Source organism: Clostridium sp. UBA1056 (genome assembly GCA_002316385.1).
Lineage (GTDB): Bacteria > Bacillota > Clostridia > Clostridiales > Clostridiaceae > Clostridium_J.
The window spans coordinates 1-57,671 of the sequence record DCDL01000015.1; the positions used below are offsets into that span (position 1 = coordinate 1).

51 protein-coding genes and 4 tRNA genes are annotated in these 57,671 nt (G+C 29.3%); 9 read left to right on the forward strand and 46 right to left on the reverse strand.

Going from position 1 to position 57,671, the window contains the following annotated elements; genetic code table 11:
- Positions 1 to 478: 478 nt before the first annotated feature.
- From B3W71_RS04445 to B3W71_RS04470, 6 genes are all read right to left on the reverse strand, one after another.
- The gene (locus B3W71_RS04445; RefSeq protein ID WP_346887740.1) at positions 479 to 1,813 is read right to left on the reverse strand and encodes an FAD-dependent oxidoreductase; all 1,335 of its coding nucleotides are present in this window, start codon (positions 1,811 to 1,813) and stop codon (positions 479 to 481) included.
- 286 nt (positions 1,814 to 2,099) lie between these two features.
- Positions 2,100 to 2,741: a lactate utilization protein gene (locus B3W71_RS04450; RefSeq protein WP_346887741.1), complete on the reverse strand. Its 642-nt coding sequence runs from the start codon at positions 2,739 to 2,741 to the stop codon at positions 2,100 to 2,102.
- Between the two features lie 170 nt (positions 2,742 to 2,911).
- Positions 2,912 to 3,409, reverse strand: coding sequence for an SEC-C metal-binding domain-containing protein (locus B3W71_RS04455; RefSeq protein ID WP_346887742.1), 498 nt, complete (start codon positions 3,407 to 3,409; stop codon positions 2,912 to 2,914).
- Between the two features lie 90 nt (positions 3,410 to 3,499).
- Positions 3,500 to 4,078 carry a GerMN domain-containing protein gene (locus tag B3W71_RS04460; RefSeq protein WP_346887743.1) on the reverse strand — a complete coding sequence of 193 codons (579 nt, stop codon included), beginning with the start codon at positions 4,076 to 4,078 and terminating at the stop codon, positions 3,500 to 3,502.
- Positions 4,079 to 4,109: 31 nt separating this feature from the next.
- On the reverse strand, positions 4,110 to 4,895 hold the full coding sequence (locus B3W71_RS04465) for an MBL fold metallo-hydrolase (protein WP_346887744.1): 786 nt from the start codon (positions 4,893 to 4,895) through the stop codon (positions 4,110 to 4,112).
- Positions 4,896 to 4,942: 47 nt separating this feature from the next.
- The gene (locus B3W71_RS04470; RefSeq protein ID WP_346887805.1) at positions 4,943 to 6,199 is read right to left on the reverse strand and encodes a UDP-N-acetylglucosamine 1-carboxyvinyltransferase; all 1,257 of its coding nucleotides are present in this window, start codon (positions 6,197 to 6,199) and stop codon (positions 4,943 to 4,945) included.
- A 360-nt stretch (positions 6,200 to 6,559) separates the two neighbouring features.
- On the opposite strand from B3W71_RS04470, the gene B3W71_RS04475 reads away from it, so the two are divergent.
- From B3W71_RS04475 to B3W71_RS04490, 4 genes are all read left to right on the forward strand, one after another.
- Complete coding sequence (locus tag B3W71_RS04475) at positions 6,560 to 7,108, forward strand: hypothetical protein (RefSeq protein ID WP_346887745.1); 549 nt, start codon at positions 6,560 to 6,562, stop codon at positions 7,106 to 7,108.
- 100 nt (positions 7,109 to 7,208) lie between these two features.
- The gene (locus tag B3W71_RS04480) at positions 7,209 to 7,640 is read left to right on the forward strand and encodes a DMT family transporter (RefSeq protein WP_346887746.1); all 432 of its coding nucleotides are present in this window, start codon (positions 7,209 to 7,211) and stop codon (positions 7,638 to 7,640) included.
- 110 nt (positions 7,641 to 7,750) lie between these two features.
- Entirely contained in the window at positions 7,751 to 8,644 is an 894-nt protein-coding gene (locus tag B3W71_RS04485; protein WP_346887747.1) for a selenium metabolism-associated LysR family transcriptional regulator, read from the forward strand.
- A 347-nt stretch (positions 8,645 to 8,991) separates the two neighbouring features.
- Positions 8,992 to 10,272: a S8 family serine peptidase gene (locus tag B3W71_RS04490; RefSeq protein ID WP_346887748.1), complete on the forward strand. Its 1,281-nt coding sequence runs from the start codon at positions 8,992 to 8,994 to the stop codon at positions 10,270 to 10,272.
- Between the two features lie 196 nt (positions 10,273 to 10,468).
- On the opposite strand, the gene B3W71_RS04495 is transcribed toward B3W71_RS04490, so the two are convergent.
- The 19 genes from B3W71_RS04495 to B3W71_RS04585 form a co-directional block, all read right to left on the reverse strand.
- On the reverse strand, positions 10,469 to 11,704 hold the full coding sequence (locus B3W71_RS04495) for a competence/damage-inducible protein A (RefSeq protein ID WP_346887749.1): 1,236 nt from the start codon (positions 11,702 to 11,704) through the stop codon (positions 10,469 to 10,471).
- A 61-nt stretch (positions 11,705 to 11,765) separates the two neighbouring features.
- Positions 11,766 to 14,693, reverse strand: a complete 2,928-nt coding sequence (locus B3W71_RS04500) for an insulinase family protein (RefSeq protein ID WP_346887750.1) — start codon at positions 14,691 to 14,693, stop codon at positions 11,766 to 11,768.
- 360 nt (positions 14,694 to 15,053) lie between these two features.
- Complete coding sequence (locus B3W71_RS04505) at positions 15,054 to 20,450, reverse strand: diguanylate cyclase (RefSeq protein WP_346887751.1); 5,397 nt, start codon at positions 20,448 to 20,450, stop codon at positions 15,054 to 15,056.
- Positions 20,451 to 20,663: 213 nt separating this feature from the next.
- Positions 20,664 to 21,530 (reverse strand): type I methionyl aminopeptidase, encoded by an 867-nt coding sequence (gene map / locus B3W71_RS04510; RefSeq protein WP_346887752.1) that lies wholly within the window; start codon positions 21,528 to 21,530, stop codon positions 20,664 to 20,666.
- A gap of 162 nt (positions 21,531 to 21,692) precedes the next feature.
- Entirely contained in the window at positions 21,693 to 22,340 is a 648-nt protein-coding gene (locus tag B3W71_RS04515) for an amidase domain-containing protein (RefSeq protein WP_346887753.1), read from the reverse strand.
- A 277-nt stretch (positions 22,341 to 22,617) separates the two neighbouring features.
- Positions 22,618 to 23,490, reverse strand: coding sequence for a DegV family protein (locus B3W71_RS04520; protein WP_346887754.1), 873 nt, complete (start codon positions 23,488 to 23,490; stop codon positions 22,618 to 22,620).
- 237 nt (positions 23,491 to 23,727) lie between these two features.
- Positions 23,728 to 24,534: an acetyl-CoA carboxylase carboxyltransferase subunit alpha gene (locus B3W71_RS04525; protein WP_346887755.1), complete on the reverse strand. Its 807-nt coding sequence runs from the start codon at positions 24,532 to 24,534 to the stop codon at positions 23,728 to 23,730.
- 30 nt (positions 24,535 to 24,564) lie between these two features.
- A complete protein-coding gene (gene accD / locus B3W71_RS04530) occupies positions 24,565 to 25,431 on the reverse strand; it encodes an acetyl-CoA carboxylase, carboxyltransferase subunit beta (protein ID WP_346887756.1) in 867 nt (288 codons plus the stop codon).
- Between the two features lie 24 nt (positions 25,432 to 25,455).
- Positions 25,456 to 26,805: an acetyl-CoA carboxylase biotin carboxylase subunit gene (locus B3W71_RS04535; RefSeq protein ID WP_346887757.1), complete on the reverse strand. Its 1,350-nt coding sequence runs from the start codon at positions 26,803 to 26,805 to the stop codon at positions 25,456 to 25,458.
- A 19-nt stretch (positions 26,806 to 26,824) separates the two neighbouring features.
- Positions 26,825 to 27,280, reverse strand: coding sequence for a 3-hydroxyacyl-ACP dehydratase FabZ (gene fabZ / locus B3W71_RS04540; RefSeq protein ID WP_346887758.1), 456 nt, complete (start codon positions 27,278 to 27,280; stop codon positions 26,825 to 26,827).
- A 30-nt stretch (positions 27,281 to 27,310) separates the two neighbouring features.
- Complete coding sequence (gene accB / locus B3W71_RS04545; protein WP_346887759.1) at positions 27,311 to 27,835, reverse strand: acetyl-CoA carboxylase biotin carboxyl carrier protein; 525 nt, start codon at positions 27,833 to 27,835, stop codon at positions 27,311 to 27,313.
- Complete coding sequence (gene fabF, locus B3W71_RS04550; RefSeq protein ID WP_346887760.1) at positions 27,836 to 29,074, reverse strand: beta-ketoacyl-ACP synthase II; 1,239 nt, start codon at positions 29,072 to 29,074, stop codon at positions 27,836 to 27,838. It lies immediately after the preceding gene.
- 22 nt (positions 29,075 to 29,096) lie between these two features.
- The gene (gene fabG / locus B3W71_RS04555) at positions 29,097 to 29,837 is read right to left on the reverse strand and encodes a 3-oxoacyl-[acyl-carrier-protein] reductase (RefSeq protein ID WP_346887761.1); all 741 of its coding nucleotides are present in this window, start codon (positions 29,835 to 29,837) and stop codon (positions 29,097 to 29,099) included.
- Positions 29,838 to 29,851: 14 nt separating this feature from the next.
- Positions 29,852 to 30,796, reverse strand: coding sequence for an ACP S-malonyltransferase (fabD, locus tag B3W71_RS04560; protein WP_346887762.1), 945 nt, complete (start codon positions 30,794 to 30,796; stop codon positions 29,852 to 29,854).
- Positions 30,797 to 30,811: 15 nt separating this feature from the next.
- Positions 30,812 to 31,753, reverse strand: coding sequence for an enoyl-[acyl-carrier-protein] reductase FabK (gene fabK / locus B3W71_RS04565; protein WP_346887763.1), 942 nt, complete (start codon positions 31,751 to 31,753; stop codon positions 30,812 to 30,814).
- Positions 31,754 to 31,803: 50 nt separating this feature from the next.
- Positions 31,804 to 32,034, reverse strand: a complete 231-nt coding sequence (acpP, locus tag B3W71_RS04570) for an acyl carrier protein (protein WP_346887764.1) — start codon at positions 32,032 to 32,034, stop codon at positions 31,804 to 31,806.
- A 21-nt stretch (positions 32,035 to 32,055) separates the two neighbouring features.
- Positions 32,056 to 33,033 (reverse strand): beta-ketoacyl-ACP synthase III, encoded by a 978-nt coding sequence (locus B3W71_RS04575; protein WP_346887765.1) that lies wholly within the window; start codon positions 33,031 to 33,033, stop codon positions 32,056 to 32,058.
- A 12-nt stretch (positions 33,034 to 33,045) separates the two neighbouring features.
- Positions 33,046 to 33,510 carry a MarR family transcriptional regulator gene (locus B3W71_RS04580; protein ID WP_346887766.1) on the reverse strand — a complete coding sequence of 155 codons (465 nt, stop codon included), beginning with the start codon at positions 33,508 to 33,510 and terminating at the stop codon, positions 33,046 to 33,048.
- A gap of 180 nt (positions 33,511 to 33,690) precedes the next feature.
- Positions 33,691 to 34,560: a M23 family metallopeptidase gene (locus B3W71_RS04585; protein WP_346887767.1), complete on the reverse strand. Its 870-nt coding sequence runs from the start codon at positions 34,558 to 34,560 to the stop codon at positions 33,691 to 33,693.
- Between the two features lie 477 nt (positions 34,561 to 35,037).
- Here B3W71_RS04585 and B3W71_RS04590 point away from each other — a divergent pair, with 477 nt between their 5' ends.
- Positions 35,038 to 36,033, forward strand: a complete 996-nt coding sequence (locus tag B3W71_RS04590) for a DnaD domain protein (RefSeq protein ID WP_346887768.1) — start codon at positions 35,038 to 35,040, stop codon at positions 36,031 to 36,033.
- Entirely contained in the window at positions 36,026 to 37,015 is a 990-nt protein-coding gene (locus B3W71_RS04595; RefSeq protein WP_346887769.1) for an ATP-binding protein, read from the forward strand. Before B3W71_RS04590 ends, B3W71_RS04595 begins: the two co-directional genes overlap by 8 nt.
- Before the next feature lie 108 nt (positions 37,016 to 37,123).
- On the opposite strand, the gene B3W71_RS04600 is transcribed toward B3W71_RS04595, so the two are convergent.
- The 5 genes from B3W71_RS04600 to B3W71_RS04620 all read right to left on the reverse strand — a co-directional run bounded on the left by B3W71_RS04600 (position 37,124) and on the right by B3W71_RS04620 (position 38,934).
- Entirely contained in the window at positions 37,124 to 38,389 is a 1,266-nt protein-coding gene (locus tag B3W71_RS04600) for a DNA polymerase IV (protein WP_346887770.1), read from the reverse strand.
- Positions 38,390 to 38,608: 219 nt separating this feature from the next.
- Positions 38,609 to 38,683: transfer RNA gene (locus B3W71_RS04605), tRNA-Thr, on the reverse strand.
- A 5-nt stretch (positions 38,684 to 38,688) separates the two neighbouring features.
- Positions 38,689 to 38,765, reverse strand: a tRNA-Asp gene (locus tag B3W71_RS04610).
- 13 nt (positions 38,766 to 38,778) lie between these two features.
- A tRNA-Val gene (locus tag B3W71_RS04615) sits at positions 38,779 to 38,854 on the reverse strand.
- 5 nt (positions 38,855 to 38,859) lie between these two features.
- Positions 38,860 to 38,934: transfer RNA gene (locus tag B3W71_RS04620), tRNA-Glu, on the reverse strand.
- 268 nt (positions 38,935 to 39,202) lie between these two features.
- Between B3W71_RS04620 and B3W71_RS04625 the strand changes: the two genes are divergently transcribed.
- A complete protein-coding gene (locus B3W71_RS04625) occupies positions 39,203 to 40,453 on the forward strand; it encodes an NAD(P)/FAD-dependent oxidoreductase (protein WP_346887771.1) in 1,251 nt (416 codons plus the stop codon).
- Positions 40,454 to 40,570: 117 nt separating this feature from the next.
- Here the strand turns inward: B3W71_RS04625 and B3W71_RS04630 are convergent, their stop codons facing one another.
- The 16 genes from B3W71_RS04630 to yedF form a co-directional block, all read right to left on the reverse strand.
- Positions 40,571 to 41,857: an adenylosuccinate synthase gene (locus B3W71_RS04630; protein WP_346887772.1), complete on the reverse strand. Its 1,287-nt coding sequence runs from the start codon at positions 41,855 to 41,857 to the stop codon at positions 40,571 to 40,573.
- A 46-nt stretch (positions 41,858 to 41,903) separates the two neighbouring features.
- On the reverse strand, positions 41,904 to 43,292 hold the full coding sequence (locus B3W71_RS04635) for an NAD(P)/FAD-dependent oxidoreductase (RefSeq protein ID WP_346887773.1): 1,389 nt from the start codon (positions 43,290 to 43,292) through the stop codon (positions 41,904 to 41,906).
- A 389-nt stretch (positions 43,293 to 43,681) separates the two neighbouring features.
- Positions 43,682 to 44,638 (reverse strand): 3'-5' exoribonuclease YhaM family protein, encoded by a 957-nt coding sequence (locus tag B3W71_RS04640; RefSeq protein WP_346887774.1) that lies wholly within the window; start codon positions 44,636 to 44,638, stop codon positions 43,682 to 43,684.
- 108 nt (positions 44,639 to 44,746) lie between these two features.
- On the reverse strand, positions 44,747 to 45,238 hold the full coding sequence (locus B3W71_RS04645; protein WP_346887775.1) for a TM2 domain-containing protein: 492 nt from the start codon (positions 45,236 to 45,238) through the stop codon (positions 44,747 to 44,749).
- Between the two features lie 130 nt (positions 45,239 to 45,368).
- Complete coding sequence (locus B3W71_RS04650; protein ID WP_346887776.1) at positions 45,369 to 46,700, reverse strand: replicative DNA helicase; 1,332 nt, start codon at positions 46,698 to 46,700, stop codon at positions 45,369 to 45,371.
- 225 nt (positions 46,701 to 46,925) lie between these two features.
- Entirely contained in the window at positions 46,926 to 48,827 is a 1,902-nt protein-coding gene (lonC, locus tag B3W71_RS04655; RefSeq protein WP_346887777.1) for a Lon family ATP-dependent protease, read from the reverse strand.
- A 50-nt stretch (positions 48,828 to 48,877) separates the two neighbouring features.
- Complete coding sequence (gene rplI / locus B3W71_RS04660; RefSeq protein WP_346887778.1) at positions 48,878 to 49,324, reverse strand: 50S ribosomal protein L9; 447 nt, start codon at positions 49,322 to 49,324, stop codon at positions 48,878 to 48,880.
- 2 nt (positions 49,325 to 49,326) lie between these two features.
- The gene (locus B3W71_RS04665) at positions 49,327 to 51,321 is read right to left on the reverse strand and encodes a DHH family phosphoesterase (protein WP_346887779.1); all 1,995 of its coding nucleotides are present in this window, start codon (positions 51,319 to 51,321) and stop codon (positions 49,327 to 49,329) included.
- 3 nt (positions 51,322 to 51,324) lie between these two features.
- Positions 51,325 to 52,320 carry a DUF2232 domain-containing protein gene (locus tag B3W71_RS04670; protein WP_346887780.1) on the reverse strand — a complete coding sequence of 332 codons (996 nt, stop codon included), beginning with the start codon at positions 52,318 to 52,320 and terminating at the stop codon, positions 51,325 to 51,327.
- Between the two features lie 12 nt (positions 52,321 to 52,332).
- The gene (locus B3W71_RS04675; protein WP_346887781.1) at positions 52,333 to 52,650 is read right to left on the reverse strand and encodes a MazG-like family protein; all 318 of its coding nucleotides are present in this window, start codon (positions 52,648 to 52,650) and stop codon (positions 52,333 to 52,335) included.
- A 183-nt stretch (positions 52,651 to 52,833) separates the two neighbouring features.
- Positions 52,834 to 53,115 carry a 30S ribosomal protein S18 gene (rpsR, locus tag B3W71_RS04680; RefSeq protein WP_346887782.1) on the reverse strand — a complete coding sequence of 94 codons (282 nt, stop codon included), beginning with the start codon at positions 53,113 to 53,115 and terminating at the stop codon, positions 52,834 to 52,836.
- A 24-nt stretch (positions 53,116 to 53,139) separates the two neighbouring features.
- Complete coding sequence (locus B3W71_RS04685; RefSeq protein ID WP_346887783.1) at positions 53,140 to 53,577, reverse strand: single-stranded DNA-binding protein; 438 nt, start codon at positions 53,575 to 53,577, stop codon at positions 53,140 to 53,142.
- Between the two features lie 10 nt (positions 53,578 to 53,587).
- Entirely contained in the window at positions 53,588 to 53,878 is a 291-nt protein-coding gene (gene rpsF / locus B3W71_RS04690) for a 30S ribosomal protein S6 (protein WP_147521931.1), read from the reverse strand.
- Between the two features lie 102 nt (positions 53,879 to 53,980).
- Complete coding sequence (locus B3W71_RS04695) at positions 53,981 to 54,172, reverse strand: DUF951 domain-containing protein (protein WP_346887784.1); 192 nt, start codon at positions 54,170 to 54,172, stop codon at positions 53,981 to 53,983.
- A gap of 90 nt (positions 54,173 to 54,262) precedes the next feature.
- Positions 54,263 to 54,517 (reverse strand): DUF3343 domain-containing protein, encoded by a 255-nt coding sequence (locus tag B3W71_RS04700; protein WP_346887785.1) that lies wholly within the window; start codon positions 54,515 to 54,517, stop codon positions 54,263 to 54,265.
- A gap of 25 nt (positions 54,518 to 54,542) precedes the next feature.
- Positions 54,543 to 55,148: a sulfurtransferase-like selenium metabolism protein YedF gene (yedF, locus tag B3W71_RS04705; RefSeq protein ID WP_346887786.1), complete on the reverse strand. Its 606-nt coding sequence runs from the start codon at positions 55,146 to 55,148 to the stop codon at positions 54,543 to 54,545.
- Between the two features lie 362 nt (positions 55,149 to 55,510).
- Here yedF and B3W71_RS04710 point away from each other — a divergent pair, with 362 nt between their 5' ends.
- Together B3W71_RS04710 and yyaC are read left to right on the forward strand one after the other, a co-directional pair.
- A complete protein-coding gene (locus B3W71_RS04710) occupies positions 55,511 to 56,665 on the forward strand; it encodes an aminotransferase class V-fold PLP-dependent enzyme (RefSeq protein ID WP_346887787.1) in 1,155 nt (384 codons plus the stop codon).
- Between the two features lie 68 nt (positions 56,666 to 56,733).
- Complete coding sequence (gene yyaC, locus B3W71_RS04715; RefSeq protein ID WP_346887788.1) at positions 56,734 to 57,342, forward strand: spore protease YyaC; 609 nt, start codon at positions 56,734 to 56,736, stop codon at positions 57,340 to 57,342.
- Positions 57,343 to 57,671 lie beyond the last annotated feature (329 nt).

Consider the following 57,671-nt stretch of genomic DNA (forward strand, 5'->3'; position numbering starts at 1 on the left):
GATTGTGCGTTAGACAAGGAAACAGGTTCCGCAGATAGTAGCACTATCTAAGGGTTCTGCTGACGTAGTATAACACAAAATAGACGAGCATTCTGACTTATTTATTTTTTGAAGATGCCTTAAGCCATGAGTAGTATACCTTAAAGGTATTGGAGCATTTTAACATTTTAAAAAGTTATAAAGTAAACTATTTAAATATTTAACATTTTAAAATGTTAAAATATTAAAATGTTGCCCTATCTATTGACTTAATGGCATTTATCCTTCATGTTATCTCGTAAACTTAGAATATTGATAGTGCTATCTGCATTGATTTTAACTAACTTAAAAAATAAGTGGCTTTCGCAAAATATATCACTAATCTTATATAAAATATTGAAGATTCACTTTAATATAAGTGCTTAATTCAATATTTATTTAGATTAGCTTTTTTTGCGAAAGCCCATTATTTTAAAATGATATACTATAAATTCGTTTACTATTCTAGAGCTTTAAGAGCTACAGTATTTAATAAACTCCATGGCTTATTAAAGTGTGGTTGGAAGAAGAAATCTGTCATTGCCAGTTCTTCTATGGTCATGTTATTTTGTACTACTACAGATAATGTATTCATGTGCTGAGTTAAATCCTCGTCAGAAATAATCTGACCTCCAAGAATTCTTCTAGTTGCTTTGTCATAAACAAGCTTTATCATGGCTTCTTTATAAGTTGGCATAAATTCTGGTCTATGATTTTCACTAACAATTACTGATCCAATATCCATAGATGTAGTTTTCTTAGCAACTTCTTCAGTTAATCCTGTAGATGCTATACATTTATCATATATCTTTATTCCTGAAGTCCCTTGAGTTCCCATATACTTAAGAGTTGGATTTACTAAGTTTTTAGCTACTAAAGTCCCCATTCTAACAGCATTAGTTGCAAGAGGAATATATCTCTTATCCTTTGCTGGATTATACTCTACAACACAGCAATCTCCGGCTGCAAATACATCTTTGACACTAGTTCTCATGTAATCATCTATTATTATAGCTCCATTAGGAAGAGTATCTAACTTACCTTTTATTAAATTTGTGCTTGGTGCAAATCCTATGCAAAGTACAACTAAATCAGCTTCATAGCTTCCTTTATCCGTTACAACTTTAGATACTTTACCATTTTCGCCTTCAAATTTTTGTACCTTTTCTCCTAGCGTTAATCTTATCCCACGATTTTTAAATTCCTTTTCTGCTATATCTGTAAACTCCTTATCAAGGTATTTACTCATTATTCTTTCTTCTGCATCTACTAAAGTTACGTTTTTACCTTGTATTTCAAAAGCCTCCGCAAGCTCTACTCCTATATAACCAGCACCAATAACAACTACATTTTTAACTTCAGTAGATCTCTCTATAATTACCTTGGCATGATTATAATTTTTACAAAGTAATACATTATCAAGTTCTTTCCCTTCAAAGTTAGGAACTATTGGCCATGATCCTAAAGTAAGAATTAATTTGTCATATTTCTCTTGTACTACATCGTTTGTCTTTAAATTTTTAGCTGTAATGGTTTTTCCTTCTACGTCAACGTCTGTTACGTCGTAGTTCATTCTCATGCTTATTCCAAGCTTATTTAAGTTTTCTGGAGAATTATAAAATAACTTTTCTGGTTCATTTACTATGTTTGATACGCTTAAAGCAATTCCACAAGAAAGGAAGGATACGTTATCATTTCTTTCGTAAACTGTAATCTCACTGTCTGGATAAAGTTGTTTTGCATTTACTACTGCTGCCGTTCCAGCATGTGTACATCCTATAACTGCAATTTTCATATTACATGACCTCCTATAATCTGCACCTACATAAAATTTATTCTTTATTATATTATGAAATTTGTTCTGATTGTATTCATAAACAATGTTTGTTATTTAACAATCATTATCTAATAATATTTTACATCTAATATATATTAATTCAATACTCTTATTAGTATATATAAATAAATAGGCTTTCATTCTCTTAATCTATCTTTAATTTTCATCAAATATCTTAGAATTATAAATAAATAAAAAAGAGTTTATGCTCTAGCCATAAACTCTAATATCTAAATCTAATTTTTTAATATCCTAATTCCTCATTTAAGAAAATTACATGCATTCTATCTTTATTTCCTTGCCTTTTTATTATCGTATACTCATTGCAAATCCTCTCTTCACTAGAGCAGTTCACACAATGTCCTACCTTAATACAAGGAGTATCCCTACTTAATCTTTTACAGTTTGCAGGTGCTGATATTCTTTCATTTCTCTCTATTGCTTCTTCAATATCTTTTACAATTTTATTTATCCCTGCTATAACTATAACTTTATCTGGTCCATATAACATAGCTGCTACTCTGTTTCCGGTTCCATCTACATTATATAACTCTCCTTTTTCTGTAATTGCATTGGTACTAGTAAAGTATACATCTGCAGAAAAAGTATTTCTATATAACTTTTTTAAATCGTCCTTGCTTAACCCTTCCTTATATCTATCTAAAAAATTATATTTACCACTTCTTAAATAGTCAATAATTCCAGTTTCAAATAATGTAATCGAACCTCCGCAACCTACAGTATCCCCATCTTTAGTAAGCTCATTAATTTTATCTATAAGCTCTTTGTTGCTATTCACTAAATACCCACTTATTCCATTTCTCTTAAGCGAATTAATCGTAGTATTAATTCTACTTTCTTTCAACCATTTCATATTTTCATCCATATGCAAATTCCCCCATAAATTCATTATATAAATAATTATATCATAGTTAAAGATATGTAAAAGTTTCTTATACTAATATATACATTTTTTCTATATATTATGCATTATTATGTATCTATATAGCATAAAAAACCCAATGAAATAAAATTTCATTAGGTCTAGTAACTACATTATTTACCACAGCATTTTTTATATTTTTTACCGCTACCACATGGGCAAGCATCATTTCTACCAATTTTAGTTTCATTTACTATAGTTTTTGATTCTCTCCAAGCTCTTTGTATTTCTTTTCTCTTTTCTGGTGAGAATATTCTATCCCATTGTGGTAATGTGTAAAGATAGTCCGCTTTAGAATCAAGCATATTAAAATATAACTTTTCATAATCTATTTTAAAATTGATTTCTGAATCATTCTCTATAGCTTCAAGATCAAGTTCTTTATCTATACTTTCATTAATTCCATCTAGGAATCCCATAAAATAAATCTCATTAACATCAAATTCTTTAGCTAGTTCAGAGAATTTTCCACTAATAACACCATTATCCATTGATAAAGTTTTAGTATATATTTCTTTTTCAATTTTTGCATATTCTTTCCAAAATTCAGGTTCTCCATTTTCTTTTACAAACTCTACAACATAATTTGTCCAATTGCTATATATGCTCATGTTATTTTCTCCTTTTTTATACCAATATTTATAGTATTTATTTCATTAATTATAATAAATTTTTATATATGTTTCAATAACATCTTAATTCTATATTTTTAAAGTAACTATTTCATCCTTACTAAATGGCTTTGATATATTATAGTGACCACCTAGGCTCTCTACTCTTTGATTATCTATTGTAATCATTACCTTACTTACAGATTTTAATTGACTCAAAGAGTTTGTGATGGATTTAAGCACTGTTTCTTCTTGCACTGCAGACATATCAAACATGGCTTCATTACTTAAATTAATATTGGCTATACCATCTTTAATAGAAAAGTTTAAAACCCTTGTCTCTTTTGGTAAAATAGGCTTACTTGAATCACTAACTATAGCTGGTCCTTTGATGAGTTCTTGCATAATCATCTCACCTATTAATTCTTCACTATTCATTAGCCTTTCTTCCTTTATAATCTCAGATTTTTCAGAACTTCCTCCAAAATATAAAGTTATATCAACGTATCCTTCCTCCGCTGTAGCGCTTTTAGCATTTTCAAGTTTCTCTTTACTCAAAATGCTTGCTTTATCTTTCTTTATAACCATAGTTTTTGCAATATAAATGCCTCCTACAACTAATACAGCTATTATTAATGTTAATACTAAACTAAAGGTCTTCTTTTTCATTCTACACCTCCTATTACTAACTAAGCTATTCTTATATTTCTGATAATGCACTATGTCTATCTCTATTACACATCTTTAAATCTATATCTTTTTCCACACTAATATTATTTTCTCTTAATACACCTGCTACAGTTTCATAGGCAAGTTCTGGATAGTTATTTGTTTTACTAAGGTGTCCTAAATAGATAGTTTTATGATTTCCTTTTAAAATATCAACTATAGCTTTACCACAATCCTCATTAGACAAATGTCCTCTAGCACTTAGTATTCTTTGCTTTAATGGATATGGATATGGTCCAAATTTAACCATTTCTATATCATGATTACTTTCTATTAAAATCATATCACTGTTTTCTAATGCCATCTTTACTTCTATAGAAAAATGGCCTAAATCTGTAGCTATACAGCAGGATTTTTTAGAACCATGTATTCTATAACCTCTAGGTGATGCTGCATCATGAGGTATAGGAAAATTCTCTATTATTAAATCATTAATTTCAGTAAATTTACCATCTATTACTTTTATATTTTTTTCCTTAATACTCCCAATCTTTCCTTCCATAGCTTTCCAAGTTAGACTTGGTGCATATATAGGTATATCATATTTCCTTGAAAATACTCCAGCACCTTTAATATGATCTGAATGCTCATGAGTAATAAATATACCATTTATATATTTAGGATTTACTCCTATATCTACTAATTCTTTATCGATAGCTTTACCTGGCATCCCTACATCTACTAGAATATTACTATTATTTTCTGATACAAATATACTATTTCCGCTGCTACCACTAAATAATGGGCAAAATTTCATAATTATCTCCTCAATCTAGTATCTACTAAATTACTACATAATTAAAACTACATACTTACTCTACTTATGTCTGCACCTAAAGCTTTAAACTTCTCTTCTATATACAAATATCCTCTATCGATATGTTCAATGCCCTCTACCTCAGTTTTACCTTGAGCAGCAAGACCTGCAATAACTAAAGCAGCACCAGCTCTTAAATCTGTAGCCTTAACGCTGGTGCCATATAGCTTTTCAACACCATCTATTATAGCTATTCTACCTTCGATTTTAACATTTGCACCCATTTTCTTTAATTCATCTATATGCTTAAATCTTGATTCATATATACTTTCATTTACAATACTTCTACCTTCAGCCATAGTTAAAAGGGTACTCATCGGTTGTTGTACATCTGTAGGAAATCCTGGGTATGGTAGTGTCTTTATGTTTACTCCCTTTAGGTTATTTCCACTCTTAACTGTGACTTTATCATCTTCCTCTATAACTTCTACTCCCATTTCTACAAGTTTTGCTGAAATAGACTCTAAGTGTTTTGGTATTACATTATTTAACTTAACTTCTCCACCACAAGCCGCTGTTGCTATCATGAAAGTTCCAGCTTCAATTTGATCTGGTATAACTGAATAATTGCAGCCTGAAAGTTCACTTACCCCAGTGATTTTTATTACATCAGTTCCAGCACCCTTTACATTTGCTCCCATGGTATTTAAAAAGTTAGCTACATCTACTACATGAGGTTCTTTTGCTGCATTTTCTAAAACTGTAACCCCTTCTGCAAGAACTGCTGCAAGCATAATGTTTATAGTAGCCCCTACACTAACCACGTCAAAATATATAGTTGTTCCAATTAATTTTTCTGCATAAAGATTTACTGCACCATGCTCTATAGTGACAGTAGCTCCTAAGGCTTCAAATCCCTTAATATGCTGATCTATTGGTCTATCTCCAATAGGACAACCACCAGGAAGCTCTACTCTAGCTTTCTTGAATCTAGATAATAATGCTCCCAATAAGTAATAAGATGCTCTCATATTTCTTACTTCTGGAATTGTAGCGTTAGTTGTTACTATATTAGTGCTATCAATTTTAATTGAATTACAACTCATTTCTACTTTACATCCTAAATATTTCAAAATAATTTCCAAACAATTTATATCTTCTATATTGGGAACATTTTCTATTGTACAAACTTCCTTAGATGCTAAAATTGCTGCTGGTAAAATTGCTACAGCTGCATTCTTTGCGCCATTAATATTCACATTTCCAAACAATGGATTTCCTCCATTTATAACTAATTTCTCCATACAGGTATCATCCTCACTATTTATATAATGTCCATATTTTATACATATTAATTTACTTCCATGTCTATCTATATCTATGTCAATTAAATTCATTCTCTTAATGTAAAAATCTCATAATTATAATTATAACACAATGTTTATGTATTTTAATAAAAATTTTAAATTTATAGGCTTATTTTTTATATGTTTTCCTATATTAATACATAACTTGAACTTACTTCAATGGAATGAAAATATAATTCACCACATATGTCTATTATAACCTATTATTATATGTTATAATACTGTTAATTGTAGCGTTAAAGTATTTTATAATGATATAATACTTTATAATAAAAATCTACATTTGGGAGGAAAAAAATGAAATATTATTTAGTTGCATTGGTAGATGATCGATCTGTTGATGATATTGTATCTATCCAAAAATTTTTAAATAAGAGATATAAGCTGTATAAAAACGTATCTAATTTATACATTCCTCTAGGTTCTGTTTCTAATACAGAGCTTGATAAGTTAGATGAGATAATTTCAAAAATTTTATCTCCTTATAAAAGATTTAAAGTTGGAATTGATAATGACATATATATCAACGATACATCTAACACTGTAAATTTGAAGGTTAAAGATAAAGGATACATAAATAAGATATCTAGAAGTATGTTTGACATGTTTAATACTTATGGTATAAGTGCTAAAGATTTCTCAAGTTTATCGCACTTTAACATGCCTATTTCTAATGCTAATAATGCTATTAGAAAAGCCTATTCAAATAATTTATTTACCTTAGATGAATCTAAAGATAAGACAGATTTAGTCAATTTTACTAAGATAAATAAAATTGAAATTTGGAAACAACTTAATAATAGGCGAGATACTTTGGTTAAAAGTTATGATTTAAAAGAGTTTTAGCTTTATAATTAATAAAATTAAACATAGATATCATCCTTAAAATTTTAATAATTATATCCACATTTGGGTAAGCTATCTTTAAAAGGATGGTGAAAACTTTATGTGGGGTATAATTTTCTCGATAATTGCAGGGGTAACTATGAGCGTTCAAGGTGTGTTTAATACAGAACTCTCAAAAAAAATTGGGCTATGGGAAACTACAGTATTAACTCAAGCTATTGCACTTGTCACTGCACTTGTAGTATTATTCTTTGCCGGCGATGGTAGCTTTAGAAATTTAAAAGATGCTAATAAGCTCTATCTTCTAGCTGGTGTATTAGGTACTGTTATTACCTTTACCGTAATCAAAGGTATGTCTAGTCTTGGTCCAGCTGTAGCTGTAGCGACTATTCTTATTGCCCAACTTATTGCAGCTGCACTTATTAATCATTTTGGTTGGTTTGGCACTAATGAAGCCGGCTATGGAATACGTGAATGTATTGGTGTTATCATAATGATAGCAGGAATTATAATTTTTAAATGGAAAGGATAATCTCTATCTTTTCTATTTTTATGTGAGGAGATTTTAATTTCAATAAGTAAAAATCTTTCTTTCATATAAATTGTTATATTAAATCTTAAGTTATTAATGGGGGGGAGACTATGGATTTTAAACAATTAGAAGCATTTATTACAGTATCTAAACTTAGAAGCTTTTCTAAGGCTGCAAATGCTATTTACCTATCTCAGCCTACTATAAGTTCACATATTTCTAGTTTAGAAAGGGAACTTAATATTCAATTATTTGATAGAACATCTAAGGAAGTAAATTTAACGCCTATAGGCGAATCCTTTCTACAATATGCTAATGATATTATAAATATAAGAAATAATGCTATTACAGACCTATCTAATTTTAATAATAATATTACTGGAGTTTTAAATATTGCTGCTAGTACTACTCCTTGTAATTCATTGCTACCTTCACTTGTTTCAAAATTTAGTGAACTTTATTCAAATGTTAAATTTAATATTAAGGAACAAGGTTCTGTATCTATAATTAAAGACATTATAGATCTTAAATGCGAAATTGGTTTAGTTGGTACAATTATAGACAATTCAAAAATAAACAGCTACAAAATAATGGAAGATGAGCTTGTTATTGTTTCAAATCCAAAATTAAATCTTCCTGATACTATTTCTCTTAACGATTTAGTAAAATATCCTTTTATAATAAGAGAAAAAGAATCTGCAACTCGACATACCTTGGAGTCTCAACTTCATGCTAACAAGATAGATCCTAAAAAGTTGAAAGTTCTTTGTGAGGTAAATAGTATTCATGCTCAACTTAAGTTTGTTAGCTTAGGTCAAGGAATTTCTATAATCAGCAAAAGCCTATGTGACGATGGATTTATAAATAGAGATATACATATCAGCAGAATAGAAAATGTGGATTTAAAAAGAGATATCTTTTTAGTGGTAAGTTCTAAGAGAACTCTTACCCCTATTGCTAGAGCTTTTTATTCTATGTGTAAAGATATATATAATTTATCATAAACTTATAAAAACTTTTTAAAAGCTAGGACTAAAAATTTTAGTCCTAGCTTTAATTTTTATCCCATGCAAGCTTCCCCAATATCTCTTATATAACTGTACGACGATTCTTTAATGTGAACGTTCATTGCATAACAGCTCCCCAAATACTTCTCATAAAACTCTATAAAAACACTATCTAAGTAGATATTTATGTAATATAAGCTCTTTTTAGACTTCAAGATAAAGACCAGATATGAACTTCTAAATATTATAGTTCTAAGAACTCTGTTTATAGCAATAAAAGCTTTAACAAATATTTTCAGTTTACATATACTGATAAGTGTAATAAGTATATAAGGAGTATTTCTATGCTTTTTAATAAAAAACTTGACCCAACTCTTAAAGATATGATAAATAATGATATTTATAATAGATATAGAGTCATAATTAAATATGGAAGCATTAAGGATTCAATAGAAAAGAAGATTAAATCTTCAAAGGGCGAAGTTTTATATAATATTAAATCCTTACATTGTGTATGTGTACTTGCTACAAAGATGGCTATTAAAAGAATTTTGGAACTTCCTGAGGTTAAATATATATGTATTGATGATATAGCATTTTTATGTAGTAAGAATCTTCTTCATTCTAACGGGATTTTTTTAGATAATAAGAAATTTGAATTGCTAAATAATAGATCTCTCTCTGGTAAAGGTATTGGTATTGGTATAATTGATAGTGGAGTATATCCTCATATAGAATTATCAACACCATCAAACAAAATAAAAAAGTTTATTGATGTAATAAATGGATTAACCTATCCCTATGATGACAACGGCCATGGAACTTTTATTTCTGGATTAATATGTGGAGAAAGTACTAATAAAAAGATAAAACAACGTGGAATCGCTGTTGATAGCCATTTAGTTATGGTTAAGGCATTCAATAAACTTGGTAAGGGGTATATTTCAGCTACTTTATTTGCCTTAGAATGTCTATATAATAATATTGATGAATTTAATATAAAAATAGTATGTATACCCTTTGAAATAACTACTTTAAATAAATTTATTTTATCCCTATACGACAAACTTTTTACTATGCTTAAAAATAAAAACATAATAATAGTTGCACCTTCTGGTAATAATGAAGATAAGGAAGATACTATAAAGGGTATAGCTTTATCTGACAAAGTACTTACCATAGGTGGAATAGATACAAACTCTACTTATAAAATAAGCGAATATTCTTGTTGTGGCTCTACTAAAATATTAAAAAAACCTGATTTTGTTGCTGCTAGTGATGATATCATATCTTTAAACTCTAACTGTAATTATATATCCGAAAGAGATGGAGAAAAAATATATCCACCACCTCTTACCTCTCCTTATACTATTCGTAGTGGAACTTCTATGTCCTGCGCTTTTATAGCTGGTGTATGTGCATTATTATTTGAAATAAATAATAACTTTACTTTTGATGATATATATACCCTATTAAGAATAAATTCAACTTTAATAAACGATAAAAAATATAAGCAAGGGAATGGATATATAAATATTGCTAATTTAATTAATTCAAATTTAGATTCAATCATAAATGCTAAAAGTAGCAAAAATGGAAAAAGTAAACACAAACATAAAAAGTGAAACATCCCTCATTAATATGGGATGTTTCACTTTTATATTAGGCATCTGAAAATAAATAATAAGTCAAAGATGTGAAGTATATTTTTGGTTAGACAAGGAAATAGGTTCCGCAGATAGTAGCACTATCTAAGGGTTCTGTTAACGCAGTATAACATAAAATAGACGAGCATTCTGACTTATTTTTTTTGAAGATGCCTTATTTATCTTTTAATAATTCACGCCTTAGCATATCTAAAATATTTATAGTAGCTTTTTCTCTTATCTTTTGTCTATCTCCTACAAGATTTAACTCTTTTGTAGTAATTTTCCCCTTATAATATAATCCTACATATACTCTTCCTACTGGTTTCTCAGCTGTTCCCCCGCCTGGACCTGCTACTCCTGTAGTTGAGATTCCTATATCTGTTCCTGAAGTCTTTGCAACTCCTTCAGCCATTTGTAATGCCACCTCATGACTAACTGCTCCAAATTTCTCAAGAATTTCTTTTTTAACATTTATTCTATTCATTTTAGCTTCATTACTATAAGTTACTACGCCTTCAAGTAAGCTTTGTGATATACCAGGATAATTAATTAATCTTGATGATACCATCCCCCCAGTACATGATTCTGCGGTAGAAATAGTTAATCCTCTATTAACTAACATTTCTCCTATCACATCCTCTAGAGTAACCTCGCCTTCTCCATATATATTGTCTCCTAATATATTTCTTATCTCATTTTCTACAGGCTCTATTAATTTGTTCGCCTCTATTTCACTATTTGCCTTAGCTGTGATTCTAAATACCATTTCTGAATTTTTAGCATAAGGTGCTACTGTAGGATTAATGCTATCTATTAAATTTCCTATCATTTCTGCTGCTAAGCTTTCTCCTACACCAACTACTCTAAGAACCTTAGATACTAGCACTTCATTAGAGAACTTTTTTAAATAAGGTATTACACTCTCCTCAAACATTAGCTTCATCTCTTTAGGTGGGCCGGGTAACATAATTAATATTTTATTATTTTCTTCTATAATACATCCAGGAGCGGTACCATTATTATTTTTTAATATAATAGCATCTTCTGGAAAATATGCTTGTTTTTCATTAGTCTTTCCCATTTGTCTTCCGGTCTTTTCAAAATATGATTTAATATGTTCTAAAGATTCTTTATGACAAACAGAAGTTTTATTAAAATATTCAAAGGCAATCTCCTTGGTTAAATCATCTTTAGTAGGTCCTAAACCTCCCGTAGTTATAACTAAATCTGATCTTGAAAAGGCTAGCTCATAAGCTTTTTTCAGTCTATCTGGATTATCACCTATAACAGATTGATAATATACAAAAATACCTTCTTCATTTAATCTCTTTGCAATATATTGAGCATTAGTATTTACTATATCTCCTAATAAAATCTCTGTTCCTACCGCAAGTATTTCACACTTCATATATTTGTTTTAATGAGAAGTCATAAAATAAATCACGACTTCTCATTAAATTTCTCCCCCCTTAGTTAAATACACTCTCTAAATTTTTAAATACATCCTTATTATTTTTAATTTTGCTATCATTTCCAAGAACTACTACGTAATTCATATTCATAACATCTGATACTAGTTTGGAGAAGCTATTAATATCCTTAATTGTAGTTGATAATACTTCTTTTCTTTCTTGTTGTCTATCTTCTTTAGAAATTCTTCTTATATAATAGCTAACTGCAGCTTCTCCTGCCATTGATGGAGTTAATGGCATATCTAGCTCACTTATAGTTCCTATAATATATTTTAACATCTCTCTATCTGTAGTTGTAAAACCATCTAAATATTGAGCTGCATTGTCATAAGCCTTTAGAGTTTCTTTTATATTAGGGTCCCTATAACTAGCAAACATAAAGTTACCACTTCTTACAATGCTAGCGAAGGCTCCATAAGCTCCACCCTGTACTCTAACTTTATTCCATAGATAATCCATACCAATTATAGTTTTTAACACTAATAATTTACCTGTATATTCATATCCTAACTTTTTATAGTTATATCCTTTAGCTACATATTGAACATTAGATGGAGTAAGCATTCCTTCATTTTTATTTTCTTCGTTGAAGGTATACTCATTAAATTTTACCTCTTCATTAGACAATACATCTAATATCTTAGATGCATTTTCTTTTACAGCATAAACTTCTTCATCTTTACCTGTTACTGTTACTATCAAACTATTTTTATTGAATACTCTCTTCATTATAGATTCTAACTTAGCGATAATATCATCTATTCTCTCATCAAAGTTATTTTCTAAATCCTTCAAGAATTTATAATACTCGTAACCTGAAGTTTTTTCTATATATGCATAGGAAGGTGAAAAATAGGCTCCTAATCTTGTAGTTGCAACTTGATGTCCTCTATCAGTAAGCTTCATTTCTATTCTTGATATTAAAACTCTTACAAGCTCTCTTATTCTTTTCTTATCTTCAAAGGAAGTATTCTTTATTATATCTGCTAATATTTCTAAAGCTCTAGGAACTCTATCTACTACTACACTACAATGACCTTCGAGATAAGGACTATATCTAAGAACTTCCTTACTATCTCCATATACTTCACTTCTGAAATATACTCCACCTGTATTAATTAGTATTTCATTTGATAAATCTACATAACTATAATTTTTAGTGTTAATTTTACCTAGTAATGCACTTAATAAACTTAGGTATGGAATATCTTCTTGAGCTATAGATTTACTATCAAACATAAAGCTTAAATAAGCAATCTTACTTGTAAATGTATCATGGTGAAGGAGCTTTACTCCACAAACTTCTTCTTCCAAAATACCTAAGTCCTCAACCTTTTCATCTATATCACCTACAGATAATACTGGTATAGTTTCTAATATGTCATCTGAATCAGGAGTGTTTTGCCTGTTTATTAGACTCCTTGTTTCATTAACTATATCTTGAATTTCTTCTAGAGATAAATTTTCTTTATATTCCTTTAACTCTTCCTTTAGCTTTTTATCCTTCTCATCTGCTAACCCTTTTTTAGGTGCTAATACTAATAATGAGCTATGTGTATTATTTAGTATATATTTTTCAATTAAATCTTCAAAATAATTTGTAGTTAAAGCTTCTTTTATTTTTTCAATATTCTTTTCATATTTTAAGTGCATTAAAGGATCTCCATCATGAAGCCAACTATCCATAGCTGTCATATAGTAGAACAATCCTTTAGGGATCCCTTGAAAATCAGCTTCTCTTAGCTTAAACTCTGTAATATTAATACATGCTTCTATAAGCTTTTTATCAATTCCATTTTTAACTAAAGATTTTAAGGTATCAAACACAACTTCCTTAAATTTTTCTTTTTTATCTACTTCACTATTTTTTAGTATTATACTAAATACGGGTTGTAAAATTCCATTATTAAAACTTCCATATACATCTTTACCTAAATTAGCATCAAGTATTGCTTGTTTTAAAGGAGCTCCTTGAGTTTCTAATAATAGATACTCTAATATACTTAGGCTAAGATATAACTCGTCATCAGTACATTCTCCTGTAACAAAGTTTAATGCCATTAAGGTTTTCTCATTTTCATTATCTTCAGTTGAAATAGAGTATTCTGTTACAACCTCTTTCATTTCTTTAAAAGGTTTCTCTGGTAATATTTCAGAGTCAATATCCTCTTTCTCAAAGTTATTTAAATAACTATCATTAATAAATGCTAACATCTTATCTAAGTTTCCATCTCCATATAAGAATATATAGCTATTAGATGGATGATAGTATTTACTATGGAATCCTAAAAATTCTTCCTCCGTTAAACTTGGTATAAATTCTGGGTCTCCACCAGATTCAAAGCCATAGGTGTTATGTTCAAATAAAGATTTTTGAATACCTCTCATTAATACTCCATCTGGTGATGAAAAGGCCCCTTTCATTTCGTTATAGACTACACCTTTGTATGTTAAATCATCTTCAGTATTTTCTAGTTCATAATGCCAGCCTTCTTGCATTAAAATTTCCTTAGTATTATATATATTAGGATAGAAAACAGCATCTAAATATACATCCATTAAATTGAAAAAGTCCTTTTCATTTTTACTTGCAAGTGGATATAAAGTCTTATCACTAAAGGTCATAGCATTTAGGAATGTATTTAGTGAACCTTTTATAAGCTCTACAAATGGTTCCTTTGTAGGAAACTTTCTTGAACCACAAAGTACACTATGCTCTAATATATGTGCAACACCAGTATCATCGCTTGGAGGTGTTTTAAAACCTATTGCAAACACTTTATTAGAATCATCATTTTCTAAGTGTAGTAATCTAGCTCCTGTTTTCTCATGTATGAAAACTCTGGCTATAGAATTCATCTCATCTACTTTTTCTTCTCTATTTAATTTAAACCCATGATATATTTTCCCTACATTATAATTCATCTTTCTCCTCCTACTAATTTTTATCGTTTTACCTTTTATAGTACTACTATTATTTATCTCCCTAACTTTAATATTCATTGTTTTAGTTTAAATATAAAGTTTAGGAAAATTATAAACAACCTTTATAATATTTAAGAACAATGTAATAAATCACTTATTCTTAAAATTATTCCTTAATTAGATTATATCTTATAAGTTGCCAATGTAAAAATATAGATTTTAAAGTTTTTATTAATATTCTACAGTGGTAATCTATTATTTCAAGTAAATTTAATGTAGAAGTTTTATTAAAATATAAAGATAATAAAAAAGGTATGAAACTAGATTCATAATTTCATACCTTTAAATTTAATATTAATCTTACTCTTTTAGTATAGGAACAATTATTTTACCTAATGTATTAACAAAATTTAGTTCATCATAGGTAAATTCCTTATGATTAATTGAAGCTGTCAAACATATTGCTCCTATTATACCAACCTTATCTTTTAATAAGACTATTATATTAGACTTTAAATCTGGAATATTTTTAATCTCATCATAGTCCTCTAAATAATCCCAATCTATTCCACAAATATTTTCGCCATAATTTATTGCAGACATAATCCTATTGTAGTTGTACATTTTATCAATTTCATTATTAGATTCATCAGTAGCTTTAGAATATCTACTTATTAATTTTTCTTCTTTCAATATAAATAATGTACATAAATCAGATTCTGTAACTTCTGCAATTCTATTGATTATAGTGGCAATTTTTTCATCTATATTTCTTTCTTCATTAATCATATCTATAAATTCAATTAAAGTAGAAACATTCTTAAAATCTTGATTTTCACTACCTATAAATATACCACTTAACTTATTAGTAGTACTTATTTTAGAGCCATAAGCTTCATCCCACACTCTAGTAGCATTACGTCCACTATTTTTAGCTGCATATAAAGCTTGGTCTGATTTTTCAATAAGTTCTTCATAAGTAGTTGCATGATTAGGATAATTAGCCACCCCTAAACTTACTGTTACTTGTCTCTTATCTCCCATAATTTTAGCTTCATTAATTTTCACTCTGATTCTTTCTGCTATATTTCTTGCTTCTTCGATATCTGTATTGGGTAGCACTATAATAAACTCTTCTCCACCATATCTTCCTACCGCATCATCTTGCCTTATATTCTTAATTATAACTTCACATACCTTACTTAACACTTGGTCACCCATTCTATGTCCAAAGGTATCATTTATAGCCTTAAACTTATCTATATCCACCATTACAGTTGAAAATTCTGAGTTAAGATTAAACGATCTGTCTATTTGTTCGTGAATAAATGCCTCTAAATGCTTTCTAGTTAATGTATTGGTTAGCTTGTCTATAGTAGAGTTTCTCTTAATATTTAATTTATCAATTATCATATATAAAATTTTACCTATAGTAACACACTTATGCATAGTATTTTCATTTATATTGTTTAATTTTCTATTACTCTCCACATATATATATCCTAGTACATCATGGCTATAATCATATTTACTCATATCTCTATTAGTCCTAGAAACTTGAGTTATTGGTATACACATAGCTGTTTTTATATTATTTTTAATATCATAACTTAATATATTTCCATTGGCATCATTAATAAGTTTTCTACTTAATCTGATAGGCATACCCTTATTTCTAGCTATATTAACTATAGACATATCCTCTGGTAACTCTAAAATATTATCATTGCTTGCTACTACAGAAAATTTATTATTATTTTCTATTATTATGCTAGTTTTAGTGGATAAACTAATATAACTTATATATTTACATATAAGATCCATACTATCTTTACTATTTCCACATAAATTATTTAGAATGTCTTCAATGTTGTCAATATTCTTTAAATAGTCTTGAGACGAATTCTTTAAAGATTTTATAAACTCATCATTTATAAAATCACTTTCTACTACAGTCTGAAATAAATCTTCTATATTTTCCATTGTATCAATATCTATTTTAGTTAGTTTTATACCTTTTTCTTTATTATAGTAATTCTTTATCTTTAACAATACTTCAAAACAATCTACCATAGACCTTTGATTCTGTAAAAAAGCTTTCCTATGATTTTTAGGGATTTGTAATAAAATATCTAGTATTATATCACAAGCTTCTGAAATATATATGGCTGCATTCGCCTTATCTCCCTTTTCATAATAGTTATATCCTATTTTAGAATATATTCTCCACATTAAATTAGGATTTTTAATTTCCTTATATAAGGATAACGACTCTTCCAATATATCTATAGCCTTACATTCGTCTATAGCCACTTTTATATATATTAAAGCTAGCTTATTAAAGTTAGATTTTATTTTATTTTCAAACCTTTTAACATAATTATATATCTCTCTAGCTATTTCAATTAAGTTTTGATTTAAAAGTTGTAAAATTGCATCACACAACATTGATACCTTTAAATCTACGTATACTATTTTTTCACTAGCCTCAATTATATCCTCAATTTTATTTAATTCACTATATAAAAGCATTCTATTTATAATGCAAAGCAGTTCTATTTTATATTTCACTATAGAATTAGTATTATTAAAGGCTTTCTTTCCTTCTAATAAATATTCCATAGCCTCTTCTCTTTTTCCAAGTAAGCTCTTTACATAATATGATAATATACGGTATGGAGCTAACTCTTGTCCAAAGATAAAGTTGTTTTCTATATAATTATTACATATATCCACATATCTAAAACATTCAGAGTACTTTCCTTGCTTATATAAGGTAGATGCTATATAAACATAATTATAAAAATTCATATATATTAATTCATTCTGAGCAGCTATATTAGAAGCTTGATTTAGATATTTATATGCTTCATCATAATTTGCTAAGACATAGTTTGAAAATCCCATATTAGACAAAGCTGTTACTTCATAATACTTATTTTCCTCAAGTTTAGTTAATTCATGAAGTTTTTTAAACCAATTTAGTGCTTCTTCTTCACATTGAATATAATCACTGTATATTACTCCTATACTATTATAAATTCTTGGTAATGCCTTAGTGTAATTTTTTTCACAACATTCCTTAACCGTTGTCTTTAATATATTTAAGGCTTCTTCTTCCTTACTTTGAGCAATCAATGCATTACAATAGCTATTATAAAATCCAACTTTATAATCCATATGCTCTTCCTTACAAAGACTTATACCATAATTACATACGTCTTTAAGCTTATCATTTTCACCATTATTATATAAATCTCTTGTTATGATTCTTAAATATTTTATAGTGCCTGTCAGATAGTCTAACTTTTCTAATATTTTAGATATCTCCTTAGTGTAATACTCTATCTCTCTATCATTTCCTAAATCCATGTATATCCATATCATTTCTACCATAATATCTACACTAGTAACTAACAACCCCTGAGGTTTACATAGTCCTTGAGCTTTAATATAATGTTCTATGGCTACATTTTTATCCGATAGACTATTATATAATCTTCCTAAATTCATATTAGCATTTATTTCATCTTGTATAAACTCATCTTTATTTTCAAGCTTATCGATAATTTCAAGAATCTTGAAATTATATCTTATGGCTTCATTCACTCTATTAATGTTCTCTAATCTCTCTTCATTTTTTTGATAGTAATATATTAATTTTCTACTAAAGCCCAATATTTCAAGATGATATATAATTTCTTCTATATAAATGTTTAAATCCTTATAGCAATATTTTTCAAGTACTATTACTATTTTTTTGTGAATATCTTCTTTTATAGAAGCATCTAAATCCTTATATAAATAACTTCTTAAAAATTTATTATAAAAAGTATATACAAACCCATTATCCCCTATACTACTGTATAGTATCCCCTTGGCTACTAGTTCCTCAACTACATTATATATATAAGGTTTATCTATTATAAGTACATCCTTTATAACTTTCACCGGCATTGGAGTATAAAAGAATGACATTATATATAAAATATCATAAGATAGCTTGTCTAAATCTTTTAATTGACTTTCACAAATCTTTTTCATATTAATTGGCATATACATATCATGCTCTTTAGGTTTATGCCATTTACCATTTTCCTCATCTATATATATAATTTTTCTATTACATAAATCCTTTAAATATTCTTCTATAAATAATGGGTTCCCCATGGAGTATTTATATAAGTTGTCTATAAACTCATCAGATATCTTATTAACATTTAATATATTTCTTAGCATCTTTGCAGAACTATCCTCTGTTAATGATCTGAGATGAACATTTAAATCTACCTTATCTTTAATATAATCTATAAATTCTGTAAAGTTATTATTATTAAGATAATCTCCATCTCTATATCCTATAATAACAAGAATATTGTTTGCAGAAGCTGATTTATTTAAAACATAATGTATTACATTTAATGTTAATGCATCATACATATTCATGTCATCAATAATAATTATTCCTGGGTTATCATGATAATATTCCTGTAAAAATGACGATATCTTAGCTATAAGTATAAGTTTTTCTTTATTATTTAACTTAGAGTAACCAAAATTATCTTCATAACCATCACCATATATTTCTGGTGCTAAAAGCATTATTTCTTTTTTATATTTGTTAATTAAATGTTTATCTGCAATACTAACTATTTTTCTTAATAGTTGTCCAATGGTAGCCTTTGTAGTTTCTTCTTTATTGCTTTTAATATAAAAACATTTAATACCGTTATTTTCTTTAATACCCATGATATATTTTATATGCTTTAATAATCTAGTCTTACCAATTCCTATTTCACCATGAACCAATATAACATTTTTAGTTTCGTGATATTTAAATATATGATTTATTGAAGCTATAATGGTTTTTATTTCTTCACTTCTACCTATTAAAGGTATATTGAAATTTAGCTCTTTTTCTTTCTTATCAATTTTATATTTATAGCTCATATTGTATATAGAATTAACTTGCTCTATAACATCAAAGATACTATTTGTAAAATTATTCTTGTTATTGCAAAGTTTATCTATTAAATTATACAATCTTTCGCTAAATAACTCCTTATATTCTTGCCCTTCATTATTTTCCATATGCTTCATGATTATTCTATAGGTTTTGGCATCCCCATATATACCTTTATTCTTTAATACCATGTTTATTAATATTTCAGACAATTTATTTATATAATATTGTTCTTCATTAAACTTATTAGAAGACCCTTCTATAAGCTCTTCTATATCTTCTGATTGAATACCTATACCAATCTCTCTTGATTGTAAAAGTGCAGTTAATTTATCTTTTAATTTCACTTTAAGGTCTAAATCTACATATATGTTTTCCTCATGAAATGGAACTACCTTAATATAATTGTAACTTTGCTTGTACGCTAATATACATATTTCTAAGAATACTTTAATTAAGTTTTCCTCTGAAATTCCTTCTACAGCATCTAACAATAATCGGTAATTATTGTATACCTCTGTAATATAGTAATAGTTATCCTTCTTATCCTTATTCTCAACATTATTTACTACACCAAAATCTAAAATCTTTAAAGCATCATTTTGTATAGTAGGTATTTTCTCATACTCAGATACACAAAAATCAAGCAACTTATTTTCTATATTAGAATTATTTAAAACATAAATGTTTACCATAGACATATCGTTACTTATGTCTATGGCTTCATATAAAGAATAAATTCTATTTTGATTTAATAACTCTACTATTTTATATCTTTCATTAATTATCTTCATATTTAGTCCCTACCTAAAGTAATAAAAAGTTAATATAAATTATTGTTAAATAACTCACAACTATTTACATTGTATATTGTACCATATAATTACATAATATGGTATCAACATACACCCCAAATATAAAAACAATTTCCCATATTTTTAGACAAGAATCTTTAAATTAAACTTGCATTTTGTAATTATTACATATAAATTACATATGAATACAAGTTAGGTTAATACTTCATATCCATCTTCTGTAACTAGTATAGTATGTTCCCATTGAGCAGACAATTTATTATCTGCTGTAAGTGCAGTCCAATTATCCTCTAACACAACAGTTTCTGGAACACCTTCATTTATCATTGGTTCTACTGTAAATATCATTCCTGGCAGTAAAACCATCCCTTCTCCTCTTTCTCCTATATGAGGTACGAAAGGTTCTTCATGAAATTCATTACCTACACCATGACCACCATAGTCATATACCACAGAATACCCCTTATTAGTTGCAAATTGGTTTATAACAAATCCTATATCTCCCAAGGTGTTAAAAGGCTTTATTTCATCTATTCCTAATCTTAAACACTCTTTAGCAGTCTCTACTAAGTCTCTTGCTTTATCACTAACATTTCCTATAAGAAAAGTTCTATTAGAATCACCATAATAACCATCTAAAATACAAGTTACATCAACATTAACTATATCTCCATCTTTTATTATTGTCTCCTCATCTGGTATACCATGACAAACAACACTATTTATAGATATACATGTGCTCTTAGGAAAGCCATGATATCCTAAAGGTGCTGGATATGCTCCATGGGATACTGTGTATTCATGAACCCACTTATTTACTTCTTCTGTAGATATGCCCGCTACTATTCTTTCCTCTACCATATCTAATATTTCTTTAGTTAGAGCACAACTTTTTCTTATTCCTTCTATATCTTTTTCTGATTTTATAATTTCTCTTGGTATTTCATATCCATATTGTTCACTTAATTTCTCTAAATACTTATCTTGATCCATATGACACTTTTTATATTTTAATCCACTACCACACCAGCAGCTATCATTTCTATTTAACTTATCCATATTAACCTCCACTATACAGTTCTTTTTATAAAATTATTCTATTAATATCTACTATATGTTTTACATATAGTATACCACTTATTCCTTCTTACCCATATTTTAAAAGCGAATATTAGTAAAAAAAAGTTTTGTAGAAATACTTCTACAAAACTTTTAAATCTGTTAAAAATGATAAATATAGATATACCTATCCTTTTTATCTTTTAATAACTTTAAATATTCATATAAAGATACATGCTTTCTGTTTATTGTGTGCTGAGCTATAAATAAATCATTTCTGTTGAGTGCTACGTTAAACTCTTTAGCATGAACTACTTGAGAATGATATATTTTCTTATTACTGTCTGCATATTGTATAACATCACCTATCATTAAATAAGTATATAGCTCATCATATTTAGATATGGCTTCTTCCACTGTTAATTCTTTATACTCACTTGCCACATTATTTCCTTCTCCATCTTTATTTCCCCAGTACGTTCTAAAATACTCAGCACTTCTCCATGTCAGTGCAATTTTCCTTAAAGCTATTGGATCTTTAGTATAGCAAAACCAATCTGTAAACTTTCTATAATCTGACCCCTTCATCTTCATTCCACCAGCAACTAGAACTTGACTTACAAAATTAGTACAATCATTATCCTTAAATACAGGATATTCTTTTATATTAGGAGTCTCAGCATAGGCTTCAGCATAAGCTTTAGCTCGTGCTCTATTATATACATAGTTTTTCCTATTGATTATCTCGTCTTCAAGTTGGGATTTTCTCTTAATTCTTTTGATTATTCTAAGTAGTCTCTTACTCTTCATAATCAACCTCCCATCTTAAACATTAATATTAATTAAAATATAATTTAACTTTTTGTACTAAATAATAGCAATACAGAGATTCCATTTAGCTAGACATTTAAATTAAGAATATCTAATTTTCATTAATTTTTTAACAATATAACATTTTAAAATTTTAAAATGTTATATTGTTATATTGTTTTATATGAAACATTCTATTTATTATAATCTAACTTGCACAATAGGTTAATTTATATCTATATAATACCTATATACTCATAACTCACTTATTTGTTTACTATTCTCTACTATTACCAACAAAAAACAGTGCTAATAGGCCTGCTCCTGTATGACTACCTATAGTTGGTCCTAAATTGTTAATTATACATTCCTTAACTCTTCCACTTTTCCTGCATAATTCTTCTAATGCCTTTGCATCTTCTAAACAATCTCCATGGGAAATAGTTATTAATTGCTGCTCTCCTACACTTCTCTCTATAAACTTATTTGCCAATTCTAACATAGCTTTTTTTCTACCCCTAACCTTATTAAGAGGTATTAGTTTACCTTCATTGTCCATATGAAGGACTGGTTTTACATTAAGCAAAGTTCCTACAGTTGCGGCGGAGCTGGAAACCCTTCCCCCCCTTTTAAGATGTTTTAAATCATCTACTGTAAAATAATGATTTATTTTTAGCTTTATCCCTTCTACAAATTCAACTATTTCTTCCTTTGATTTATCTTCCTTCATCATCTCATAAACCTTATATGCTAATAGTCCTATTCCCATACTAGCTGATAATGTATCTATTATAGTTATATCACTATCCGGATATTCTTCCTTCAAATTTAAAGCTGCATTTCTTGCATTATTTATAGTGCCTGATAATCCTGAGGATAATCCAATATAAATAATGGATTTTCCTTCTTTTATAATGCTTTTAAAAGCCTCCTCAAACTTATATACATTTATTTGAGATGTAGTATACATTTCTCCAGCTCTTAAACCATCATAAAATTCCTTAATATCTAAAGTTTGACCAAAATAATCCTCCATATCTCTGCCTTTAAAGTTACACCCAATAGGTAGACCTACTATATTAGGCTCATTTATAAATTCAATGGGTAAATCACTACCTGAATCAACTACTAAAACCAATTTATTATTCATATCTCATATTCCTCTCATTTATAAATTTATATGGGTTTTATGTTCCACTCTTAAATTATTAATTATTCAATTCATTTTTCATAATAAAATAATTTATCTTGGATTTGTTTTACTATATCTTAATTTAAATAAAATAAGACCAATTATTATTAGTATTATAATCATTTTACTACAACCTAAAACAATTTACATTAATACTATATTATAATTAGTCATATATTACCATATTTTATTAATCTATTCTACATATTTTCCTAATTTCCTAAACTTATAATATCTCTTAGTCAATAAAGATTCCATTGGCTCCCGGCTTAATCTTTCTAATACTTCTTTCAAGTTTGCTTTTATACTTAAAATCATTTTATTAGGATCTTCTTGAGCTCCTCCTTTAGGTTCTTTAATAACTCTATCAATTACACCTAAGCTTAATAAATCTGAAGATGTTATTTTCATTCTTTCTGCTGCCTCTTTAGCTTTAGATGCATCCTTATACAAAATAGATGCAAAACCCTCAGGTGATAAAATAGAGTATATGGAATTCTCAAGCATCCATACTTCATCGGCAACAGCAAGAGCTAATGCTCCTCCACTTCCACCTTCTCCTATAATCATAGAAACTATAGGAACCTTTAGATTACTCATAGTCATAAGATTTTTAGCAATGGCTTCACCTATACCACGTTCTTCTGATTCTATACCACAAAATGCACCTGGAGTATCTATAAAAATAACTACAGGCCTTTTAAATTTCTCTGCTTGAAGCATAAGTCTTAATGCTTTTCTATATCCCTCTGGCTTTGGCATTCCAAAATTTCTTTCTATATTCTCTTTTGTATTATTTCCTTTTTGTACTCCTATAACTGTAACACTTCTATTTTTAAATCTGGCTATACCACCTACTATGGCACTATCATCTCCATAGCCTCTATCACCTTTTAACTCTATAAAATCCTCAAATATACTATTAATATAGTTAAGTGCTGTAGGTCTTTTGATACTTCTTGCTATATTTACCTTTTCCCACGAGTTAAATCTACTCTCCATATACTTCCAACACCTCTAATCTTTAAAATTTCAATTTATATGCAATTTTATAATAGTACTAAGAGTATTTTTCATATCTTTTCTGTGTACAACCTTATCTACATAGCCTTTTTCTAAAAGAAATTCTGCTGTTTGAAAATTCTCTGGTAGCTTTTCCTTTATGGTTTGCTCAATAACCCTTCGCCCTGCAAATCCAATAAGTGCATTAGGTTCAGCAAGTATTATATCGCCTAGCATTGCAAAACTTGCTGTTACTCCTCCAGTAGTCGGGTCTGTTAATACAGATATATATAGTAGTCCTTTATTATTATGATAAGATAGAGCTGCTGAGGTTTTGGCCATCTGCATAAGAGAAAAAATTCCTTCCTGCATCCTTGCTCCTCCAGAGCAAGTAAATATTATTATTGGTAATTCTTCATTTGTTGCCAGCTCTATAGCTCTCGTAATCTTCTCTCCAACTACACTTCCCATGCTCCCCATAAGAAAGTTACTGTCCATGACACATATAACTGCATTATTACCGTCTATCTTCCCTATGCCTGTTATAACAGCTTCCTTCATACTTGTGGCTCTTTGTATCTTATTCACCTTTTCATTATAATCTGGAAAGTCTAACGGATTATCTGAAACCATATCTGCAAACAACTCTTTAAATGTTCCTTCATCAATGGTCTGTTTAATTCGCTCTCTTGCTGTAAGTCTAAAATGCCCTCCACAAGAATAGCATACCTTTAAATTATTTATTAGATCTCCTCTATATATGATATTACCGCATTCCGCACATCTAACCCACATTCCATCCGGTACTTGTGGTTTCTTTTCTATTTCACTATCTTTGTTATTTGCTTTTACTTCTATATAAACATTTTTTTTAAATAACGACTTTAAATCTTTCATATAATTACCTCATTTAGATTTAAACTATTTAACCTTATTGAGATATGCTTCTAAAAAACCTGTATCAAAGTTTCCTTCTACAAAATTCTCATTAGCCAAAATATCAAGTTGAAGATCTATATTAGTATTAACTCCTTCTATTATGAATTCACTTAATGCTCTTTTCATTTTCCCTATAGCCTCTTCTCTATCTTTACCATGAACTATAAGCTTACCAATCATTGAGTCATAACAGTGAGGAATCTTATAACCTTGATATACTGCAGAATCTAATCTAACTCCATTTCCACCTGGTACATACAAATTAGTTATTTCACCTGGACATGGTCTAAAGTTCTTATAAGGATCTTCTGCATTTATTCTACATTCTATGGAATGCCCTGTAATTTTTATATCTTCCTGAGAAAAACTTAATTTCTCTCCATAAGCTATTTTAATTTGTTCCTTTATTAAATCTATTCCTGTTATCATCTCTGTCACAGGATGCTCTACCTGTATTCTAGTATTCATCTCCATAAAATAGAAACTTTTATTCTTATCTACTAGAAATTCTATAGTTCCAGCATTTATATAACCTATAGATTTCGCAGCTTTAACTGCAGTTTCTCCCATTTTCTTTCTCATATCATTATCTATAAATACTGATGGCGCTTCCTCTAACACCTTCTGATTTTTTCTTTGTATAGAACATTCACGTTCTCCTAGATATACCGTGTTTCCATAGTCATCTGCTATAAGCTGTATTTCTATATGTCTTGGTTTTTCTATAAACTTTTCTATATACATAGAATCATCATTAAATGAAGTCTTTGCTTCTCTCTTTGCTGCATTGAAATCACTTATAAGTTGATTCTCATTGTTTACAATCCTAATTCCTTTTCCACCGCCTCCACTAGAGGCTTTTATCATTACCGGATAACCTATTTCCTTAGCTATCTCTATAGCTTCTTCTTCATTCTTTACAAGTCCTTTTGAGCCAGGTACAACTGGAATATCAGCTTTCTCCATAAGCTCCCTAGCTTTAGACTTATTTCCCATATTGCTTATATTATCTGCTGTTGGTCCTATAAATTTAATGTTACACTCTTCACACATTTTAGCGAATCTACTATTTTCTGATAGAAATCCAAATCCAGGATGAATAGCCTCTGCTCCTTTTAAAATAGTAGCACTTAATATATTATTCTCATTTAGATAACTATCTTTTGAGGCTGATGGTCCAATGCAAACACACTCGTCTGCCATTTGAGCATGCAAAGCTTCTTTATCACCTTCAGAATATACAGCTACAGTTTGTATTCCCATTTCTCTGCAAGCTCTAATTATTCTAACTGCAATTTCCCCTCTATTAGCAATTAATATCTTTTTAAACATACGGCTACCTCTCTTACTTTTATACTCCTACTGCAAAGGTTAATTCACATTCACAGGCTACTACTCCATCAACTGTTGCAGTCCCTTTTCCAATGCCTACTGGTCCTTTTATCTTTATAATTTCAACCTCTAACTTTAATCGATCACCAGGTACAACTTTTCTTCTAAATCTAGCATTTTTTATTCCACCGAAGTAAGCTATCTTTCCTCTAAACTTTTCATCATACAGTAACGCGATGGCACCAACTTGAGCAAGAGCTTCTACTATTATTACTCCAGGTAATACCGGTTCTTGAGGAAAATGACCTTGAAAAAAGTATTCATTCATAGTTATGTTCTTATATCCAACTGCATTTTTCATTGGCTCTAAGCTTTCTATTTGATCTACAAATAAAAATGGATATCTGTGAGGTATTATTTCTTGTATTTCTTTTATATTAAGTTTTATCGGCTTCTCTTCTACTGTGTCTAACATTATTATACTACCTCCTAATTATTCTCTATCTTAAAGTTTTATAGCCATTATAGGCTGACCAAATTCTACTACATCTCCATTGTTAACGAATATTTTAGCTACAGTTCCTTCAACTTCACATTCAATTTCGTTCATTAATTTCATAGCTTCAATTATGCAAAGAATAGATTCATTTGATACTAAATCTCCTATTTTTACATAAGAATCTCCGTTTTCTGTTGGTGAAGAATAAAATGTACCTACCATAGGTGATTTAACTATAAAGCATCCTTCTAATGAATTCTCTTCCCTATCTATTTCTTCCGTAATTATTTCTTCATTCTTTGTATTCATTACTAAAGTTGAATCTACCTTACTATGATTAACAACTTCACTATCACACTTATCTACCATAATCGGTTTACTCAATACTCTAGTATCTTCAGTGTAAATAACTTTACTAGAATCATTTTTGCTCATTCTTATTCTAAGACCAGCTTCTTCTAACTCTAACTCCTTAAGTTCGGAATCATTTATTAATTTAATAAGCCTTTCAATTGCTTCATAGTTCATCATTTATTCCTCCCATTTCTTAAATAAAAGTGTGGCATTATGGCCACCAAAACCTAAAGAATTAGATAAAGCATATTTAAGCTCAGCCTTTCTTCCCGCATTAGGAACATAATCCAAGTCGCACTCTTCATCCTTCTCTTCAAGACCAATGGTAGCTGGAATAAACCCATCCTCTAAAGCCTTTATACATACAATAGCCTCTACAGCACCTGCTGCTCCTAATAAATGTCCTGTCATTGACTTAGTAGAGCTAACTGGAATCTTATAAGCTTCCTCCTTAAATAAACTTTTTATGGCTACAGTTTCAAATTTGTCATTATATGGTGTACTAGTTCCGTGAGCATTAATATATGATATATCTTCTAATTTTATGTTTCCTTCTTCAATTGCAAGTTTCATAGCTCTTGATGCCCCTTCCCCATCAGCACTAGGTTGGGTTATATGGTATGCATCACAAGTAGCTCCGTATCCAACAATTTCACCATATATTCTAGCTCCTCTTGATTTTGCATGTTCAAGTTCTTCTAAAATTAAAACTCCTGCTCCCTCACCCATTACGAATCCACTTCTATTTTTATCAAAAGGAATAGATGCTTTTTGGGGATCTTCACTCTTGCTTAATGCTGTTAATGCAGTAAATCCAGCTAGACCAACTGAAGTTATAGATGCTTCTGTTCCACCTGCAATCATTACTTCTGCCCTATTTGCCTTTATCATCTCAAATGCTTCACCTATACTATTAGTTCCTGTAGCACAAGCTGTAACAACAGATAAGCATGGTCCCTTAGCTCCATATTTTATAGCAACATTTCCTCCTGCCATATTCTCTATCATCATAGGAATTAAGAATGGTGATACCTTAGTTGTATCTCTTTCTAACATCCTTTTATATTCATTTTCTAAAGTCTCAAGTCCACCTATTCCTGAACTAATTAGCACACCTAATCTATATTTATCTATATTGTCTAAATCTAATTTTGAGGCTTTTACTGCCTCCTCTGCTGCAACCATAGCAAGTTGGCAGTATCTATCCATTCTCTTACTTTCTTTTCTATCAATAGTTTCAGTAGGATCAAAATCTTTAACCTCTGCTGCTATTTTAACTTTGAACTTTTCTACGTCCATAGATTTAATATAATCTATACCACATTTACTATCCTTAACCCCATTCCAAAAGCTATCAACATCATTACCTATAGGAGTAATTGCTCCCATTCCCGTAACTACTACTCTTCTGCTCACCTTATATATCCTCCTTCAATAACTACATTACCATTCCGCCATCTACATTTATAACTTGACCTGTTATATAATCTCCACCTTCTGAAGCAAGAAAGGCTACAGTTTTTGCTATATCTTCTACGGCTCCAAATCTACCTAAAGGAATTAACCCTAACATACCTTCCCTTACCTTTTCACTTAATACATCTGTCATATCACTTTTTATAAATCCTGGTGCTATAGCATTTACAGTTATACCTCTAGTCCCTACTTCTTTAGCTATAGATTTAGTAAGTCCTATAACCCCTGCTTTAGATGCTGCATAATTTGCCTGGCCTGCATTTCCTACAACTCCTACTACGGATGAAATATTTATAATTTTTCCGCTTCTTTGTTTAAGCATATAAGATACCGCACTCTTACAGGTATTAAATACTCCCTTAAGATTTATATCCAAAACCTTATCAAATTGTTCCTCTTTCATCCTCATAATTAATCCATCTTTTGTTATTCCAGCATTATTAATTAATACATCTATAGTTCCAAGGGCTTTTACTGCTTCGTCTATTAACTTTTTTCCTTCCTCGAAACTACTTACATCTCCTTTTACTAAAATAGCATTCCCTCCAAGGCCTTTTATTTCCTCGGCAACTTTTTTAGCTTCTATGTCACTACTAACATAATTTATAACCACATTGGCTCTATTTTTTCCAAATTCTAAAGCTATGGCCTTTCCTATTCCTCTACTACCTCCAGTAACTACCACATTCTTTCCTTTAAACATTTTTATATCCTCTCCTATACACTAGCTTCTTTTAAGTACTTTAATGTACTATAAACTGATTCTTTATCCTCAACGTTTAATACTTTTACTTCTTTATTTATTTTCTTTACAAAACCACTAAGGGCTTTTCCTGGTCCAACCTCTATGAAGGTATTAATGCCCATATTTATCATATTTTCTATGGTCTTTTGCCACTGAACTGAAGACTTAACTTGGGCTTCTAGTAAACATCTTAGTTTCATCACGTTTGATAAAATTTCTCCTGTAACATTAGGTATTACATCTATATTACTTTCTTTAAAAGCTACAAACTCTAATACATTTCCTAGCTTTTTAGATGCGTTTTTCATTAACTCTGTATGAAACCCTCCACTTACTGATAATTTAACAATTTTCTTAACACCCTTGGTTTTCAAAATTCTCATAGCCTCTTCAACTAAAGAATCCTCTCCAGAAATTACAACTTGAGAACTACAATTATAATTTGCTATACCAATTATCCCTTTGACACTAAGTTTCTTACATACGTCTTCTATATCTTCTATTTTTCCACCAATTACAGCTGCCATGGAACCATTAGTAGTATCACTATCTTCCTTCATAAAGATTCCTCTTTCTCTTACTACTTTTAAGCCCTGTTCAAAATTCATAATACCACTTGAAATTAGAGCAGAATATTCTCCAAGACTTAACCCTGCAACAATTTTGACATTTATTCCATATGACTTTAAAATTTCAAATAATGCTATTGAAAGTGTTACTATAGCAACCTGATTGTTTTCAGTAGAAGTTAATTCTTCTATTGGACCATTAAAGCAAAGGTTTGCTATATCTTTATTTAAGATTTTGTTAGCTTTTTCAAATACTTCCTTAGCCACTAAAAATTCTTCATATATTTCCTTTCCCATACCTACATATTGACTGCCTTGGCCTGGGAAAATAAATGCTATATTTTTCATAATTACCTCTCAAGATTAAAACTTATTTATCATAGATTTAAGTAATTTTTCAGTACCTTCTATAAAATCTTTAATTATATCTTCACAACTTTCTTGTTTTTTTATTAATCCTGCAATTTGACCTGCCATTACAGAACCATTATCTATATCCCCTTCTATAACAGCTTTTCTAAGTCCTCCAACACCTAATTTTTCTAATTCTTCAGGTGATGTACCTGCCTTTTCAAGCTTTGAATATTCCCTAGACAATCTATTTCTAAGAACTCTTACAGGATGCCCAGTACTTCTACCTGTAACTATAGAATCTATATCCTTTGATTCTATTACCTTCTTTTTGTAATTTTCATGGATATTACATTCATTAGCTGTAAGAAATCTAGTACCAACTTGAAATCCATTAGCCCCTAATGCTAATGTAGCTAACATTCCTCTTGAATCTCCTATACCACCTGCAGCTATAACTGGTATATTTACAGCGTCAACTACCTGAGGAAGCAGTGCCATAGTTGTAAGTTCACCTATGTGTCCACCTGCTTCACAACCTTCTGCAATTACCATATCTGCTCCACTTCTCTCCATTCTCTTTGCAAGTCCTGTGGATGCTACTACCGGAATAACCACAATATTATGATTTTTCCACATATCCATATATTTTCCTGGGTTTCCTGCACCCGTTGTAACAACTTTTACACCTTCTTCACAAACAATCTTAGCAACCTCATCTGCATTGCCACTAAGTAACATTATGTTTACTCCAAAAGGTTTATCTGTTAACTCTTTAGCTCTTCTTATTTCTAATCTAATATTTTCTGGGGAGTTATTTCCTGCAGCTATAATTCCAAGTCCTCCTGCATTTGATACGCTACTTGCTAATGTACTATCTGCAATCCATGCCATAGCTCCTTGAATTATAGGATACTGTATTCCTAAAGCTTCACATATATCTGATTTAAACATATATACCTCCTATGGTTAAGGTCAGATAGTTATCTATCTGACCCTTTGTTTTAGTTAACCTTGCTTTCTATATAGCTTGAGATATCTTGAACATTTTTTATATTCTCTATATCCTCATTTGGAATTTCAATATCAAATTCCTCTTCTAGACTCATAACAATTTCAAATATTTCTAAAGAATCTATCCCTAAATCATCCGTAAAGCTAGCATTTATATTTAATTCTTCTACCTCTATCCCTAATTCTTTTGCTATAACCTTTTTAACTCTTTCTAATACCATTTTTATTCCTCCTATATCCTTTTAATTATTATTCCACTTCAATAGCGCACTACCATAGGTTAGTCCACCACCAAATCCTATAATTACTATGTTATTTCCTGACTTAATTTGACCATTCAGATTTGCTTCATCTAAAGCTATTGGAATACTTGCACTGGACGTATTCCCCTTTTTATCTAAATTAATTATGAATTTAGATAAAGGTATATCCACTTTCTTGCTAAAACTATCTATCATTCTTATATTGGCTTGATGTGGAAGTATAAAATCTATCTCTTCCTTTTCTATATTTCCTTCTTTAAGAATTCTATTAAATTCGTCTTCCATAACCTTAACAGCAAATTTATAAATATCTCTTCCATTCATTTTAATCTTGTTATCTTTTATGCCTTCCTTAGCATAAGGATTCGAAATAGGAAGTATACCACAGGTAAGAGCTTCCCCTTTAGAACCTACGCTTTTACAGTTAATATAGCTTATATGTTCTTTAGAATCTTTTCCTAAAACTACAGCTCCTGCGCCATCACCAAATAATACGCAAGTATTTCTATCTTCCCAATCTACAATCTTTGATAATACCTCTGCTCCAATTACCAAAGCCTTTGTAGCCCTACCTGTCTCTATATATACCTTAGCTATATCTAAAGCAAATATAAATCCACTGCATGCGGCATTTATATCAAAAGCCATAGCATTTATGGCACCTATTTCCTTTTGCACATTACATGCAACTGACGGTACTAAACTATCAGGAGTAACTGTAGCCACTAAAATCAAATCAATTTCCTTACCATCTATATTGCTATTTTCTAAGGCTTTTGTAGCTGCTTTAATTGCTAATTCTGAGGTATCTTCATTAGAAGATATCCTTCTTTCAGCTATTCCAGTTCTCTCTCTAATCCAGCTATCTGAAGTATCTACAATACTCTCTATATCTTTGTTATAAACTATATTAGATGGTGTATAAGAACCTGTTCCTAGTATTCTTGAACCAATCACAATTTTTCTCCTTTACTTATTCTTAAGATTATATTTTGATTTAAAGAATTTATTTACTTTCTCCAAAGATCCGATTAATACTTCTTCCTCTTCATCTGTTAATCCATTTATAGTTTCATTAATCATATCTTGATGGAACCTTTCATGAACTCTATAGGCTAGCTTTCCTTTTCTAGTAAGAGCTATCATTACAGATCTTCTATCTTCTTCTCCTCTTGTGCGTTCCACATACTCCTTCTTTACCAGCTTTGTTATTGCAGTAGTTAAAGTTCCTACTGTAATATTTAAATCATTCGCTACTTCTGTCATAGTTCTTGGCTTATACATTCCTATAGCTTCAATGGTATGTATTTCAGTAACCGATAAATCATTGAGTACCCCTTGTTGTAATGCTGTTTGCTCAATCTCTAAAATATCATTAAATATAGTTACTAATAATTCATTTAACACGTGTTTATTTGAATTTAAGGATTTCATGCTATTTTCTACCCCTTTTGTTTGACTCTCAAATATTTTGATAATCAAAGTATATTACTAAAAAAAACTAAAGTCAATATAAATTTTTTGCTTTTATTTTTATAAATAATCTAACTTGCTACAATTTATTTACTTTATCTTGAAAGTAAAGTCTAGATAAATCTAGACTTTACTAAGAATTTAATATCCTGCTACTCCTGTGTATCTTAATGGATCTATTGGAACTCCATCTACTCTAATTTCAAAATGTAGATGTGGACCTGTACTATCTCCAGTATTTCCAACTTCCGCTACAAATTGACCTCTTAGCACTTGCTCTCCTGAAGATACATCTAGTTTGCTACAATGAGCATATACAGTCTGTAAATTATCACTATGGTCAATTATTACTACTTTTCCGTATCCATCTGCCACTCCAGAAAAACTCACCGTTCCATCTAATGCTGCTTGTATTTTAGTTCCAGTATTTGCAGCTAAGTCAACTCCTTTATGATAATATCCTTCTCTTTGTTCCCCAAAGGTAGCAGTTAGTATGCCTTTTATAGGCGTTGTTATTGAATTGTGTAAAAAAACCTCTCTATTGATCTCTGTATTCCCCCTACTAAGAGGCGTAAAAGCAACTTGTTCATTAGTCTTCTGTATATATCTAACATGATTTTCTTTTGTAACTGTAAAACTAACTAAACTGTCATCATTTGTATTATTGTACCCTATTATTTTATTACAAATTTCACTTTCATTTAGAATATCTTCTTTATTACAAGTTATTTCTTCATATACTATTTCATTATTTACAGTAACATCTTTAATCTTATCTATATTATATGTATTTATATAGATATCCCTTACTTTATTAATGGCATTATTACCTGTAGATTCGTCGGCAACTATACCTATATCTACACTATCTGATTTCATAACTAATGCATTTACTTTTTCATCTGCTTTTACATTTTCTTTTGATTCTACCGAATTCATGGTAACCATAGTTAAAATACATAAGGCTGATACACACACTATGATCAATTCTTTTAGTATATTTTTTTTCATGGTATTACCTCCCTACTACAATGATAATATACCCCATTGTGAGTATTTTAAACATAATCTCTAAATACACAATCATATTTAGTATTAATAAAATATTAATTTTATATACTTACATCTATATATTTGTTAATTATTAAATTTTTCTTTTAATAGGTTTACTATATGTTATACTAGGGTTATAATATAATTTTTAATTGAAACTTACTCTAAAAGGTTATAAAAAATAAGTAATAAGATATAATTTACATAGTAAATAAATAATTTATTCGACGGTTAATGACCTAATAATTCTATATCACTTTATGAGTTTATTTTTAAAATATTGGATATTTACTTTTCTTAAAGTGAGAAATAAGGATGACTACTCCCTAGATAACTCTATTTATTGGCATTATTAATATATTATAACCTTAGTTTTCAACGAAAAATTAATGTGGTACTACTTACATTACGATAACATGGAAAGGTTGAGATTCTATGAGTACTTTTATGTTTAAAACCAAAAATTTAGATTATACTCCTGTAAGTAATGTGTTTATAGATAACTTCATGGCAAAGGCTAGAGGTGAGTATATAAAAGTTTATTTACTTGGTCTTAAATATTGTGTTAGTGGAGAAATAGGTGTAAATTCAACTCTTATAGCTTCTGCTCTCTCTTTATTAGAAACTGACGTAATAAATGCTTGGAATTATTGGAATGATGAAGGTGTTATACGATTAGTTCCTATAGATAATATGGGTAATTATAATATAGAGTTCTTAGAGTTAACTAAGGCTCCAGATAGCAGAAAATCCGTAAACTTATTAAAAGAACTAGATAATTCTATGGTTAAGGATATGCTACAAGATATAGAAAGATTGTTGGCACGTCCACTTTCTCCAAAGGAAATGACTACTTATCTTGGATGGCAAAAAGACTTTAACTTTTCTCCTGAACTCATACTTTTACTTATAGAATACTGTGTGTCTAAAGGAAAGTCTGATTACAGGTATATTGAAAAAATAGCTATATCTTGGAATGATATCAATATAACTAATATAGATGAAGCTCAAGACTATATAAAAAAACATGAGGATAAATGGATTAATATAAGAAAAATCTTAACCTATTTAGGCTTAAAAAATGGCGATATCATGAAACCTCAAGAAGATATCTTAAATAAATGGTTAAATACCTATAACTTCTCTTTGGAAATTATATATAAAGCTTGCGACATATGTTTTGAAAGACTTAATAGGGCTGACTTTAAATATATTGATGGTATTCTAAATAGCTGGTTTAAAGATAATATTAAAACTCTTCAAGACATCGAGATAAAAGATAAGAAGAAGATTAACTTTAAACCTATTATCAGTGAAGTTTCTAATAACAGTGCAAAAAAAGGAAAAAGTAAATTTCATAGTTATGACCAAAGAAGCTATGACTTTGAGGATTTAGAAAGAAAACTTTTAGGATGGGATAATAATGACTAATAACTATCACTTGGAAATTATGAAGCTTTATGATGAAATAAAAGAAAAACAAAAGAATGCTCTAGGGTCAAGAAAAGCTGAAGTAAAAAAACGTGTTCCTGAAATAGATGAGATTGAAAATCGCATTGGAAAACTATGTATTAAAGTTTCCTTAGCAGCTTTTCAAGATTCTAATAATAGGGACCATCATTTAAAAGAATTAAAAGAAGATATAACTAATCTAAGAGTTAAAAAGTCTGAACTCTTAGTATCTAACGGTTATCCTTTAGATTATCTAGATATTCATTATAACTGTAATAAATGTAAGGATACTGGATTTATAGGATTGAAAAAATGCAGTTGCTATAAACAAAAACTTAATAGTATCTATTATAGAAATAGTGATTTATTTATAGTTTCTGATGATCATAATTTTGCCAATTTTAATATGGACTTTTTCATTGATAAAAAAAATGGACGTGAAAAATTTAGTCCTAAAGAAAATATGAAGAATATAGTAAATCAGTGCCTTAGATATATGGAAAATTTTGATTCCACTTCCGAAAATCTTCTTTTCTATGGTAATCCAGGCACAGGAAAAACATTTTTATCTCATTGTATAGCAAAAGAATTAATAGACAATGGATACTTTATAGTATATAGGACTTCTGAAGAATTAATTAAAAACTTAAAGGACATAAGATTTAATAGTAACGTAACTCTAGAAGATCACTTAATTAATTGCGACTTACTTATAATAGATGACTTGGGTACAGAAGTCTCATCTGAGTTCGCTATATCTGAGTTATTTAATCTTCTAAACACTAAGCTATTAAGAAACAAGAAAATGTTGATTTCTAGTAACTTTTCTTTAGATGAATTATTATCTATCTATTCAGAAAGAATTACATCTAGACTTTTTGGTAATTTTACTTTATTTAAGTTTTATGGTGACGATATAAGACTTCAAAAAAGCTTAAATAGTAAAACATCATCTAAATAAATTCATAAAGAAACATCCTAACTTATATATACATTAAGTTAGGATGTTTTTTGTTTAAGGCATCTTCAAAAAATAGATAAGTCAGAATGCTCGTATATTTTCAGATGTCTAAAAGGAATCATAAAGACCTCCCATCATTAAATAGTCTTCGTCCTTTTCTTTTTCCAAAATATTTCTATCATTTGAGTCTATAAAAGTTGACCTTATTATAGATGAATCTCCATACTTATCTCTTATTTTATCTATAGTATTATCTAATACTCTTTGTTTATCTATTTTTTCATCATCAAATAAAGATTTTTGATATATAGTATTATCACTTAATTTAGTTACTCTAACTCCTAATAATCTTATAGGTTCCCTACGCCACATTTCATTAAAAATTACCTTTACTAACTTAAAAATTTCCTCAGTAGAATCTGTTGGTACTAATAGCTTTTTTTGATGCGAATAGTTTGTAAATACATTAGACTTTATTGATACAACTACAATTCCACATAAAGATTTATTTGCTCTAAGCCGCTTAGCTACACTTTCTGTAAGTGACAATAATACCTTTAAAGCTTCTTCTATGTTTAAAATATCTTTACTTGTAGTAGTTGAGTTCCCTATTCCTTTTACATCTACATAGTTATCACAATTTATAGGGGAACTATCTATTCCGTTGGCATATCCATAAATTACATTTGCATAGCTTTTAAATATATTTCTCAGAATGTTCAGATTATAATTTGCTAAATCTCCAATAGTGAATATATTTAGATCTGTAAGTTTTTTTTCAGCAGCCTTTCCAACCATGAATAAATCACCAACCTTAAGTGGCCACATCTTTGTTTTTACTTGTTCTTTAAATAATGTATGAATAGAATTCTTTTTTGAAAAATCACTAGCCATTTTAGCTAGTAATTTATTATTTCCTATTCCTATATTCACAGTAAACCCTAAATCTTTTTCTATTTTATTTTTAATCTCCTTAGCCTTATCCATGTAATCATACTTAAAATGACTTGCATCCATGAATACTTCATCTATTGAGTATCTTTCAATGAAAGCAGAATACGGCTTTAATAGTTCAAACATATCATTACTAAATTTTCTATATAATCTATGCTCTGGTGGGTAAACTTTTAATTGAGGACATTTCTTTAAGGCCGCTACAATAGGCTCTCCAGTTATTATATTGAATTTTTTAGCTGGAATTGATTTTGCTAAAACTACACCTCGCCTATCTTCTATACTTCCCCCTATTATGGAAGGAATTTTTCTTATATCTATTAAACTTTCTCCGCATCTCAATAAATTTATAGCTGTCCATGATAGAAATGCAGAATTAACATCTATATGAAATATTACTCTTTCTGCCTCTTTCTCCACAAATATCACATCCTAAAAATTAATTTACGCTTTTATTTTAACGAACAAATATTCGTTTGTAAAGATATAATTATAGCACTTATAGTTTATTTCTAATAAATATATTTTAGAGCTAACTTGAATAAATTTATAATTTATCATGATAAAAGTAGAATATATAATTCATTTTTATTAGCAATTCAAAAAAATAAAAAAAGATTCTGAATTAATTCAGAATCTTGGAGCTGGCAATAGGAATCGAACCTACAACCTGCTGATTACAAATCAGCTGCTCTACCGTTGAGCCATGCCAGCATAAATGGCGACCCAGAAGGGACTCGAACCCTCGACCTCCGGCGTGACAGGCCGGCACTCTAACCAACTGAGCCACTGGGCCACATTAAATTATGTGGTGGTCGCAACAGGGATCGAACCTGTGACCCCCTGCTTGTAAGGCAGGTGCTCTCCCAGCTGAGCTATGCGACCTAGTATGGTGACTCCTAGGGGAATCGAACCCCTGTTACCACCGTGAAAGGGTGGTGTCTTGACCGCTTGACCAAGGAGCCATATGTCATTTTACTTTTGTTTGCCGGGCCATCCGACATTTATTATAATACAAAAATTTTAAACCTTTGTCAACAAAATTTCAAAAATATTTTTTTTTATTTTTTTCTGCAAATTTTTATATGTAAAATATATTGTTTATTTCTATATTATAATTTAATCATAACCTTATATTTATAGTTTCAATATATAGTATAATTTTATATACTATAGTTAATATATTAATTAGTATGTTAAAAAATATATTTAAAGACTTGAGGTGATTTTATTTTGTATCATGACTTAATTATTGTTGGTGCTGGATCCTGTGGTATAGTCTCTGCAATTAAAGCAAGTGATTTAGGCATAGATGTAGCAATAATAGATGGTAGTGATAGAATAGGTAGAAAACTATTAACTACTGGTAACGGACGTTGTAACTTAACTAACGAGAATTTAACATTATCGAGATTTCATAGTGATAATGACAATTTCTTTAAAGATATTATTAATACTTATGATTTAGAATACACTCTTAATTTTTTTAAGTCTATAGGGATATATACATGTACATTAGAATCTGGGAAAATATACCCTTTATCTCTACAGGCTTCTTCCGTAATAGATATACTTAGAATGAATTTATCTGAGAGAAATATACCCACTTATATGGATGAAAAAGTTCTTAATATTACTAAAACAAAAAAAGGACTCTTTGAAGTCATTACTTCTTCTAATACATACACCTGTAAAAAAATTCTCTTATGTACTGGAGGAAAAAGTTATGTTAAAACTGGCTCTGATGGCTCTGGTTATAAATTAGCTAAAAATCTTGAACATGGTATAGTAAAATGTACTCCTGGTATAGTTCAGCTAAGGTTAAATTATGATAGACTTAAAGCTATTTCTGGAGTTAAATTTGAAAGTCACTGTAATATAGAGGTAGATGGTGAAGTTAAAAGGCAAGAGTTCGGTGAAATTTTATTCACCGATTATGGTATATCAGGACCTCCAATTCTGCAACTTAGTAGAATTGCATCTAAAGGAGTTTTAAATAAATCATTAGTTTATATAAATGTAAATTTACTAAATTCAGATTATGACCATATACTAGATTTCTTTGAAACACACTTTGCAGTATTTTCATATAGAAGTATCTCAGATAATCTAATAGGCATTATAAATAAAAAGCTTATTCCTATTATCTTAAAAGAATGCGGAATCACTGATATTCATATACCTACATATTCCGTAGAATATGAATATAGATATAGACTTTATAAACTTTTATGCGATTGGAAGTTTGAAGTTACTGATACTAACTCTTTTGAAAATGCTCAGGTTACTGTAGGGGGAATAGATACTAGGGAAGTAAATCCTATAACTTTGGAATCTAAATTAACTTCTGGCTTATACTTTGGTGGTGAAATACTGGACATCGATGGTGATTGTGGTGGGTTTAATCTACAATGGTGCTGGAGCTCGTCTAGCGCCGCTGTAAAGGGTATTTATGACTCTCTAAGGGGTAATGTTCCCAAATAAAATTGGCATAACTATATGTCCTTTAAAGTTATAATTAATAGAGAACAAAACTGATAAGAAATAAATTTATTTCTTATCAGTTTTTAAACTTTATATCATATAAAATTAGCTATATACCTATAGTTCTGCTATCCTCATAGTTTGGTCTCTCTTTGGTCCTACTGATATTATGGATATCTTAACACCAGTAAATTCTTCTATTCTCTTTAAGTATATCTTTGCATTTTGAGGAAGCTCTTCATATGCTCTAGAATCCTTTATGCTCTCATCCCATCCATCGAACTCCTCATACACAGGTTCACATTTTGCTAAATCTTCAAGGCTAGCTGGGAAGTAATCTATCACCTTTCCATCTAACTTATATCCTACACAAACTTTTATTTTATCAAGGCCTGCAAGTGTATCAATTTTTGTTATACCAAAACTAGTTAAACCAGAAACCCTAGCAGCACTTTTTAATATAACAAGATCAAGCCATCCACATCTTCTACTTCTTCCAGTAGTAACTCCATACTCAAACCCTTTTTCTCTTATCCAATCTCCAACTTCATTCTCTTGTTCTGTTGGGAAAGGCCCTTTTCCAACTCTAGTTGTATATCCTTTTACAATTCCTACAGCACTATCTATCATAGTTGGTCCTATACCAACACCTGTGCATATACCACCAGCTACTGTATTAGAAGATGTTACATAAGGATATGAACCAAAGTCTATATCAAGAAGTGTTCCTTGTGCTCCCTCAAATAATACGTTTTTATTAGCTTTTATACTATCAAATACTCTAACTGAAGCGTCATCTACATATGATTTTATTCTCTCACCATAAGCATTATATTTAACATAAATCTCTTCTAAATCTAGAGCTTCTCCACCATAAAGTTTAACTATTTGATCATTCTTTTCTGGTAGGTATTCTTCTAATTTAGCTCTTAAAACCTCTGGCTTAATAAGATCACAAACTCTTATTCCACATCTTTCAACTTTATCAGTATAACATGGACCTATACCTTTTTTAGTAGTTCCTATGTCATTCTTTCCTCGTGATTCTTCTTTAAGAGCATCCAATATCTTATGATAAGGCATTATGACCTGAGCTCTATCACTTATAATTAATCTCTTAGGAGTTATATTTTCTCCTAATCCTTTTAAATAATCCATTTCTTTAAATAAAGCCTCTGGATCTACAACAACTCCGTTACCTATTACATTAAGTTTATCTTCATAAAGTATTCCTGATGGAATTAAGTGTAGTTTATATTCCTTCTCTCCTACTACTACAGTATGACCTGCATTATTTCCTCCCTGGAATCTAACAACTACATCTGCACTTTCTGCAAGATAGTCAGTCATTTTACCTTTTCCTTCATCTCCCCATTGAGCTCCTAATACTACAAATGATGACATACTTTTCCTCACTTTCTTTTACTTTATTAGTAAAACTTATTATAAATTAAAATAGCTCACTGTACTTATCATTTAATATTCTAGCAACATAAACTCCGCTAGCAGATGCTTGCGATAGTGAATGTGTAACTCCAGAGCCATCTCCTAATACGTAAAGGCTTTTAACTTTTGTTTCTAAATTATTATCCACTTCTATATTTGAATTGTAGAATTTAACTTCTACACCATATAACAATGTATCTTCATTAGCCGCTCCCGGCGCTATATTATCTAAAGCATATATCATCTCTATTATGGCATCTAATTGACGCTTAGGTATAACTAGGCTTAAATCTCCTGGTGTAGCTTTTAATGTTGGAATAGTAAAACTCTTATTCATTCTATGATCATTTGTTCTTCTACCTTGTACTAAATCACCAAATCTTTGAACTAATACTCCACCACCTAACATATTGCTAAGCCTTGCTATGGATTCACCATATTCATTACTATTCTTAAATGGTTCTGTAAAATTATTAGTAACTAATAATGCAAAGTTTGTATTTTCTGTATGAAGTTCTGGATTAGAATAACTATGACCATTTACTGTAACTATCCCATTGGTATTTTCACTAACTACCTCACCATGTGGGTTCATACAAAATGTTCTAACTAAATCTCCATATTTCTTAGTTCTGTATACAACTTTACTTTCATATACTTTTTCTGTTATATGTTCAAATACAGCTGCAGGTAGTTCCACTCTAACCCCTATATCAACTCTGTTACTTCTACTCTCTATTCCAAGCTTAGTACAAACCTTAGCTATCCATTTAGACCCTGATCTTCCTGTTGCAACTATTATATCCTTACATCTAAACTCTTCGTCATTAGTTTTTACAATAAATTCTTCACCTTGTTTTCCTATATCTATAACTTCTGTATTAAATTTCATTTCTATATTATCTTTTATTTTATTATATATATTACCTAGTATTTTCACATTTCTATCAGTACCAAGATGTCTAACTTTAGCATCTAAAAGATGTAGGTCATGTTTAAGTGCCTCAGTTTTTAACGTGCTATCAGCAGTTGAATAAAGCTTTGCATCACTTCCACCATGATCGCATAATACCTTATCTACATAATACATAAGATCTAGAGCTTGTTGTCTACCTACATACTTATATAAATCTCCACCAAAGTTATTAGTTATATTATACTTACCATCTGAAAGACTTCCAGCACCACCGTAGCCATTCATGATATCACAAGATTTACAATGGACACAAGACTTTACCTTTATCCCATCTATAGGACATTTTCTTTTTTCTAGCCTATTCCCTTTTTCTATCATTAGTACCTTAGCCTTTGAACCTAATACAGTTAACTCATAAGCGGCGAAAACCCCACTAGCTCCTGCACCAACAATTATAATATCATAATTTTTATACATGTTAATCACCCCATAAATATCTTAACAAAGAGGAATAGTATTTTCAACAAAAATACGAATGTTTTTTTGATGTTTCGAAAAATCCTTCGTCAAATTATTTCTTTAACAGTTTATTTTTCCCAACATTTATTTATCTTATTCTTCTTTAGAATATTTAACTTCATTTATCATAATAAATATAAATTAAACTTTATATTTATTATGATAAATGGCTTTATAACGTATTTTAAATGAGTTTATCTTTCTAATTAATAACTTCTTATTATTAAATACTTTTATGCCCAATATATTTATCTTTAATAAATTTACTATAATATAAAATACAAGTATAAAAAGTGTAATATATCCCTCTAGAATATATTACACTTTTATATTTATATTATTCGTAATCATATGAATGATTTATATATACTTACTCCATCTAAACTATATACCTTTTCAGAGAATTCCCCTGGATTTAAATCTTTAGTAGCTTTACGCATATCATACATTCTAGCATCTAATACGTCTAAGTGATGTAACATTTCTGCTTCAGGTATCATCGGCTTCTTAGGACTTCCATACTCTGGTTCATAGTGATGTGTTAATATCATGTGTTGCAACAACATAACTATTTCTTTATCTGCATTAACTTCCATAGCTGCAGTTTCAATTAAACTAATACCTTGTATTATATGTCCCAATAATTGACCCTCTGTACTATACTTAGATACAATTCCTAATTCACTAGATTCCATCTCCATGATTTTAGCTATATCATGGAGAATTATTCCTGAATACAGTAAATCCTTGTTTAAATAATTGTATATATCTAATAACTTTTCTGCAGCCTTTAGCATAGTTGTTATATGATATAGAAGACCACCTTTAATTGCATGATGATTAGATTTTGCCGCTGGATAATGCATTAGCTTATAACTTAACTTACTTATAATATTCTCAGTGATTCTTTTTATATCTTTATTTTCTATTTTTTCTATATAATCTAATAGAGTTTCAAACATATCTTCAGATTTATAAGGAGCAACTAGTATAAATTCATCTATATTAATATTATCTTCTACTGTAGAAGGCCTGATTTTCTCTACTTTTAACTGCAGCTTTCCTCTATATTCATTAACTACAGCTCTTACTTTTACAAGCATATTATCTTTTATTAAAGCTTCAATATTTTCATTACACTCCCATAGCTTTGCATTGATTTCTCCAGTTGAATCTATTAACATAAGATCTAAATATTTATTAGTAGTACTATTGTTAGTTATTTTGCACTCCGCATTCTTTACTAAGAAGAAATTTTCAATTCTATCCCCTTTATTAAACTCACCAATTTTTTTATTTTCCATAACTGTTCTCCTTAAATTTTACTTAATGTACTATATAAGATGAATATTATCAAATTTATCAAAATTATTCAACAATACCTAAAAAAAGATATGTTTTACCACATCTTTTTAATTTTGCTCTATAGCATGTTTTCTTTTAATAATTTTACCATCTTCATCTGTAAAGCTATTTATTATTATAGATACTAAATCTACTATAATCCATATACCAAAGCCACCTAGTGTAAGTAGCATCAATATTGCAGTACCTGCCTTTCCGACATAAAATCTATGAAAACCTATAAACCCTAAAAGTATACAAAATACTAAGGTTGCTCCCCAGCTTTTTTTACTATAGCCTTCACATTTAGATTTTAATGTAAAACCTTTGCTTTTTTCCTTCACATCTTCTTTAGGTTTAATCTCTATTACTTCTTCACTTAGATTATTGCTATCCATTGTATTTTCCATAATATCCTTATTATCTATGCTTACAATATCATCTTCATATTCTTCTGTTATAGTAATATCATCTAATTCCAAATACTTTTGAAAACCTACCTCATTCTCATTATCAAGCTCAATATTTATTAATTTATTATTCTTTATTTCATTTACCATGAGTAATCTCACCTCACATAAAGTATATCTAATATATCTTTATGTAATAGGGCTTCAGTATATGCAATAATTATAAATGATATAGATTTATAATTATTTCTGTTTTTTTAAAATCTAATACTACTTAAAATTAATCTTGATGTACTAAATCTAAATTACCAAATTTACTATACTTACCTATCCATGCTAAATTTACAGTTCCAACTTCACCATTTCTATGTTTAGCTAGTATACATTCAGCTAAGTTCTCATCCTCTTTTTCCTTACTATAGTAATACTCTCTATATAAAAACATAACTATATCTGCATCCTGCTCTATAGAACCGGATTCTCTTAAATCTGATAGCATAGGACGGTGATCTGCTCTTTGTTCCGGTGCACGAGATAGCTGAGATAAAGCAATTACTGGACACTTCATTTCTTTTGCTAAAGCTTTTATACTCCTTGATATTTCTGATACTTCCTGTTGTCTGTTGTCAGGGTTACTTCCTGACATTAACTGAAGATAGTCTATAATGATTAGATCTATTCCGTGCTCTATTTTAAGTCTTCTACATTTAGATCTCATCTCCATAATAGAAATACCTGCAGTATCATCTATATATATTCCAGCAGATGCAAGTGGACCTGAAGCCCTCGCTATATTTTCCCAATCCCTATCATCTAAGTCACCATTTCTAAGCTTTACCATATCTACATTAGATTCTGCACAAAGGAGCTTATAGGCTAACTGCTCCTTACTCATTTCTAATGAAAATATAGCTACCTTCCTTCCATCCCTTATAGCTGCATTTTGAGCTATATTAAGACAAAATGTAGTCTTTCCCATAGATGGCCTTGCGGCTATAAGTATCATATCTCCACTCTGAAAACCTGATGTTTTTGTATCTAAATCTTTAAATCCACTAGCTATTCCGTTTACTTGACCTTTATTATTGAAAATCTTTTCTATTTCTAAGAATCCTCTTTCAAGTACAGTACTCATGGATTCAAAATCACTAGTACTTCTTTTTTCTGATATATTAAATATATTTTTTTCTGCCAAGTCTATTACTGATTCCACATCATCCTGTTTATTATAACTATTTTCAATTATTTCTGTTGAGCTTCTTATTAGCCTCCTAAGAGTTGATTTGTCTTCAACAATTTTTATGTATGAAGATAGATTAGCTGTAGATGGTACAGAAGTACTTATCTCCATAATATAAGTTACTCCTCCAGCTTGCTCAAGTGTATCATTAGATTTTAGATAGTCTACCAAAGTTATCATATCTACAGGTATATCTTTATTATATAAATCTCTTATAGCCTTAAAAATAGTCTTATGAGCATCTTTATAGAAATCTTCAGCTGAAAGAACTTCAGTGGCCTGTGCAATAGCATTTCTATCTATCAGCATAGATCCTACTACTGATTGCTCAGCTTCTATATTTTGTGGCATTGTTCTAAGTGAGTCACTCATATTATTACCTCCTGCAATATATTAAAAGAAAACTCCTATATGCACTCTTAAGGAATAAATATTGCTTTCTAAATTATTTAATAGAAAACTCTCCTTCTTCATTATAATAGAGTTCTTGAAAAATCCAAATAGTTATTTTTAATATTAAATTATTGACTTTAATCTTCATTAAATAAAATTAAAACCCTGCATAAGTATATTACAGGGTTTTAATAATTTCATTCTCTAGAATACTATTTCTAAAAGTTCTTCTATTGTTGATACAGCTGTAACTTCTATATTCTCGATATTAGCTGGAACATCCTTTAAATTATCTTTCGGAATTATTACCTGCCTTATACCCTTTCTTTTTGCTCCATATATTTTTTCAAATACTCCACCTACTGGTTTTACTTTACCTCTTATTGATATTTCACCAGTAATAGCAATATCCTGTCTTAATGGTTTATTTAAAAGGGTACTTATAATACATGTTGTTATAGCTGCACCTGCTGATGGACCATCAATTTTTCCACCACCAATTACATTTACATGAATATCATAGTCTTTAATTTCCTTATCCGTAACCTTCCTTATTACAGAAGCTGCATTAAATACAGAATCCTTAGCCATAGAACCAGCAGTATCATTAAACCTAATAGTTCCCTTACCTTTTTCTTTAGCTTCAAAAGCTGCACATTCTATTTCTATAGTTGAACCTAAGAATCCAGATACTCCAAGACCAAAAATCTGACCAACTTCTTTAGAATTCAAATCAGTAATATCTTCATATGGTCTTAATCTATTATTAGATGCTACTTCATTAAAGTCAGAAATAGTTATAACTACATTTTCCCTATCTTCATTATTTAACAATACATAACCATATACGTCCGCAAGTATATTTACAGCTTTTCTACCTTCTATAGTATATCTGCTTATTTCCTTTGCTAAACCATCTTCTAATTTAATATTTAACTTTTTAGCTGCATTTAATACAACTTTTTCTATATCTATAGAAGATAGTGGTTCAAAATAGACTTCTGTACATCTTGATCTTAAAGCTGGGTTAATTTCGTTAGGTTCTCTAGTAGTAGCTCCTATTAGAACAAAATCTGCTGGAGCTCCCTTTTCAAATAAATATTTAATATATTTAGGCGTACTTTCATCATCTGGATCATAATAAGATGATGAAAATTCAACTCTTTTATCCTCTAGAACCTTTAATAATTTATTTTGAAGAGTATAATCTAACTCTCCTATTTCATCTATAAACAGAACTCCACCGTGTGCTTCTGTAACTAATCCAGTCTTTGGTTCTGGAGTGCCACTTTCAGCTAGATCTCTCTTTGAACCTTGATATATAGGGTCGTGTACTGAACCTAATAGTGGATTTGATATTTCTCTTGGATCCCATCTTAAAGTTGTCCCATCTACCTCTACGAATTTTGCATCTTTATTATATGGAGTATGATTTAACTTCTTAACTTCTTCAAGGGCAATTCTAGCTGCTGTAGTCTTACCTACCCCTGGTGGTCCATATAAAATTATATGCTGTGGGTATGGAGATGCCATCTTCGATATCAAAGATTTAATAGCTCTCTCTTGTCCAATTATTTCTGAAAAGCTTTCAGGTCTAAGCATACTCATAATATTTTGAGTTAAATGTTTCTCATCTAGGCATTCTAATTCTGCATATTTTTTTAGTGTTTTACTATTTTCTGGGCCTCTTTGCTTCTTTATAATTCCTAGTCTTACTTCATCTATATACTTTTCCTGCTTGTCTATAATCTGCTTTTCTACTTCTGCATCTAATTTGTTTTGTACATATCTTTTAGCTAAAAGCTCACTTATTTCTAAGCTAGTTTCTTTTAAAACTTGTTCTACATTACTTTCAGTTGGTGGAATATTAATTCCTTTTCCATTAGTAACTATCTTATTTATAGCGTAAAGCTTTCTATACATATCTTTACTATTTAAGTGTTTTTGAACCTTAAATTTTACTGATCTACCTCTGATTGTTCCTTCATCTAAAAGCTTGTACATAACTTCGCATAAAACTTCTATTTCTACTTCCATAGTTAGTTCTTCTTCTAAACTAAAATTATTTAATTGATCAACTGAATTTATATTCAAAATTATTAGCATAGAAAGATTTTTTACTCCTTCTATGCTTTCCTCCCCTCGGTTTTTAGAATCTATTGCTGCTCTTTTATAACTACCTTTATTTTAGTTGATATCTCAGGATATAGTTTTACTTCTACATCATATGATCCCATTGTCTTAATAGTGTTAACTACTATTTTTTTCTTATCTACTGTTATATTTAATTGCTTCTCCATTTCCTGAGAAATATCTTTTGTTGTTATAGCTCCAAATAATCTTCCATTATCCCCTGACTTAGCATAAATAACTACTTCTTTATCCTTTAGCTCATTAGCAACTTTTTGAGCTTCTTCTATTTCAGCTAATTTTTTCTTTCTATCAGCTTCATTTTTTTTATTTAAGATATGCATGTTAACATCATTTGCTTCCTGTGCTAGTTTTTTAGGAAATAAAAAATTCCTTGCATATCCATCAGATGCATTAACAACCTCACCTTTTTTTCCAACTGATTTTACGTCTTGTAATAAAATAACTTTCATTATTATTCATCCTTCCTTAAGTATTTTTCTATAGCATCATTTAATAATTCTTCTGCTTGCTCTTGTGTGATATCTTTAATTCTAGCTGCAGCCATTGTTAAATGTCCTCCACCACCTAAATATTCTAGTATTACTTGAACATTTATCTCACCTAAGGATCTTCCACTTATATAAGTGTCCTCTTCTATTTTAGCAATAACAAAGGAGGCTTGAATACCTGTAATATTTAGCAATTCATCCGCGGCTTGCGCAGGTAATACAGAATTTGATATTTCTGGTGGACATTTAGCTACAGCTATTTTATCTTTTACTTTTGCAGTTTTTATTATATCAGCTCTTGTTATATAAACATTTAGAGGTTCACTAAATATTCTTTTTACATTTACAGTGTCAGCACCTAATCTTCGTAAAAAGGCTGCCGCTTCAAAGGTTCTTACCCCAGTTTTAAAGCAGAAATTTTTGGTATCTAAACATATTCCCGCTAATAGAGCCACTGCTTCTATCTCTCTTAGTTTTGGTTTTTCAACCATATATTGAATTAATTCTGTTATTAATTCAGATGTTGATGATGCATAAGTTTCCACATAACTTAATATTGCACCTTGTATAAAATCTTTTGTTTTCCTATGGTGATCTATAATTACTATTCTACTAAAAGAATTTACTACTTCCATAGAAAGTACATAACTTTTATTATGAACATCAACTAATATTAATAAACTTTTATCATTTTTTATATTTTTAGCTGTGCTTATATTTATAAATGTATCTTTATAGTTTTCATCCTCATCTAACCTGTCTAACATATATTGTACAGCATCATGAGGTTCATCCATAACTATATAGCACTCTTTATTTAAAGAACGTATTGTACTATACATACCTATTGCTGCACCCAGACAATCCATGTCTGGATTATGATGACCCATTATGATTACATTGCTGCTTTCATTTATAAGTTCTAAAAGTGCATGCCCAATTACTCTAGCTCTAACCTTAGTTCTTTTTTCAACTTCCTTAGTCTTTCCACCGTAAAAAGATATCTTTTCAAAGCTCTTGACTACACATTGATCTCCACCTCTACCAAGGGCTAAATCCTTTGCTATGGTTGCAAATTCATTATTCTGAGCTGGAGTCTCTCCTCCTCTACCTACCCCTATACTTAATGTTACTGTAAGTTTATTTCCACTACTTACTTCTCTAATTGTATCTAATATATCAAACTTCTTATTCATCTCAAATTCTATATTAATATCTTTAGTTGTTAATACATATTTGTTCGATGAATATTTTCTTATTAGAGCTTGAAGGCTATTTGCATAATTATTTATAGTTCTATCTATGTCAGCTATAAGTTGAGGCCTTAACCCTTCTTCTGTGGTTTTAATAACATCATCAAGATTATCTACTTCGATAAGCATTACACTTTCTTTGGTTTCATTAATTTGTTTTAATAAATCAATACTGTCTGTAATATCATCAAAACAAACTCTTATAAGTTTATTGTCATCACTAATATCATGATTTTCAATAACTCCTAAATAAATATCATAGTTTCTATTCATAAATGTTATATCTTTATATTCAGACTTTTTTCCTTCTAATACTAATTTTATGTTTAGTTCCTTTATTATTTCTTTTATATTTTTTCCAATTATATCATTATTTTCTAAATGTGATGCTATACTTTCATTATACCATATTATTTCTCCACTCTCTGACAAGAACATAGTTGGAAAAGGTACCTTAGAAAAAGCTGTAGACTTAATAGAGTTAATTTTATATGTTATGTTTTCAATATTACCGTTAATTTTTTCCTTACCATCATTATAGGAAATGGTATATAGCACAAGAGCTATATATATTAAAAGAATTACATTAGAAAGAATTAATTTACCTGATATAAAAAATACTATAAATAATATAATTACTATAAGTATACATATTTTATTTTTTATGAAGTTAGATAATATTTCTTTAAAATTTTCTTTATTCATATATTACGCCTTTCTGATTCTATATGGATCTAATTTTCTAAAGTCTAACATCATTTCTATAAAACCTATTATCCCAAAAACTATAGGTGATCCTATCATAAATAAAAGGACTAACAAAAGTATTCTTGTACCTTTAGGCATTCCAATCTTCTTAATTAAAAAATAATCAGTTGCTGCTATTCCATTAATAGATAACACAATAATTGTTAACATCATAGTAGAGTTATACAAAAATAGGCCCCATGTAACTCCCTTGCTTCCTATTATTGCACCTATACTAATAATAGCAATTAATGCAGCTCCAACTAAATTAGATATATAAAATTCTGAAAACCTCAATGATTTTATTTCCGTATATTTAAATATCCTAAATATAACTTGTGTAAATAATATGGTTGCATATGCTTGTATAAATCCAGTTATAAATATTGTTGTTGGTATGAGCATAGCTAAAAATTCTACTGTAAATATAGATGAAATTTGATCAAGTATTTGTAACTGTGCTCCGCTTATTCCTTTACTAATATATATATCTTTAGTTTGATTTATATATTCATTGAACATATCTATGTATGTCTTCAATTCATTATTTATAAACTGAAATATACTTATATTACTAACAAGCACACTAGTTAACCATACTTCAACTATCGTAGATACAATACATGCTATAATCAATGCTATTAATGTATTATATGTTTTCTTTCCATTTTTTAAGCAATAGCCTAAAACCGTACCTACTATCCAATAAGATATCCCTGAAATTATAGCTAAAATTGGATTCAGTAACATGGAAATTATTATGGTACTTACCACTATAGCTCCTATAGAATATTTTATTCCATTTCTATAATAAATAAGAGCTACTATGATTGGTAACACTATTAGACCTATTACATATAAAAATGGAATAGTTGACGCTGCAATATTTATTATAGCTATAAGAGCTGCCATCAATGCAGCTTCTGTTAAACCTTTTGTATTAATCTTTTGTTCCATAACATCCTCCCCTTAATTTCTTTCTCTTATATGATCATAAAGCTTACTCAACTCTTTACCATTTTTCTCAAGAGGATCCCCTTCTACTATCCCAACTTTTAATTTTTTCTTCATAGTTTCATCAATTGCCAAATGAGAATATCCTAACTTTTCTGCTAAAATATATAATATTATTACCGCCCCTGATATACAATCTAATATTGCATCTTGTGCTACATTACTGCCTCTACTTAATAATTTAAAGAAATCACCTACAATACAAACTAATTCTGCCTTCAGTCCTTCTATCACTTTTATATTGGACATAATATTAAACTCTTCCCGTCTCATAAGAATCATCCTTTCTTTAGGCTATAAGTCTATTGTAAAATTTTTTTAATATTAATGCAACTAATTATAGATATATTTACCTTTATTTCACAGTTATATGCAGTTAAAACAAAAAACTAGTGAATGACAATGATTCACTAGTTTTATATCAATTATATGTTTGTTTAACCAAATTAATTATTACTATTCAGTTGTGAATGGTAATAATGCTATGTTTCTAGCTCTTTTAATAGCTACAGTTAGCATTCTTTGGTGCTTAGCGCAGTTTCCAGAAATTCTTCTTGGTAATATTTTACCTTTTTCTGTAACGTACTTTCTTAATTTATTGATATCTTTATAATCTATAGCGGTTGCTTTATCCATACAGAAAGCACATACTTTTCTCTTAGTTCTTTTTCTGTTTCCGCCTCTTCTTCTATCACTTTTATCATTTCTATCATTTCTATCATTTCTATCATAAGCCATTGCACTTACCTCCTTACCTAATTATTAAAATGGCATATCCTCACCATCATCAATTGGAGTCATATCTCCGCCACCAAAATAATCTGATGGTATTGATGAATTATTATGAGAAACAGCTCCAGTATTCATTTCTGATGTTTTATTGCCGCCCCATTCAAGGAAACTTACTTCATCAGCTACTACTTCAGTAACATATCTTCTTCCACCGTCTTTAGCTTCATAAGAACGAGTTTCAATTCTACCAGCTACACTTAAAAGTTTACCTTTACTCATGTAGTTTGCAGTACTTTCAGCTTGTTTACCCCATACTACTACAGGTATAAAATCCGCATCAGGTTGACCTTCCTTCTTAAATCTTCTATTGACTGCAATTGTAAATGTGGCTACAGCTGTACCTGTACCTGGAGTAAATTTTAACTCTGGGTCTTTGGTTAATCTTCCGATTAAAACAACCTTATTCATTAACTACCACCTACTTGCTTTCTGGATTGATTATAATATGTCTTATAACACCATCTGTAATTCTGAATACTCTGTCTAATTCTTTAGGTAATTCAGCATCAGCTTTAAAGTTGATTAATGTGTATACACCTTCGTTAACTTTTGCGATTTCGTAAGCTAGCTTTCTTCTACCCCAAACGTCAACACTTTCAACTTCTCCACCATTGTTTTCTATTACACCTTTGAATTTTTCAACGTTAGCTTTAACAGCCTCCTCGTCTAATGATGGGTGTAATATGAATATAGTTTCATATGATCTCATTAGTTTCACCTCCTCCCCCCGGACTAACGGCTGTGATTTTCACAGCAGGGATTACATCATCAAATTATATCATAGTACATCTATTAAGTCAATATTATTATTTTAACTTTCCTCAGCTTTAATAACTTTCTTTATACTCTTTTCAAATTTACTTCTAGGAATCATAACAATTCTATCACATCCTGTGCATCTAATTTTTATATCTGCACCCACTCTAATTACTTCCCATTTATTACTACCACATGGATGTGTTTTTTTAGTTTCTACAATATCATTTAAATCAAATTCTTTCATATATCTCTCCTATATATCATTGTTTCCAATTCGCAACATCTGTAAACTATATTATTTTAACATTATTATAATTAATTATTTTATATTGTACTAGTCAATATTTATCTCTACTAGCTTATTATCTTTAAAATGATAAATAGCTTTATATTCCATCTTCTTATCTTTTATCATTTCCTTTAAGTTATCTATAATATCTATATCAGTCTTTAAACTTATGCCACAACTTTTAGTTATATATGTTGGGGTTGGCATCATAGTAACTTTAATCTTCTCATTAACACAAACTGATTCTGCCTTCATAGCTTCATGGGTATTATTAAAAGTTACAATTAAAAATTCCTTCATTCCTTATATCTCCTAGCATTAATTATTATAGTTTTATTGTTCTTCCTTTGTTCATCATTTCAATTATTGCATACATATTAGTAATTTCTCCAACTTCAAGATTATCCTTTAATCCATAGAAGTCTAAACAAAGACCACAACTTTGTACATTTACACATCTTTCTTTTAATCTCTTTATACTATCAAGAGTAAGCGCTCCTTCAACTACTAGTTTTACTCCAGCATTTAAAAATAGTAAATTATCAGGTACGACTTCTGCTTCAGAAAGTGCAAATAAATAACTCTTCATAAGAGCTACCCCTAATTCATCATCTCCATTTCCTAATTTATCTGATCCTATAACAATAGTAAATATCTCTTCTCTACTTGTATCATTTTCCAATTTTAACTCTTCTGCTTTTGCTTTACCCTTTGTAATTGTTATATAAAATAGATTACCTTCTTTTTCTTCTACTTCATAGGTAAATCCATTTCCTCTCACAAATTTAACTACGTTATTTTTTGCAACCTCATTATCTACAATAGTTACTCCAACTCCACTTTCTAAGTTATCGAAATATTTCTTTGTATTTACTACTGGAATTGGACAATTTAGACCCTTACAATCAATTATATTATTAACATTTTTCATAGTTGTTTTCCCCCTATTAAAATTATTATCATTTTATATATGATTACTATTTATTAACTATTATCTCCAAATAAATATATCAATATAATGTTGTATATATTTATTATAATGTTGTATGATTGTGTTGTAATAAGTTATTTAAGTTAACTTTTTATATATAAGTCTAAATAAATAAAATTTATTTATATTTTCTAATATAATCCATTATTTTAAATAAATTCAGTATAAAAACTTTATTAAAACTTATGTATATTAAATTAATTATATCAAATGTATAGAATATATCATATTTAAATTTATAATATATAAACTCTATTTATTATATATTTCTATATTATAAATTTAAACTAGGAGGTAATATTATGCAAGTTTATGTAGATAATGCTGCTACATCTTTTCCGAAACCAGATTCTGTTTATAATGATATTCTTAATTATATGAGGAATATAGGTGGTAATCCTGGAAGAGGTGCATCTACATCATCATTAAAAGGAAATAAAGTAATATTTCAATGTAGAAATGCTTTATGCGAATTTTTTAATTTCAACGACACTAAAAATGTAATATTCACATCTAATATTACTATGTCTTTAAATATTTTAATTAAAGGTGTAATTAAACCTGGTTGGCATGTTATAACATCTTCTATGGATCATAACAGTACTCTTAGAACTTTAAATGAACTAAAATCTAAAGGTATAATTGAACTAGATATAATTCAATGTAATAAGTTAGGCGAAATTGATATAGAAGATTTTAAAAGTAAAATCAAAGATAATACTAAACTCGTAACCCTATCTCATGGTTCTAATATAATTGGTACTATTCAGCCCTTAGCTACTATTGGGGAAATATGCAAGGATAATAATATATTTTTTATTATTGATAGTGCTCAAACTGCTGGTGTTCTTGATTTAGATTTTCAAAAATTAAATTGTAATGCATTAGCCTTTACTGGACATAAGAGTCTGTTAGGGCCTCAAGGTATAGGCGGATTTATTATAGATGATTTAATGAATGATGTTTGCTCTTCCTTAATAGTTGGTGGTACAGGAAGTGTTTCTTCTGATATAATTCAGCCTAATTTTTTACCTGATAAGTTTGAAAGTGGTACTATTAATGCTCCTGGTATAGCTGGTCTCCTTGCTGGAATAAATTTTATTAAAAGTGAAGGATTATCTGCAATTAAAGAGCACGAAGATTATCTAACACAAAAATTTATTGATGGTATATTAAATATTCCTACTATGAAGGTCTATGGACATCTAAATACTGAAAATCGAACTTCAACTATATCTATAAATTCATCTAGAATAGATAATAATGAACTTGGATTTATTCTTGACTCTGAATATAATATTATAACTAGAACAGGACTTCATTGCGCTCCTTTAGCTCATAAAACTATAGGAACTTACCCTAATGGAACTTTAAGATTTAGTTTTGGATATTTTAATGATGAAAAAGATATATCTTATATTTTATCTTGCATAAATTTAATTATCAAAAGGTCATAATCATTTAATAATACATGTATTAAATTCCGCTTTATGGTAATACTTTCTAATATAGGAGGGTATTGCTTATGGTAAAAAAGATTATTTTCGATGCTTTATCTGATAATTGTATATATGATATAAGAGAAGTTCTTTCACAAGAATTAACTAAGGTTATTAAAGATGATAGAGATATTGTTATTTTATGTGTAGGTACAGATAGATCTACTGGTGATAGTTTAGGTCCAATTGTAGGTGATAAACTTAAATTTTTAGTTAGAGATAAAGTATCCATATACGGTAATTTAGAGAATCCTGTACATGCAAAAAATATTTCTGAAACCAATGATCTAATACTTAAAAATCATGATAATCCATATATTATAGCCATAGATGCATCTTTAGGGAGCCTTCAAAATGTAGGAAAGATTATAATAGAATCTAAACCACTTTGCCCTGGAGCTGCTCTCAATAAAAATTTACCTCCTGTTGGAGATTTAAGTATTGTTGGTATTGTTAATATATCAGGCTCATTAGAATTTATGGTGCTTCAAAACACTAGACTATATATAGTAATGAAATTAGCTGAAATAATTTCCTCTGGAATATACCATTCTATATTAAAAACTATAGGTGGTCGAAAATCTTCCTTCAAGATTAATGATAAAGACATTCTTAATGTTTTAGATGCAGACTAATTTTATTAAAAAGAGATAATAAGTGTTTCACGTGAAACATTTATTATCTCTTTTTGATATATAATAATCAACCTTAAAAAATACAAGTTAAATTTAATCCATTTAATACTTAATTAAATACATATATAAACTCAAAATATAATAGAATAACTTTACATTGCAATATATAATTCTTATATAATTATCTAATATGACTTATTCTTATAATCAAATTTGTTTTATGTGCATTATTGCTTTGACATATAAAATTTATAAGTTATTAATCTTCTTAACTTATTCCCTATTAAACTGTATACGTATAAACTTTTCTTTATAACTTTCTATATATT

Excerpts from the sequence above, each read along its gene's own strand:
- fabD (WP_346887762.1), bottom strand. The coding sequence starts at position 30,796 with ATGAAAAATATAGCATTTATTTTCCCAGGCCAAGGCAGTCAATATGTA.
- fabK (WP_346887763.1), bottom strand. The coding sequence starts at position 31,753 with ATGTTTAAATCAGATATATGTGAAGCTTTAGGAATACAGTATCCTATA.
- B3W71_RS04710 (WP_346887787.1), top strand. The coding sequence starts at position 55,511 with ATGCAAGTTTATGTAGATAATGCTGCTACATCTTTTCCGAAACCAGAT.
- B3W71_RS04670 (WP_346887780.1), bottom strand. The coding sequence starts at position 52,320 with ATGGAACAAAAGATTAATACAAAAGGTTTAACAGAAGCTGCATTGATG.
- rplI (WP_346887778.1), bottom strand. The coding sequence starts at position 49,324 with ATGAAAGTTATTTTATTACAAGACGTAAAATCAGTTGGAAAAAAAGGT.
- B3W71_RS04645 (WP_346887775.1), bottom strand. The coding sequence starts at position 45,238 with ATGGTAAATGAAATAAAGAATAATAAATTAATAAATATTGAGCTTGAT.
- B3W71_RS04470 (WP_346887805.1), bottom strand. The coding sequence starts at position 6,199 with ATGGAGAAATTAGTTATAAATGGAGGAAATCCATTGTTTGGAAATGTG.
- B3W71_RS04445 (WP_346887740.1), bottom strand. The coding sequence starts at position 1,813 with ATGAAAATTGCAGTTATAGGATGTACACATGCTGGAACGGCAGCAGTA.
- accB (WP_346887759.1), bottom strand. The coding sequence starts at position 27,835 with ATGATGAACTATGAAGCAATTGAAAGGCTTATTAAATTAATAAATGAT.
- accD (WP_346887756.1), bottom strand. The coding sequence starts at position 25,431 with ATGAAAGATTTAAAGTCGTTATTTAAAAAAAATGTTTATATAGAAGTA.
- B3W71_RS04665 (WP_346887779.1), bottom strand. The coding sequence starts at position 51,321 with ATGAATAAAGAAAATTTTAAAGAAATATTATCTAACTTCATAAAAAAT.
- yyaC (WP_346887788.1), top strand. The coding sequence starts at position 56,734 with ATGGTAAAAAAGATTATTTTCGATGCTTTATCTGATAATTGTATATAT.
- B3W71_RS04590 (WP_346887768.1), top strand. The coding sequence starts at position 35,038 with ATGAGTACTTTTATGTTTAAAACCAAAAATTTAGATTATACTCCTGTA.
- B3W71_RS04490 (WP_346887748.1), top strand. The coding sequence starts at position 8,992 with ATGCTTTTTAATAAAAAACTTGACCCAACTCTTAAAGATATGATAAAT.
- B3W71_RS04485 (WP_346887747.1), top strand. The coding sequence starts at position 7,751 with ATGGATTTTAAACAATTAGAAGCATTTATTACAGTATCTAAACTTAGA.
- B3W71_RS04515 (WP_346887753.1), bottom strand. The coding sequence starts at position 22,340 with ATGAAGAGTAAGAGACTACTTAGAATAATCAAAAGAATTAAGAGAAAA.
- B3W71_RS04495 (WP_346887749.1), bottom strand. The coding sequence starts at position 11,704 with ATGAAGTGTGAAATACTTGCGGTAGGAACAGAGATTTTATTAGGAGAT.
- B3W71_RS04480 (WP_346887746.1), top strand. The coding sequence starts at position 7,209 with ATGTGGGGTATAATTTTCTCGATAATTGCAGGGGTAACTATGAGCGTT.
- B3W71_RS04630 (WP_346887772.1), bottom strand. The coding sequence starts at position 41,857 with ATGTCATCATTTGTAGTATTAGGAGCTCAATGGGGAGATGAAGGAAAA.
- B3W71_RS04695 (WP_346887784.1), bottom strand. The coding sequence starts at position 54,172 with ATGAAAGAATTTGATTTAAATGATATTGTAGAAACTAAAAAAACACAT.
- B3W71_RS04650 (WP_346887776.1), bottom strand. The coding sequence starts at position 46,700 with ATGAGTGACTCACTTAGAACAATGCCACAAAATATAGAAGCTGAGCAA.
- B3W71_RS04585 (WP_346887767.1), bottom strand. The coding sequence starts at position 34,560 with ATGAAAAAAAATATACTAAAAGAATTGATCATAGTGTGTGTATCAGCC.
- B3W71_RS04535 (WP_346887757.1), bottom strand. The coding sequence starts at position 26,805 with ATGTTTAAAAAGATATTAATTGCTAATAGAGGGGAAATTGCAGTTAGA.
- B3W71_RS04455 (WP_346887742.1), bottom strand. The coding sequence starts at position 3,409 with ATGAGCATATATAGCAATTGGACAAATTATGTTGTAGAGTTTGTAAAA.
- B3W71_RS04475 (WP_346887745.1), top strand. The coding sequence starts at position 6,560 with ATGAAATATTATTTAGTTGCATTGGTAGATGATCGATCTGTTGATGAT.
- B3W71_RS04595 (WP_346887769.1), top strand. The coding sequence starts at position 36,026 with ATGACTAATAACTATCACTTGGAAATTATGAAGCTTTATGATGAAATA.
- yedF (WP_346887786.1), bottom strand. The coding sequence starts at position 55,148 with ATGAAAAATGTTAATAATATAATTGATTGTAAGGGTCTAAATTGTCCA.
- acpP (WP_346887764.1), bottom strand. The coding sequence starts at position 32,034 with ATGGTATTAGAAAGAGTTAAAAAGGTTATAGCAAAAGAATTAGGGATA.
- B3W71_RS04450 (WP_346887741.1), bottom strand. The coding sequence starts at position 2,741 with ATGGATGAAAATATGAAATGGTTGAAAGAAAGTAGAATTAATACTACG.
- B3W71_RS04520 (WP_346887754.1), bottom strand. The coding sequence starts at position 23,490 with ATGAATAATAAATTGGTTTTAGTAGTTGATTCAGGTAGTGATTTACCC.
- B3W71_RS04580 (WP_346887766.1), bottom strand. The coding sequence starts at position 33,510 with ATGAAATCCTTAAATTCAAATAAACACGTGTTAAATGAATTATTAGTA.
- map (WP_346887752.1), bottom strand. The coding sequence starts at position 21,530 with ATGGATAAGTTAAATAGAAATGATAGCTGCTGGTGTGGTAGTGGATTA.
- B3W71_RS04640 (WP_346887774.1), bottom strand. The coding sequence starts at position 44,638 with ATGGAAAATAAAAAAATTGGTGAGTTTAATAAAGGGGATAGAATTGAA.
- B3W71_RS04465 (WP_346887744.1), bottom strand. The coding sequence starts at position 4,895 with ATGAAATTTTGCCCATTATTTAGTGGTAGCAGCGGAAATAGTATATTT.
- B3W71_RS04505 (WP_346887751.1), bottom strand. The coding sequence starts at position 20,450 with ATGAAGATAATTAATGAAAGATATAAAATAGTAGAGTTATTAAATCAA.
- rpsF (WP_147521931.1), bottom strand. The coding sequence starts at position 53,878 with ATGAGATCATATGAAACTATATTCATATTACACCCATCATTAGACGAG.
- fabG (WP_346887761.1), bottom strand. The coding sequence starts at position 29,837 with ATGTTTAAAGGAAAGAATGTGGTAGTTACTGGAGGTAGTAGAGGAATA.
- lonC (WP_346887777.1), bottom strand. The coding sequence starts at position 48,827 with ATGCTAATAATTTTGAATATAAATTCAGTTGATCAATTAAATAATTTT.
- B3W71_RS04685 (WP_346887783.1), bottom strand. The coding sequence starts at position 53,577 with ATGAATAAGGTTGTTTTAATCGGAAGATTAACCAAAGACCCAGAGTTA.
- rpsR (WP_346887782.1), bottom strand. The coding sequence starts at position 53,115 with ATGGCTTATGATAGAAATGATAGAAATGATAGAAATGATAAAAGTGAT.
- B3W71_RS04460 (WP_346887743.1), bottom strand. The coding sequence starts at position 4,078 with ATGAAAAAGAAGACCTTTAGTTTAGTATTAACATTAATAATAGCTGTA.
- B3W71_RS04500 (WP_346887750.1), bottom strand. The coding sequence starts at position 14,693 with ATGAATTATAATGTAGGGAAAATATATCATGGGTTTAAATTAAATAGA.
- fabZ (WP_346887758.1), bottom strand. The coding sequence starts at position 27,280 with ATGTTAGACACAGTAGAAGAGAAGCCGATAAAACTTAATATAAAAGAA.
- B3W71_RS04635 (WP_346887773.1), bottom strand. The coding sequence starts at position 43,292 with ATGTATAAAAATTATGATATTATAATTGTTGGTGCAGGAGCTAGTGGG.
- B3W71_RS04525 (WP_346887755.1), bottom strand. The coding sequence starts at position 24,534 with ATGGAGAGTAGATTTAACTCGTGGGAAAAGGTAAATATAGCAAGAAGT.
- B3W71_RS04700 (WP_346887785.1), bottom strand. The coding sequence starts at position 54,517 with ATGAAGGAATTTTTAATTGTAACTTTTAATAATACCCATGAAGCTATG.
- B3W71_RS04675 (WP_346887781.1), bottom strand. The coding sequence starts at position 52,650 with ATGAGACGGGAAGAGTTTAATATTATGTCCAATATAAAAGTGATAGAA.